Origin of the sequence: Saccharothrix sp. NPDC042600 (assembly GCF_040647305.1) — a bacterium.
Lineage (GTDB): Bacteria > Actinomycetota > Actinomycetes > Mycobacteriales > Pseudonocardiaceae > Actinosynnema > Actinosynnema mutabilis.
On the sequence record NZ_JBEZBW010000072.1, the window covers coordinates 1 to 43,530 of the forward strand.

The 43,530-nt window shown below is 74.2% G+C and carries 33 protein-coding genes and 2 pseudogenes; 18 read left to right on the plus strand and 17 right to left on the minus strand.

Annotated features, from left to right (window positions below; genetic code table 11):
* Positions 1-324 (plus strand): annotated as a pseudogene (locus tag AB0A74_RS30885) (MFS transporter); the annotation flags it as partial.
* On the opposite strand, the gene AB0A74_RS30890 reads toward AB0A74_RS30885, so the two are convergent.
* Positions 302-1,060: an SGNH/GDSL hydrolase family protein gene (locus AB0A74_RS30890; protein ID WP_358254966.1), complete on the minus strand. Its 759-nt coding sequence runs from the start codon at positions 1,058-1,060 to the stop codon at positions 302-304. The pseudogene AB0A74_RS30885 and the gene AB0A74_RS30890 overlap by 23 nt on opposite strands.
* 332 nt (positions 1,061-1,392) lie before the next feature.
* Here AB0A74_RS30890 and AB0A74_RS30895 point away from each other — a divergent pair, with 332 nt between their 5' ends.
* The gene (locus AB0A74_RS30895) at positions 1,393-3,546 is read left to right on the plus strand and encodes an NB-ARC domain-containing protein (RefSeq protein ID WP_358254968.1); all 2,154 of its coding nucleotides are present in this window, start codon (positions 1,393-1,395) and stop codon (positions 3,544-3,546) included.
* On the opposite strand, the gene AB0A74_RS30900 is transcribed toward AB0A74_RS30895, so the two are convergent.
* Complete coding sequence (locus tag AB0A74_RS30900; protein ID WP_358254970.1) at positions 3,483-5,078, minus strand: hypothetical protein; 1,596 nt, start codon at positions 5,076-5,078, stop codon at positions 3,483-3,485. The two genes, AB0A74_RS30895 and AB0A74_RS30900, sit on opposite strands and share 64 nt — an antisense overlap.
* A 233-nt stretch (positions 5,079-5,311) precedes the next feature.
* Here AB0A74_RS30900 and AB0A74_RS30905 point away from each other — a divergent pair, with 233 nt between their 5' ends.
* The 3 genes from AB0A74_RS30905 to AB0A74_RS30915 all read left to right on the plus strand — a co-directional run bounded on the left by AB0A74_RS30905 (position 5,312) and on the right by AB0A74_RS30915 (position 7,563).
* The gene (locus tag AB0A74_RS30905) at positions 5,312-6,157 is read left to right on the plus strand and encodes a helix-turn-helix transcriptional regulator (RefSeq protein ID WP_358254972.1); all 846 of its coding nucleotides are present in this window, start codon (positions 5,312-5,314) and stop codon (positions 6,155-6,157) included.
* A gap of 159 nt (positions 6,158-6,316) precedes the next feature.
* Complete coding sequence (locus tag AB0A74_RS30910) at positions 6,317-6,526, plus strand: DUF397 domain-containing protein (RefSeq protein WP_358254974.1); 210 nt, start codon at positions 6,317-6,319, stop codon at positions 6,524-6,526.
* 56 nt (positions 6,527-6,582) lie between these two features.
* Positions 6,583-7,563 carry an AraC family transcriptional regulator gene (locus AB0A74_RS30915; RefSeq protein ID WP_358254977.1) on the plus strand — a complete coding sequence of 327 codons (981 nt, stop codon included), beginning with the start codon at positions 6,583-6,585 and terminating at the stop codon, positions 7,561-7,563.
* On the opposite strand, the gene AB0A74_RS30920 is transcribed toward AB0A74_RS30915, so the two are convergent.
* The 8 genes from AB0A74_RS30920 to AB0A74_RS30955 are packed head-to-tail and all read right to left on the minus strand — an operon-like array spanning position 7,456 to position 19,749.
* A complete protein-coding gene (locus AB0A74_RS30920; RefSeq protein WP_358254980.1) occupies positions 7,456-8,316 on the minus strand; it encodes an NAD(P)-dependent oxidoreductase in 861 nt (286 codons plus the stop codon). The two genes, AB0A74_RS30915 and AB0A74_RS30920, sit on opposite strands and share 108 nt — an antisense overlap.
* A gap of 60 nt (positions 8,317-8,376) precedes the next feature.
* On the minus strand, positions 8,377-10,050 hold the full coding sequence (locus tag AB0A74_RS30925) for a non-ribosomal peptide synthetase (RefSeq protein WP_358254982.1): 1,674 nt from the start codon (positions 10,048-10,050) through the stop codon (positions 8,377-8,379).
* Positions 10,047-11,756, minus strand: coding sequence for an acyl-CoA dehydrogenase family protein (locus AB0A74_RS30930; RefSeq protein ID WP_358254984.1), 1,710 nt, complete (start codon positions 11,754-11,756; stop codon positions 10,047-10,049). Before AB0A74_RS30930 ends, AB0A74_RS30925 begins: the two co-directional genes overlap by 4 nt.
* The gene (locus AB0A74_RS30935; RefSeq protein WP_358254986.1) at positions 11,707-12,441 is read right to left on the minus strand and encodes an alpha/beta fold hydrolase; all 735 of its coding nucleotides are present in this window, start codon (positions 12,439-12,441) and stop codon (positions 11,707-11,709) included. Before AB0A74_RS30935 ends, AB0A74_RS30930 begins: the two co-directional genes overlap by 50 nt.
* A complete protein-coding gene (locus AB0A74_RS30940) occupies positions 12,438-15,221 on the minus strand; it encodes a type I polyketide synthase (protein ID WP_358254988.1) in 2,784 nt (927 codons plus the stop codon). The genes AB0A74_RS30935 and AB0A74_RS30940 overlap by 4 nt, the downstream gene beginning before the upstream one ends.
* Positions 15,218-16,432, minus strand: coding sequence for an MFS transporter (locus AB0A74_RS30945; protein ID WP_358255024.1), 1,215 nt, complete (start codon positions 16,430-16,432; stop codon positions 15,218-15,220). The genes AB0A74_RS30940 and AB0A74_RS30945 overlap by 4 nt, the downstream gene beginning before the upstream one ends.
* A gap of 5 nt (positions 16,433-16,437) precedes the next feature.
* On the minus strand, positions 16,438-16,635 hold the full coding sequence (locus tag AB0A74_RS30950) for an MbtH family NRPS accessory protein (RefSeq protein WP_358254990.1): 198 nt from the start codon (positions 16,633-16,635) through the stop codon (positions 16,438-16,440).
* Between the two features lie 9 nt (positions 16,636-16,644).
* A complete protein-coding gene (locus AB0A74_RS30955) occupies positions 16,645-19,749 on the minus strand; it encodes an amino acid adenylation domain-containing protein (RefSeq protein WP_358254992.1) in 3,105 nt (1,034 codons plus the stop codon).
* Positions 19,750-19,984: 235 nt separating this feature from the next.
* Between AB0A74_RS30955 and AB0A74_RS30960 the strand changes: the two genes are divergently transcribed.
* From AB0A74_RS30960 to AB0A74_RS30980, 5 genes are all read left to right on the plus strand, one after another.
* Entirely contained in the window at positions 19,985-20,656 is a 672-nt protein-coding gene (locus AB0A74_RS30960) for a hypothetical protein (RefSeq protein WP_358254994.1), read from the plus strand.
* On the plus strand, positions 20,653-23,469 hold the full coding sequence (locus AB0A74_RS30965) for an AMP-binding protein (RefSeq protein ID WP_358254996.1): 2,817 nt from the start codon (positions 20,653-20,655) through the stop codon (positions 23,467-23,469). Before AB0A74_RS30960 ends, AB0A74_RS30965 begins: the two co-directional genes overlap by 4 nt.
* Positions 23,470-23,924: 455 nt before the next feature.
* Positions 23,925-24,248 (plus strand): hypothetical protein, encoded by a 324-nt coding sequence (locus AB0A74_RS30970; RefSeq protein ID WP_358254997.1) that lies wholly within the window; start codon positions 23,925-23,927, stop codon positions 24,246-24,248.
* 48 nt (positions 24,249-24,296) lie between these two features.
* Entirely contained in the window at positions 24,297-25,544 is a 1,248-nt protein-coding gene (locus tag AB0A74_RS30975; protein ID WP_358254999.1) for a nucleotide sugar dehydrogenase, read from the plus strand.
* Positions 25,545-25,622: 78 nt separating this feature from the next.
* Positions 25,623-26,156: an EF-hand domain-containing protein gene (locus tag AB0A74_RS30980; RefSeq protein ID WP_358255001.1), complete on the plus strand. Its 534-nt coding sequence runs from the start codon at positions 25,623-25,625 to the stop codon at positions 26,154-26,156.
* Between the two features lie 57 nt (positions 26,157-26,213).
* Here AB0A74_RS30980 and AB0A74_RS30985 read toward each other — a convergent pair whose 3' ends face one another.
* Positions 26,214-27,077: an alpha/beta hydrolase gene (locus AB0A74_RS30985; protein ID WP_358255003.1), complete on the minus strand. Its 864-nt coding sequence runs from the start codon at positions 27,075-27,077 to the stop codon at positions 26,214-26,216.
* A gap of 56 nt (positions 27,078-27,133) precedes the next feature.
* On the opposite strand from AB0A74_RS30985, the gene AB0A74_RS30990 reads away from it, so the two are divergent.
* A complete protein-coding gene (locus tag AB0A74_RS30990) occupies positions 27,134-30,391 on the plus strand; it encodes a BTAD domain-containing putative transcriptional regulator (RefSeq protein WP_358255004.1) in 3,258 nt (1,085 codons plus the stop codon).
* On the opposite strand, the gene AB0A74_RS30995 is transcribed toward AB0A74_RS30990, so the two are convergent.
* Genes AB0A74_RS30995 through AB0A74_RS31020 form a run of 6 tightly spaced genes read right to left on the minus strand, consistent with a single transcriptional unit; the run spans position 30,356 to position 35,859 of the window.
* Entirely contained in the window at positions 30,356-30,763 is a 408-nt protein-coding gene (locus AB0A74_RS30995; protein ID WP_358255026.1) for a hypothetical protein, read from the minus strand. The two genes, AB0A74_RS30990 and AB0A74_RS30995, sit on opposite strands and share 36 nt — an antisense overlap.
* Positions 30,764-30,818: 55 nt before the next feature.
* On the minus strand, positions 30,819-31,700 hold the full coding sequence (locus AB0A74_RS31000) for a Gfo/Idh/MocA family oxidoreductase (RefSeq protein WP_358255006.1): 882 nt from the start codon (positions 31,698-31,700) through the stop codon (positions 30,819-30,821).
* A complete protein-coding gene (locus tag AB0A74_RS31005; protein WP_358255008.1) occupies positions 31,697-32,782 on the minus strand; it encodes an Ldh family oxidoreductase in 1,086 nt (361 codons plus the stop codon). Before AB0A74_RS31005 ends, AB0A74_RS31000 begins: the two co-directional genes overlap by 4 nt.
* Positions 32,779-34,011, minus strand: a complete 1,233-nt coding sequence (locus AB0A74_RS31010) for a M20/M25/M40 family metallo-hydrolase (RefSeq protein ID WP_358255009.1) — start codon at positions 34,009-34,011, stop codon at positions 32,779-32,781. The genes AB0A74_RS31005 and AB0A74_RS31010 overlap by 4 nt, the downstream gene beginning before the upstream one ends.
* Positions 34,008-34,838, minus strand: coding sequence for a sugar phosphate isomerase/epimerase family protein (locus tag AB0A74_RS31015; protein ID WP_358255011.1), 831 nt, complete (start codon positions 34,836-34,838; stop codon positions 34,008-34,010). The genes AB0A74_RS31010 and AB0A74_RS31015 overlap by 4 nt, the downstream gene beginning before the upstream one ends.
* Positions 34,828-35,859 (minus strand): Gfo/Idh/MocA family oxidoreductase, encoded by a 1,032-nt coding sequence (locus tag AB0A74_RS31020; RefSeq protein ID WP_358255013.1) that lies wholly within the window; start codon positions 35,857-35,859, stop codon positions 34,828-34,830. Before AB0A74_RS31020 ends, AB0A74_RS31015 begins: the two co-directional genes overlap by 11 nt.
* Before the next feature lie 196 nt (positions 35,860-36,055).
* On the opposite strand from AB0A74_RS31020, the gene AB0A74_RS31025 reads away from it, so the two are divergent.
* From AB0A74_RS31025 to AB0A74_RS31055, 7 genes and pseudogenes are all read left to right on the plus strand, one after another.
* Positions 36,056-37,198 (plus strand): DegT/DnrJ/EryC1/StrS family aminotransferase, encoded by a 1,143-nt coding sequence (locus AB0A74_RS31025; RefSeq protein WP_358255028.1) that lies wholly within the window; start codon positions 36,056-36,058, stop codon positions 37,196-37,198.
* Positions 37,195-38,310: a DegT/DnrJ/EryC1/StrS family aminotransferase gene (locus AB0A74_RS31030; protein WP_358255015.1), complete on the plus strand. Its 1,116-nt coding sequence runs from the start codon at positions 37,195-37,197 to the stop codon at positions 38,308-38,310. The genes AB0A74_RS31025 and AB0A74_RS31030 overlap by 4 nt, the downstream gene beginning before the upstream one ends.
* On the plus strand, positions 38,307-39,224 hold the full coding sequence (locus AB0A74_RS31035) for a UbiA family prenyltransferase (RefSeq protein WP_358255017.1): 918 nt from the start codon (positions 38,307-38,309) through the stop codon (positions 39,222-39,224). The genes AB0A74_RS31030 and AB0A74_RS31035 overlap by 4 nt, the downstream gene beginning before the upstream one ends.
* Positions 39,221-40,516 (plus strand): NAD(P)/FAD-dependent oxidoreductase, encoded by a 1,296-nt coding sequence (locus tag AB0A74_RS31040; protein ID WP_358255019.1) that lies wholly within the window; start codon positions 39,221-39,223, stop codon positions 40,514-40,516. Before AB0A74_RS31035 ends, AB0A74_RS31040 begins: the two co-directional genes overlap by 4 nt.
* Positions 40,513-42,051: a class I adenylate-forming enzyme family protein gene (locus tag AB0A74_RS31045; protein WP_358255021.1), complete on the plus strand. Its 1,539-nt coding sequence runs from the start codon at positions 40,513-40,515 to the stop codon at positions 42,049-42,051. The genes AB0A74_RS31040 and AB0A74_RS31045 overlap by 4 nt, the downstream gene beginning before the upstream one ends.
* A complete protein-coding gene (locus tag AB0A74_RS31050) occupies positions 42,042-42,827 on the plus strand; it encodes a class I SAM-dependent methyltransferase (RefSeq protein ID WP_358255023.1) in 786 nt (261 codons plus the stop codon). The genes AB0A74_RS31045 and AB0A74_RS31050 overlap by 10 nt, the downstream gene beginning before the upstream one ends.
* A pseudogene (locus AB0A74_RS31055) lies at positions 42,824-43,530 on the plus strand (CoA transferase); the annotation flags it as partial. The gene AB0A74_RS31050 and the pseudogene AB0A74_RS31055, both read left to right, overlap by 4 nt.

Here is a 43,530-nt window from a genome sequence, read left to right on the forward strand (position 1 = left end):
CTGCCCGAGCCCGCGCCGGCCGTCCACCCCGCCCCGGCCGAGCCCGCCCCCGGAGCCGCTCCGGCGAGCCGGCGCGGGCAGGTGGTCGATCTCGGCGTCCACGCGGGGCTTTTCGGGGCGGCGCAAGCGGGTTTGGCGGTGTTCGACCTGTCCTGGGTGCGTGATCTGCTCACCCGCGACCTCGGCACCGTTCTGCTCGGGCAAGTGCCGCGCGAAGGGGCCGAGGCGTTCCTCTACGGCGCGGGCCGCGTCTGGGCGTTGGTCCTCGTCGCCGACATCGCCTGGACCTCGTACAAACTCCTCACACCGCGGGTGCGGGGGTGATCGTCGTCCACGTCGGGTGCTTCGCCGTCACCGTGTCGCCCGACGACCGGCGGCGCAGCCTGCGGTGCACCCACGGCAGGACGTGCTGCCGGTAGTACCGCGCCTCGGCGAGCAGGCGGCGCACCTCGGGTTCGTGGTCCAGCGGCTCCGCCGGCGTGGTGTGCCCCAGTGCGGTCAGCACGTGGGCCGCCACCCGGTGGTGCCCGGCCGCGTTCAGGTGCAGCCGGTCGGGCGACCAGTACGCCGCCTTGCGGATCTCCCGGTCGTTGAACATGTCCACCATCGTCAACCCGTGCCGCGCGGCCAACTCCCGCACGGCCTCGGTCAGCTCCGCGCCCCGCTGGTGGATGGTCCGCCCGAACGGCAGGCGCTGCGACGGGTCCGCGCCGCTGAGCAGCACCAGTCGCACGCCGGCCTCGGCGCACCGGCGCACCGCGTGCCCGGTCAGCTCCGCCAACCGCCGGCCGTCCACGCCGGGGCGCATCATGTCGTTGCCGCCGCCGTTCAACGTGATCAGCGTCGGCGCGGGGGACAGCGCCAGCGCCGCCTCCAGCTGCTCGGTGACGATCGGCGCCATCAGCCGGCCGCGCACGGCGAAGTTCGCGTAGGACACCGGTTCGCCCAACGCGCCCGCGAGCCCCTCCGCGACCAGGTCCGCCCAGCCACGCGGCGACCCGTCCGCCCGCTCGTCACCGACGCCCTCGGTGAAACTGTCCCCGATCGCCGCGTACCGCACCGCCGACGCCCTCCCGTTGTCCGTGAACGCCCACCAGCATATGAGTCGGCTTCGGCCCGCCCGTTCGCGGGAGCATCGGCGAAGAATGTGAAGGAATTGCCGAACGCACCTATACCTTCGGTGGGGTCCGGCAAGGGCACAACTGGCCAGACGTGCAACGCCTTTGGCCGGCAACCACGCTCCCACCAGCGTAAACCGCCGTTCGGGTGACGGATTCGCCACTCCCCGCGAACACCATGTGCCAGGTGGCGGAAGTCGAATCAGCCTCCGATTGCCTGCCGGTCCGGCCCGGCAGGTGTGATACTGGGCGGCACCCGGCCGGGAGACAGCGAATGAAACCGGACATCAGCCTGCGAGCGGCACTCGACGCCCTGTCCGCGCGCAACGGGCAGTCCGCCCGGCTCGCCCGCAACGAGGTCTCCGCCCCGGTGCTCGGCGGGGTCGTCCAGGCCAACGTCATCGACGAGGTCACCGTCGTCACCCCCGCGCCGCCGGCCCGGATGAAGCGCCCCCGCCAGCTTCCGCCCGCGCCGCACGGGTTCGTCAACCGGCGCGGCGAGATCGAGCGCATCGAGGCGGCGGCCACCGGCGGCGGCGGGCGGGGCGCGGCGATCGTCGTGCTCAGCGGCATGGCGGGGGTCGGCAAGACCGCGTGCGCGCTGCAGTGGGCGCACCGGCACGCCGACCGGTTCGACGGCGGGCACCTGTTCGCCGACCTCGACGGCTACCGCCACCACGGCGGCATCGCGGTGACCGACGTGGCCGGGGCGTTCCTGCGGGCGCTGGGCGTGCCGTGGGACTACATCCCGCCCGACCTGCCCGAGCGGGTGGCGCTGTTCCGCAGCCTCACCGCCCGCTCGCGCGTGCTCGTGGTGCTGGACGGGGCCGACCACGCCGCCCAGATCCGGTCCCTGGTGCCGACCTCGCCGGGCAGCGTCGTGCTGGCCACCAGCAGGCGGCGGCTCAGCGGCCTGGCCATCGACGGCGCGCACACCGTGGAGCTGCGCCCGCTGGACGACGAGCACGGCGCGACGCTGGTCGCGCACATGGTCCGCGACGACCGGGTCCACCGCGAGCCGTCCGCCACCCGCCGCCTGGTCGACCTGTGCGCGGGCCTGCCCATCGCGCTGAAGGTGGTCGGCGCCGAGCTGGGCCGCCTGGAGCGCTGGACGGTCGCCCGCTACGCCCAGCACCTGTCCGACGACCGCAAACGCCTCAGCCGGCTCTCGGTGGAGGGGGATCACCTCGTGGAACACGTCTTCGACGCGGCGTACGACGACCTGTCCGCCCCGGCGCGGCGGCTGTACCGGGTGCTGGGCCTGCACCCCGGCGGCGACTTCGACGCGGGCGTGGCCGCCGCGATGGCGGGCACGTCGGCCGCCGAGGCGGAGGAGCAGTTGGCCGCGCTGCGCGCGGTGAACCTGGTCGAGGAGCACGCCGCCGACCGCTACCGCTTCCACGACCTGGTCCGGCTGCACGCCGTGCACCGCGCCGAGCGGGAGGGCGCGGACGAGCGGGACGAGGTGCGGCGGCGGGCCGTCGAGTGGTACCTGCTCGGCGCGGCGGCGGCCGACCGCGCGGTGCTGGGCCCGGCGCGGTGGCGGCTGGCCGACCACGACCTCAGACCGTGGCCGGTCGAGTTCGACGCCGGCTCCGGCATGGAGTGGTTCGAGACCGAGCGGACCAACCTGCTCGCGGCGGTCCGGCTGGCGGCGGACATCGGCCTGCACACCGCGGCCTGGCAGCTGTGCGAGGCGTTGTGGGCCTTCTACCACAGCCGGAAGCACTACGCGGACTGGATCGAGGCGCACCGCATCGGCGCGGAGTCGGCCGCCGCGGTCGGGGCGCGGGCCGCGGAGTGCCGGTTGCGCAACCAGCTCGCGCGGGCGCACGTCGAGCTGCGCGACTTCGAGGCGGCCAGGGCGGAGCTGTCCCGCGCGGAACGGGTGGTCGCCGACAACGGCCTGGGCCGCGCGATGGTCCACGAGTCCTACGGGTTGCTGCTGCGCGAGCAGGAGCGCTACGACGACGCGGCGCGCGAGTTCGAGTCCGCGCTGCTGATCAGCCGGCGGCTGGGGGACCCGCGCGCGATCGGCGTGCAGGCCTACCAGTTCGGCGACGCCCTGGTGCGCGCCGGGAAGGCGGCGTTGGCGCTGCCGGTGCTGGAGGAGGCGCGCCGCCTGCTGGAGCGGTTGCGCGACGAGATGTCCACCGCCCGCGTCCACATCGCCCTGGGCCGGGCCTACGAGGCGTTGCGCCGCGTCGCCGACGCCCGCCGCGTGCTGACCGCCGCGATCGCCACGACCCGGTCCCGGCGCCAGCCGGTGAAGGAGGCGCAGGCGTTGGAGGTCATGGTCGTGATCGCCCGCGAGCAGCGCGACGAGGACCTGTTCCGCGTCTCGGCGCAGCGGCTGTTCGAGCTCTACCGCGACGCGGGCAACCCGCGCAGCGCGGAGGTCCTGCGCTGGTTCGGGTCGCGCGGCTGAGGCGCCCGGTGCGGTCGGCGGCCGGTCAGGCTGACCACCCGCGTGACATCGTTGTCGTGGACGACCAGCACCAGGCCGCGGGGCGGGACCCTGCGGCGGCGCAGGCTCGCCCAGTGGTGCAGCGCGCAGGCGGCGGCGGTCGGGCCGACCTCGGGCAGGTCGATCGCCGGTTCGTCGCGGAAGCCCACCACCGACCCGGACTCCGTGGCCGCCGCCGCGACCGCCGCGCCCGGGTGGGCCGCCAACTGGTCGGCCACCCAGCGCCGGGGGTCGCCCGCGACCTCGGTGCGGACCACGATGTCGGCGTTGTCGCGGACCGTGCCGTCCACGACCGACTCGTCCACGACGAGCATCGGCGCGGTGTCGCCGTCCGGTCGCAGGCCGCTGAGCAGGTGCGGGAAGCGCTCCAGGACGACGTGCCTGCGGTGCAGCGAGGCGGTGACGACCTGCGCCCCGACCGGGCGGCGCGGCGGCGCGCGGTGCACCTCGACCGGCTCCACGGGCGGGGTCGCCGAGAGCGGCAGGTCCATCATCTCGCACAGCACCCGGTGCACCAGGGCCTTCGCCTCGCCCGGCCGGCCCAGCACGCGGTCGGTGATCTCGCGCAGCGCCGGGTCGCCGCCGTCGTCCAGCGCGGACTCGACCTGGGGCCGCAGCGGCGCCTGGAGGTCCAGCGGCCGGGCCTTGCGCCACACCTCCGCGTTGGCCGAGGCCGGATCGACCTCGCACCCGCCGTCACTGGCCAGCAACAGCGGCTTGCCCAGCGCCACCCCGTAGAAGGTCACCGATCCGTGGTCGCCGATCACCACGTCGGCGGCGATGAGCGCGGCCTGCCAACTGCGGTCCGGCGGGACGGTGATCAGTCCGCACCGGGTGCCGTCGCGGAACTGCTGGCCGACCTCGTAGCGCGAATGGCCTTGACTGATGTTCCAGTGCTGTACCAGGGCGACGCGGTAGCGGCCCAGCGGCAGTTCGGCGAGGAGTCGTTGCGGCAGGTCGGGACCGGCGGCCAGCGCGGAGTTCGGTCCCCACGTGGAGGTCACCAGGACCAGCCGCTGGTCGGGCCCGACGCCGAGCGCGGCGCGGTAGCGGTCGCGCAGGACCGTGCTGGCGCGCAACTGGTCGGCGGCCGGGTCGCCGACCACCACGCAGCGGTCCCGCGCCTCGGGACAGGTCCGGTCGATCAACCCGAATTGCTCTTCGTGCGAAAGCCCTATTTTTGCGGGTATCACCCGATCGCTGTGGACCAGTTGGCTGCGTGCCACTCCAGTGGGTGACAGCAGACTTCCCGTAGTCTCCGGAACTATTCGGGGGTAACCGGCGCCGTGCGCGATGGTCAGGATCGGCCCGCGCAACTCGTGCAGCGCGCTGCCCGCGTGCGCCGCCATGATCGCGTGGAATTCGGTCTTGGTCGCGTTGTGCCAACTCAAGACGTCGCAACCGGTCTCGATCAGGTGTTTGCGCAGGTCGCGGACGTACTCGGAACCCTTGTCGATGGTGAATTTCAGGGCGATGCGCTGTCCGGCGAACATGCCGTCGACCAACTGGAGGAGCCGGTGGAGAGACGTCAGGTTCCGAATGACGAGGAGTACTCGCCTTTCGGTCGCCCACGTCTCTTTGCCCATCGGAACTCCGTTCGGCATGGCCAACTGCGACAGATCGCATTGTCGGCTAGCATGACGTTACCAAGCGGTTGAGCGGATGGCTATATGCCACGTAGCAGATGGCATGAGAGCAGTCTGAGAGGTGGATCTCTGTGGCGCAGGTGAGCAACCCTGTGGTCCAGCAGCGTCGTCTGCGCACCGAGTTGCGCAAGGCGCGCGATCGCGCTGGGCGCACACAACGGGAGGTCGCCGAGGCCCTTGACTGGTCGACATCGAAGGTCATCCGTATCGAGACGGGCGCGGTCAACATTTCGACAACGGATCTCCGAGCCCTGCTCCAGTTCTACGGCGAGTCACCGGACTTCATCGACGACCTGGTCCAGACGGCCCGCGCCGGCCGCCAGCGCGTGTGGTGGGACAAGCACAAAGCCACCATGTCCCCCGACATGGTCACGCTGCTGGAGTTCGAGGCGTCGACGTCGTTGATCAGGCAGTACCAGCAGCTGATCGTCCCCGGCCTGCTCCAGACCGAGGACTACGCGCGCGAGGTGCTGCGGCTGTACTCCACCGAGGACCAGTTGGAGTACAAGGTCAAGCTGCGCATGGAGCGCCAGCGGATCCTGGAGGGCGACGACGCGGTCAAGGCGTTCTTCGTCATGGACGAAGCGGCGCTGCGGCGCTGGGTCGGCGGACCGGCCGTGATGCGCGACCAACTCCTGCGGCTCAGCGAGATCGCGAAGCGGCCGAACGTCTCGATCCAGGTGCTGTCGTTCGACAAGGGCATCTACCGCGCCATGCGCGGCAACTTCGAGGTCTTCGAGTTCGAGACCGGCGACCTGGACCACGTCGTCTACCTGGAGTGGCCGGGCGAAGTCACGGTCATCCAGAACAACCCCAGGCAGGTCAGCAATTACGTGGAGATCTTCCTGGAGCTGGAGGCGCTGGCCACGACACCCGACGAATTCGACGCGCTGCTCCACCGACTGATGGGAGAGATGCCGACCTGAGCCCTGCGCCAACTCCATAACGCCGGCGAAAGCCGGCCCTCCTATTCCACCCCGCCCGGGACCCGGTGCTGAGAGCGGAGCAGTGTCGCTCGCGCACTCGGCGGTTCTGGAGGATGATCGCGCGCCGATATCCTGAGGACACCTCGTCCAGGTCGGGGCATGAGGGAGGGGTGCCGGGTGGTCGCTGAGCGCGGGGCGTCAGAGTTGCGATGGCGGAAGAGCGCCCATTCCCAGAACGTCGACTGCGTGGAAGTCGCGTGGGCCGGTTCGAACGCCCGCGTGCGGAACTCCCGCAATGCCGCGGGCGGCCAACTGGCGTTCCCGCAGTCGGTGTGGGTCAGCTTCCTGCGCTTTGTCGCCGACCGCTGAACACGGGTCGGGCCCGTGGGTTCGGAGTCCGCCGCGACAGCGGCTAGCGTGGGCGCATGGCCGGGGACATTCTGGTCGCGCGCGGCACCGCTTACCGGTTGCGGTTCGGGGGTGGCGCGGACGGGATCGAGCGGATGGCGGCGTCGTTGCGCGGGGTGGCGTTCGCGCCGCATCGGCACGACACCTACGCGGTGGGGCTGACGCTCGCGGGTGTCCAGACCTTCCGGTACCGGGGGGCGCTGTGGCACTGCCTGCCGGGGCGGTGGCACGTCCTGCACCCCGACGAGACCCACGACGGTGGCGCGGGGTCGGCGGACGGCCTCGACTACCGGATCATCTACCTGGACCCCGCGCTGGTGCAGGACGCGCTGGGCGGTCGGCCGCTGCCGTTCGTCGCCGACCCGGTGCTGGAGCCGACACCCGCCTCCCGCGCGGTCGCGTCGTGGCTGGCCGACATCGAGGAGCCGCTGGACGACGTGCAGGCCGTGGAGATGACGACGGCCGTGGTGGACATGCTGACCCAGCACGCCGGTCCCGCGCGGCCGACGGCGCTGGACCTGGACGCGGTGCGCCGGGTGCGGACCCTGCTGGCGGACGACCCGGCGCGACGGCACCCGGTGACCGAGTTCGAGCGGGTGGCCGGGATGGACCGGTGGGCGGTGGCGCGGCAGTTCCGGGCGGCGTTCGGCACCAGTCCCACGCGGTTCCGCACGATGCGCCAACTGGACACCGCCCGGCGGCTGATCCGGGCGGGCGTCCCGCTGGGCGAGGTGGCGGTGGCGGCGGGGTTCGCCGACCAGAGCCACCTGACCCGGATGTTCAAGCGCGCCTTCGGGTTGACGCCCGCCGTGTGGGCCGCGGGGGTGTCGGACGCGGGCGAACCGGCCCCGACGGACGGGCCGGGAGCGGACGGGCCGGGAGCGGGTCGGTCAGGAGCGGGCGCGGATGGCGTGGGCCACGGCCGCCATGTCCTCCCCACCGTGCCCGAGGGCCACGGCCTCGCCGAACAGGGCGTGGCAGACGTCCAGCAGCGGTGAGGCGACCCCCGCCGCACGGGCCGCCTCGGCGATGAGGCGGTTGTTCTTCAGCACGTCCAACGCGGCGGCCTGCGGCGCGTAGTCCCCGTCCCGCAGCTTCACGGCCTTCGCCCGCGACACCGCCGACGCCATCGGCCCGGCGTCCAGCACCCGGGTCAACGTGTCGAGGTCGATCCCCTGCGCCTCGGCGAACACGTACGCCTCGGACAGCCCGGTGGCCAGGGTGATCAGGAACAGGTTCACCGAGAACTTCATCAGCAGCGCACCCGGCACCGGCCCGCACTCGACCACCTCCGCGCACATCGGCGCGAGCAGCGGCCCGACCCGTTCCACGGCCGCGCGGTCACCCGACACCATCGCGACCAACGTGCCCGCCTCGGCCGGCCCGCGCGACCCGGACACCGGCGCTTCCACGTACACCCCGCCGGCCGCCGCGATGTCGCCCTCCAGCCCCCGCGAGTACGCGGCGGGCATGGTGCCCATCTGCACCACCGTCCGCCCTCGCACCCGCCCGGCGAACTCCGCGGTGCCGCGCGCGAGCACCTCGTCCACGGCGGGTTCGTCGCTCAGCATCAACACCACGACGTCCGCGCGTTCGAACACCTCCGCGGCACTGGCGGCGACCTGCGCCCCGACCGCTTCGACCGGCGCGCACCGCTCGCGGGTGCGGTTCCAGACCACGAGCGGTCCGGCCTTGGCGAGGTTGACGGCCATGGGTTGGCCCATGAGCCCGAGTCCGATGAAACCGATCACGCCGCGTTTGTAGCGCCGGCGTGCCGTCGCGGTCTTGAACGCTTGTGCAACGCCCCCCGGTCAGCGTGAGACGTGCTCGGCCAGACCCGCCACCGTCGGGTGGTCGAACACCGCGACCAGGCGGACGTCCACGCCCAACGCCCGCCGCATCCGGGTCACGATCCGGTTCGCGATGAGGGAGTGGCCGCCCAGGGCGAAGAAGTCGTCGTGGCGGCCCACCGACTCGACCTCCAGCACCTCGCGCCAGATCTCCGCGATCGCCGACTCCGTCTCCGTCAGCGGCGGCTCGCCCGCGGAGCCGCCGCGGGGCGCCGCGACGAGGGCGGCGCGGTCCACCTTGCCGTTCGGGGTCAGGGGCAGGCCGGGCAGCTCCACCCACACGTCCGGCACGAGGTACTCCGGCAGCACCCCGCCGATCCGCGCCCGCACCCCGTCCAACGGCCCCGACAGCACCAGGAACGCCTCCAGCCGCCGGGTGTCGGCCCGGTCGCCGGTGGCCACCACGGCCGCGTCGCGCACGTCCGGGTCGTCGCGCAGAGCCGCCTCGACCTCGCCGGGCTCGACGCGGTAGCCGCGCTTCTTGACCTGGCCGTCGATGCGCCCCAGGAACTCCAGCCCGTCGGGCGTCGCGCGGACCAGGTCGCCGGTCGCGTACAGGCGCGCGCCGGGCGTCCACGGGTCGGGCACGAACCGCTGCGCGGTCAGCGCCGGGTCACCGAGGTAGCCGCGGGCCACGCCGTCGCCACCGGCGTACAGCTGCCCGACCTCGGCGGGCCGCAGGTCGTCGTCCAGCACCCGCACGTACGTCCGGTTCAGCGGCGTGCCGATCAGCACCGGCCCGTCGACCGGCCGCACGTCGTGGAACGTGGTGAACGTCGTGACCTCCGTCGGCCCGTACCCGTTGACCAGCCGGCACCCGGGAACCGCCGCCAGGAACCGGCGGGCGTGCGCCGAAGACAGCACGTCCCCGCCGACCACGAGCTGCCGCAGCCCGGCCAGCGCCGCCACGCCCTCGTCCACGACGAGGTGGAACAACCCGGTCGGCAGGAACGCCGTGGTCACGCCGCGGGAGCGCACCAGCTCGCCGATCTCGGCCACGGTCACCTTCCCGGCCGGCCCCACGACCAGCCGCCCGCCGTTGGCCAGCGCACCCCACACGTCGAACGTGGCGGCGTCGAACGAAGGCGACGACAGGTGCAGCATGGTCTCGCCGGCCAACGACACGCACCCCGGCTCGTCCACCAGCCGCACGATCCCGCGGTGCGTCACGGCGACGCCCTTGGGCCGCCCGGTGGACCCGGAGGTGAACATGACGTACGCGAGGTCGTCCGGGTGCACCGGAACGGACACGGGACCGGCGGGATCGGGCAACTCGTCCAGCAGCACCACCGGACCGCCCAACCGCCCCGCCAGCGACCCGACCGTGACCACGACCGGGGAGGACACCGCCTCCCGCATGAACTCCAGCCGCGCCGCCGGGTAGTCCGGGTCCAGCGGCACGTAGAACCCGCCGGCCTTGAGCACCGCGAGCGCCGCCAGCACGAACTCCGCCGACCGGTGCAGGAACACGCCGACCGGGTCGCCCGGCCGCACACCGGAGGCGATCAGCCGGGCCGCGAGCCCGTTGGCGCGGGCGTCCAGCTCGCCGTAGGTCAGCGACCGCTCGGCGGACACGACGGCGACGCGGGAGGGGTGGGCGGTCGCCGCCGCGGCGACCAGGGAGTGCACGGTCATGGCTGGTCCTCGACGGTGGGGAGGTCGGTGATGACGTCGGTGGTCAGGAAGTCGAACCCGGTGCCGTGCAACAACTCGTCCGCGACACCCGGGTGCTCCGGCTCGGCGGCGTCGAGCTGTGCCCACAGCCCGGCCAGCCGCACGCGAGCCGACGAGCACGCGATGTCGGCCAGGGCGGCGGTCTCGGGGGAGCCGGCACGGGCCAGCACCACGGCCATGCCGAGCAGTTCACGGGCCAGCGCGCCGAGCGTGATCACGGTCCGCTGCCGCGCCATCAGGTCGGACTGCGAGTGGGCGCTGGTCAGCCGCGCGCACACCGCGCCCAGCCGAGCCGCTTCGTCCACCAGCGCCCGGAAGTGCTCACGGCACCGCGGCGACAGCCCCAGGTCGTCCACAGTGGACTCGAAGGGAGCGCGGGTGTCCGCGGCGTAGTAGGCCTCCAGCCCGGCTTCGGCGGACCAGTAGTCGAGCAGGAAGTCCACCCCGCCGGCCACCCGCAGGCCTCGCGCGTCCCGCACGAACCGCTCCACCGGGAGCGCCGGGGCCCCGCGCCGCGCCTTGCTGCGCGCGGTCTCGATGCCCTCGCCGCCCAGCAGGCCCACGGTCCGGTCGATCGCCCGCCAGCACGCCAGCGAGGTCAGGTTCTTGGCCGCGGTCAGGTCCGGCCCGGTGTCGGCGCGGTCCTGCCCGAGCAGACCCCATCGCACCACGCTCTCCACCAGGAAGACGTCGGCGGCGGTCTCGGCGACGCGCCGCCGGATCTCCTCGTAGGAGCCCAGGGGCCGGTCGTCCATGACCCGGCGGGTGACGAAGTCGCGCTGCCACCCCAGGCACAGCTTGGCGATGGCCAGCGACGGCGAGGCGATGACCAGCGTCCGCGCCAGCGTCGCGAGCCGGGCGATCTCCGGCGCGTAGCGGGCCTCGTCGGTGGAGGCGGGCAGCAGGTTCTCCGCAGGCACCCGCACGTCGGTGAACCGCAGCACCCCGATCGGCGCGCCCTTGAGCCCCAGGAACTCCTGGGTGGTCACGACCTCGAACCCGGGGGAGTCGGTCTCCACGAAGAAGTACCGGATCTGCCGGACGCCGTCGACCTCCACCGTGCACGCCACGTCGAGCAGCCGCGCGAGCGGGCCGTTGCCGATGAACACCTTCTCGCCGTTGACCAGGTAGGCCCGCCCGTCCTCGACGGGCACGGCGGTGGTGTGCCGGCGGTGGTTGGCGGCCCCGTTGGCCTCGGTGTCGGCGCTGCCGGACACGATCCCGGCACGCACGTGCCGCTCGATCAGGTCGCGCAGCGGGCCGTCCTCGACGATCGGCAGGTAGGAGCCGGAGCCGAACCCGTTGCCGATGGCCAGCGACCACGCCACCGCCGGCGACCAGCTCGCCACCGCCTGCACCACGCGCATCGCGTTGAACGGCGACAGCTCCAGCCCACCCAGCTCCGGGCCCATCAGCAGCTTGTGGAAACCGCCGTCCTGCAACGCGTCGGTCAGTCCGGCCGGCAGCGTGCCGGTGCGGTCGAGCAGCTCGGGATCGACGTGCGCGCGGACCAGCGCGGTGACCGCCGCGACGGCCTGGTCGCCGATCGCCCGGTCGGTCGGTTCCTGGGTCGGGAAGGGGCGCAGCAGGTCCCACCGCACCCGACCCAGGAACAGCTCATCGAAGAAGCCCCGCAAGGTCGGCGGCGAGGCGACGGAGGACGTCATCGTGGTGCTCCCGGAAGTAGAAGTGGCCGCCCTCGAACAGGTGCAGCGCGAACGGGCCCGTGGTGTGCCGGTCCCAGCCGGCGAGGTCGGGTGTGCCGACGGTGTCGGCGGTCCCGCCCAGCGCGGTGATCGCGCAGGCCAGGGGCGGGGTGGGGCGGTGCTCGTAGTCGGCGACGATGGTGAGGTCCGCGCGCAGCGGCCCGAGGACCATGTCCTGCCACTCGGGGTCGTCGCGGACCTCGGCGGGCAGCGGCCCGAACTGCTCCTCGACGGCGGCGATCAGCCCGGCCTGGTCCAGGCGGTGGGCGGTGTCGTCGCGGACGTGCCGGTGCGGCGCCTCGTGCGCGGACACCAGCAGCCGCCGCGGACCCGGCCGCCCGAGGTCGCGCAACGCCACCGCGACCTCGTAGGCGACCAGCGCGCCCAGGCTGTGCCCGAAGAACGCGCACGGCCCGGCGAAATCGACCTCGGTCACGATCGCGCGCACCAGGTCGGCCATCCGCGTGTGCGACGGCTCGTCCAGGCGGGTGCCCCGGCCCGGGACCTGCACGCCCCACACCTCGACGTCGGGCAGGTCGTCGGCCCAGCGCAGGAACTCGCCCGCCGACCCGCCGCTGTGCGGGAAGCAGTACAGGCGCAGCCGCGCGTCGGGGCGCTTGCGGCGGCACAGCAGCCAGGGGTTCACCGCTTGGCCTCGATCAGCTTGGCCAGCCCGGCGACGGTCGGCGCGCGGAACAGGTCCCGCACGCCCAGTTCGACGCCCAGGTCGGCGCGCACCACCGCGACGACGCGGGTGGCCAGCATCGAGTCCCCGCCCAGCGCCACGAAGTTGTCGTCGGCCTCGACGCGGCGCAGCCCGAGGATGGTCCCGAACGCCGCCGCCAGCACCCGTTCGGTCTCGCTGAGCACCGCCTGGGCGGCCTCCGTCTCGACCTCGGGCTCTTCGTCGGCGTCGAGCCGGAACAGCTTGCGCTCGAACGGGTACGTGGGCAGCGCGGTCTTGTGGGGGCGCTCGTGGTGCAACGACGCCCAGTCGACGTCCACGCCCGCCTGCCACAGGCTGCCCAGCGCGTGCAGGAGCACGGCCGAACCGGGCACGTCCTCGGCGGGGTGCGGCATGCTCGCCACCACGACCCGCTCCGGCGCGGACTGCTGCCGCGCCAGCCCGGACAGCGTCCGCCCGGGGCCGACCTCGACCAGGGCGAGGTCCGCGGGCAGCGCGGCCAGGGCGTCGGCGAACCGGACGGTCTCCCGGAAGTGCGCGCTCCAGAACGCCGGGTCGGTGGCCTCGTCGGCGGTGACGAACCGGCCGGTCCGGTCCGACATCCACGGGATGACCGGCGGGTGCAGGGTGACCCCGGCGACCCGCTTCTCGAAGCCCGACAGCACCGGTTCGACCAGCGTGGAGTGCGCGGCCGTGCTGATGCGCAGCAGGCGTCCGTCGACGCCGTCGTGGGCCAGCCAGACCCGCAGGTCGTCCACTTCGGACAGTGGCCCGGCGACGACGCACTGCCGGGGCCCGTTGACCGCCGCCAGCGACAGCCCGCCCAGCAGCGGCGTGACCTCCGCCTCGGACAGCGGCACGGCGAGCATCGCGCCCGCCGGGATGGCGTCCATCAGCCGCCCGCGCTCCAGCACCAGGCTCAGCGCGTCCTCCACGGACAGCACGCCCGCGATGGTCGCCGCCGCGTACGCGCCGAGGCTGTGCCCGACGACCGCGCTCGGCGTGATGCCCCAGGACACCCACAGCTTCGCCAGCGCGTACTCCACGGCGAACACGGCCGGCTGGCCGACGCTCATGGTGGCCAGGAGGTCGGCGTCGCCGCGCAGCACCACGTCCCGCAGGTCGATGCCGGGCAGCGCGAGGTCCGCGCACCGGTCGAACTCGGCGCGGAACACCGGTTCCCGCCGGTACAGCTCGCGACCCATGCCGACGTGCTGCCCGCCCTGGCCGGGGAACAGGAACGCCACTCCCGGCGCGGTCTCGGGCACTGGCTTGGCGGCCAGGCGGGTGAGCTGCCCGGCGGCGTCGGCGGTGTCATCGGCGACCACGAAACCTCGGTGGGCGAAGACCTTCCGCCCGGTCTGGAGCGTCCACGCCACGTCGGCCAACGACTCGCCGGCACCCGGTCCGGAGTCGGCGGCGGCGCGGCTGAGGTGGGCGGCCAGTCGAGCACCGGCTTGGGCCGCCGCGTCGGCGCTGCGCGCGGACACCGGCAGCAACTGGTGCCCGGCCTCCGGCGTCCGAACCCGGGCCGGCGCTTCCTCCAGGACCACGTGCGCGTTGGTGCCGCCGATCCCGAGCGAGTTCACCCCGGCCCGGCGCGGCTGGTCGCCCCGCGGCCACGCCACCGCGTCCGCGCTCACCCGGAACGGCGTGGACTCCAGTTCCAGCAACGGGTTCGGCGCGCGGAAGTGCACGGTGCCCGGCACCAGCTCGTGGTCCAGCGCCAGCGCGGCCTTGATGAACCCGATCACCCCGGCCGCCGCGTCGGTGTGCCCGATGTTGGTCTTCACCGACCCGAGCAGGCAGAACCCGGTCTCGTCCACCGCGAACGCCTTGGCCAGCGCCCGCACCTCGATCGGGTCGCCGACCGGGGTGCCGGTGCCGTGCGCCTCGACGTACCCGACGGTCCGGGGATCGACGTCGGCCAGCTCCAGCGCGGCCCGGACGGCGGCGGCCTGGCCGTCCACGCTGGGCGCGGTGAAGCCGACCTTGCCCGCGCCGTCGTTGTTCACCGCCGACGCGAGGATCACGGCGTGGATGCGGTCACCCTGGGCGATGGCGTCGTCGAGACGTTTCAACGCCACCACGCCCGCGCCGTCCGACGCCACCGTGCCCTGGGCCGAGGCGTCGAACGCCCGGCAGTGCCCGTCCGGCGCGATGATCCCGGACTCGGGCTCCTCCACCGGGAACGGCACGTGCAGCGTGATGCCGCCGGCCAGCGCCAGGTCGCACTCACCGGCCAGCAACGCCTGCGCGGCGGTGTGGATGGCGACCAGCGAGGTCGAGCACGCGGTCTGCACGGTCACCGCCGGCCCGGTGAGGCCGAACTTGTAGGACACCCGGCTGGTCAGGAAGTCGACGCCGCCCGCCATCCGGAACTGCAACTCGGAGGTGTTGGGGAACCGGTGCCGGTGCTGCCGCAGGACCTCGGCGTGCCCGGTGTCGCCGCTGCCGCCGTAGACGCCGATCGCGCCGTCGAACCGGGTCGGGTCGCACCCGGCGTGCTCCAGCGCCTCCCAGGCGACTTCGAGGAACACGCGGTGCTGCGGGTCCAGCAGCCGGGCCTCGCTGGGCGCGTAGCCGAAGAACCCGGCGTCGAACCGGTCACCGCCCTCGGGCGTGCGGTCGCGCGACTCGGCGCCACCGGCCAGGTTGGTCCAGAACCCGGCGAGGTCGGGCGCGCCGGGGAACCGGCCCGCCATGCCGATGACGGCCAGGTGGGGGCTTTCGCCGTTCATGCGGGCACCTCCTGGAGTTCGGTGTTCTTGAGGGAGCGCACCGGCGACAGCAGCGGCGGCAGGACCGACAGGGCGCACACGCCCGCCGCCAGCCACAGCACGGTGCGGATGCCGAGGGGCGCGACCAGCAGGCCGCCGACGACCGCGCCGAGCGGGAGCGTGCCCCACTCGATGAACCGCAGGGTCGCGTTCATGCGGCCCATCAACCGTTCCGGCGTGGCGAGCTGGCGCATGGTCACCGACACGACGTTGTAGACGACGACGCCGAGGTAGACCACGAACAGCCCGAGCCCGAACGTCCACGCGTCTCCGGCCAGCGGCAGCAGCGCCGCGCCGATCGTGAACAGCGCGATCGACCCGATCAGCAGCGGCCCGGCGGGGACGCGGTCGCTGAGCCTGCCGCTGAGCACCGCCCCGACCAGCCCGCCCGCGTTGCCCACGGCCAGCACGATCCCGATGGCGGTCGCGCCCAGGTGCAGGTCGTCGGCCGCGAACACCACCTGCAACGCCAGCACCGCGGCGAAGGCGAAGTTGGCGGCGGCGTCGGCCAGGGCCAGGGGCCGCAGCACGGGGTGCCGCACGACGAACCGGACGCCCTCGGCGATCTCCCTGCCCAGGCCCTGGCGTTCGGCGGGCGGGGTCGCGGTGTCGCGGCCCTTGACGAACAGCAGCAGGACGAACGACCCGACGTAGCTCAGCGCGTCCACCAGGATCGCCACCGGCGCGGTGACCAGCTGCACCAGCGCGCCGCCGGCGCTCGGCCCGGCGAGCTGCGCGAACGACCGCGAGCCCTCCAGCTTGGCGTTGCCGTCGGCCAGCTGCTCCTCGGACAGCAGCATCGGCAGGTAGGACATCTGGGCGACGTCGAAGAACAGCGTGCCCAGGCCGACCACGAACGCCACCACGAACAGCAGCGGCAACGTCAGCACGTCCAGCACGTACGCGATGGGCACGACACCGAGCGCGACCGCGCGGGCCGCGTCGGAGACCAGCAGCACCGGCCGCTTCTTCATGCGTTCGACCCACGCCCCGGCGGGCAGGCCGAACAGCAGGATGGGCGCGTACTCGGCGGCGGCCAGCAGGCCGACCTGCGCGGCCGACGCGTCGAGCAGCAGCAGCGCGGCCAGCGGGAGGGCCAGCAGCGTGATCTGCGTGCCCAACAGGCTCAGGGTCTGCGCGTAGAACAGGTTGCGGAACCCGAGCAGGCGCATGACGGTCACCGGAACTCCCGCAGGCTCTTGGGGCGCATGTCCGTCCACACGGTCCGGATGTGCTCCAGGCACGCGGTCTTGGTGCCCGCCACGCCCACGGAGGTCCAGCCGGGCGGCAGGGCCCGGTCGGTGGGCCACAGCGAGTACTGCTCTTCGTCGTTGTGCACGACCGTGTAGTGGCGGTCGTCGTTGTCCTCGAACATGGTCTTCCTTCAGCGTCGGCGCGGCCGGCGCGTGCGGGGCCGGGTACGCAGGGGTGTGGGGTCCTCGCCGCCGGACAGGTGCCGCGCCAGCGAGGCGATCGTCGGGTACTCGTAGAGGGCCACCATCGGCAGCGCGCGGCCCAGCAGGTCGCGCAGGCGGCGGTGGACCCGGGCGAGCGTGAGCGAGGTGCCGCCCAGCTCGAAGAAGTTGTCGTGCACGCCGACCCGGTCCAGCTCCAGCGCGTCCCGCCACACCTCGGCCAGGTCGCGCTCCAGGTCGGTGCTCGCGGCCCGGCTGGTCGGCGCGGTGAACGTCGGCGCGGGCAGGGCCTTCTCGTCGACCTTGCCGTTGGCGTTCAAGGGGATCGCGTCCAGTGCGACGAACGCGCCGGGCACCAGGTGCACCGGCAGCCGGGCGTTCAGGTGCTCGCGCAGGTCGTCGGGCACGCGCGGCACGACGTAGGCGACCAGCCGTTCGTCGCGGGCGACCACGACCGCGTCGGACACGCCGGGGTGCGCCGACAGCGCGGCCTCGACGTGCCCGGGTTCGATCCGGTAGCCGCGCACCTTGAGCTGCTTGTCCAGGCGGCCCAGCACGTCCAGCCGCCCGTCGGCCCGCCACCGGGCCCGGTCGCCGCTGCGGTGCAGGCGCGCGCCGGGCGCGAACGGGTGCGGCACGAACCGGTCGGCGGTCAGGTCGGGGCGGCCGAGGTAGCCGCGCGCCAGGCAGTCGCCGCCCAGGTAGAGCTGGCCGGGGACGCCCACGGGCACCGGTTCGAGGTTCGCGTCGAGCACGTAGGCGGTGACGCCGTCGAGCGGTCGGCCGATGGTGACGGTCCGGTCGTCCAGCGGGGTGGCGGTGGCGTTGACCGTGGTCTCGGTCAGGCCGTAGCAGTTGACCAGCGGCACGCCGACCTCGTCCTGCCAGCGCCGGAGGGTGTCCGGATCGACCGGTTCCGCGCCGATGGACACCGTGCGCAACGTGGGCGCGGGGTCGCGGCCGTCGACCCAGGCGCGGTGCGCCCACTGCCGCCAGTTGCTGGAGGTGAGGATCGTGAAGGTGATCCCGTTGTCCCGCATCAGGTCGGTGAGGTGCTCCGGACCGGGCGCGGGGTCGGGCGCGAGGACGACGCACCCGCCGGCCGTCCACGTCGGGTAGAGCTCCTCGGCGGTGATGTCGAACCCGGCGTTGGCGAACTGGAGGACGCGCTCGTCGGCGGTGTGGCCGTAGTAGTCGGCCATGGTCAACGCCATGTTCGCCAACGCCCGGTGCGTGACCGCAACGCCCTTGGGCTCGCCGGTGGAGCCGGAGGTGTAGAGCACGTACGCCAGGTCGTCCGGATGTGTCGTGCCGTCGTGGGAGAATGACCCCCGGGGGCGCTCGGACCCGATTGTCGTACCCCCGTGGGACAATGGAGACGGGGGCCGGAGGCCGCCGCCCACCCCAGGGGAGACCACCGCGACCTCGGCGGGCAGGCGGTGGGCCAGGTCCGGCGCGCAGACCACAGTGGACACCCCGGCCGCCGCCAGCACCCGCTCCACGTACCCCTTCGGGTGGGTCGGGCTCAGCGGCAGGTAGGCCGCGCCGGCCTTCAGCACCGCCAGCATCGAGGTGATCAGGTCGATCCCGCGCGGCATCAGGAGGCCGACCACCTCGTCCGGCCGCACGTCCAGCGACGCGGCGAGGGCGTCCGAGCGGGCGTCCAGGTCGGCGTAGGTCAGCACCACGCCCTCGCCCTCCAACGCCGGACGGGACGGGAAGGTCGCGGCCGAGCGCCGGAACAGCTCGTGCACCGGCGCGCCGACGCGGGCGGGCGCGGTTTCGTGCCAGTCGCCCAGGACAAGACCCAGCTCGTCCGCCGAGAGCAGGGGGAGCCGCCGCACGGGGGTGTCGGGTGCGGCGGCTCCCGCGGTGAGCAGTCGGGTGAACTGCTCGCCGAGCCGCGACGCGGTGGGTGCGTCGAACAGCTCGGTGCTGTAGGTCAGCACGCCGGTCAACCCCTCCGGCGTGCCCTGCACGGTCAGGTCCAGGTCGAACTTCGCCGTTGACGGCAGCGGCGTGCGCAGGACCGCGGTCAGGCCGCGGAACCGGGGCCGCGCGAGGGGCGCGGGATCGGCGCTGAAGATCGTCTGCACCAGCGGCGTGTGGCTGGGGGAGCGGTCCGGGCGGACCAGGTCCACCAGGCGGTCGAACGGGACGCCCTGGTGGGTCACCGCGTCCAGCACCGACGCCCGCACCCGGCCCAGCAGCTCGCCGAACGTCGGGTCCCCGGACAGGTCCACCCGCACCGGCACGGTGTCCACGAACATCCCGATCAACCGGTCCGCCTCGGGCAGCGCCCGGTCCGCGACCGGCGTGCCGACCAACACCTCCGGCGCGCCGGTCAACCGGCCCAGCAGCGCCGCGTACGCCGTCATGAGCAGCATGAACGGGCTGGCGCGGTGCGTGGCGGCGAAGGCCGTCACGTCCGGCACGGGGAACACGTGGGTCGCGCCGGCGGTGCCGCGCACGGCCGGCCGGGGCCGGTCGGACGGCAGCGTGAGCACGTCCGGCGCGCCGGCCAGGTAGGTCCGCCACCACTCCAGCAGCCCGGGGTCCTCGGACCGCGGCCACGGACCAGCCGGCACCGGCGGCGGCTCGACGCCCGCGTACAGGTCCGCCAGCTCGTCGAACAGCACGTGCAGCGACTGCCCGTCGGACACGATGTGGTGCGTCGCCACGCCCAGCAGGTGGTCCTCGGGCCCGATCCGCACCACGGTCGCCCGGAACAGCGGCCCCCGGGCCAGGTCGAACGGCCGCTCGGCCCACTCGTCCACGTACCGGCAGGCGTCGTCGTGGTCGGGCAGCGACACCACCGGCAGCGGCACCTCCGCACCCGGGGCGACCGACGCGAACGGCTCGCCGCCGTCCGCCGGGAACGTCGTGCGCAGCGCCTCGTGCCGGGCGACGACCCGGGTGACCGCCCGCCGCAGGGCGGTCAGGTCCAGGGGCCCGGTCAGGCGGACCGAGCAGAAGACGTTGTAGAGGGGGCTGCCGGGGTGCAGTGCGTCCAGCAGCCACAGGCCGCGCTGGGCGGCCGACAGCGGCGTCGTGGTCCGGGTTTGCGCGCTCACTCGATCGGTCCTTCCGCGATGACTGCGGCCAAGACTGCGGCGCTGCGGCCGATCGGGTAATCCGGGCGGACCCGGGGCACCGGCCTTGCCCGGCGCGCGCGGATCGGCTATCGCGCGAGGTGGTGCGTGGGTAGTTCTGCCCATACCGGTATTCGCGCGGCGGCGCGATGGTTGACCGGCTGAAACCGCCGGTGGTTGTCCATCGGCTCATCGGGTGACTTCCCTGGGGGAACCAGTGAGTGCAGTAACCGTGCAGGGGCCGGTCGAACGGGGCCGGAGCCCGCGCCGGGTCGAGGTGCCCGGCGGCGGCACGCGGACGTTCGGCACCTGTGCGTGCGGCGAGTGCGCGTGGGACCTGCCGATCGACGGCGAGCCGGACTTCCGGGGCGCGGTCGAGGCCGAGGGCGGCGTCTGGTGGATCACCAACCTGTCCGACACCGAGACGCTGTTCGTCGCCGACGTGGACGACCCCGGCGAGGCGAGCGCCGTGCGGCCCGGCGAGCGGGTGCCGTTCGGGTTCGACATGGCGATCGTGACGCCCGCCCGTCGGCCCGGCCGCGTGACGGTGACCGTGTTCGCCGCCGTCACCGAGGTGCCGCCGCCGGTGGTGCGGCGGTGCCCGGCGATCCGGCCGGAGGCCCCGCAGCTGGACCCGGACGCCCGCTACTCCGCCGTGCTGGCCGCGCTGTGCGAGCGGCGCGGACCGGTGGCGCCCACGTCGGCCGACATCGCGGCCCGGCTGCGGATGAGCGCGCGGGCGGTGGACGCCCACATCGACTACCTGGTGCGCAAGCTGGAGATCCCGGAACCCGCGATCCGCCGCACCGGCTGGAAGCGGATGGCGCTGATCGAGCACGTCCGCACGCACGGCCTGGCCGGCACCGGGCAGTGGGCGAGGACGGCGTGATCCACGAGGTCTTCCGGGCCCGCGCCGCCGAACGGCCCGACTCCACCGCCCTGGTGCACGCCACCGGCCGCGTCACCTACGCCGAACTGGACCGCATGTCCGACGAGATCGCGCTGGAGCTGAGCGGGGCGGGCGTCGGCAAGGGCAACGTCGTGCCGGTCGTGCTGCCGGTCTCGCCCCGCCTGGTGGCGACCCTGCTGGCGGTGCTCAAGTGCGGCGCGGCCTACGCGGCCCTGGACCCGGCGTGGCCGCGGGAGCGGTTGCGGCGCATCGAGGAGCTGCTGCCCGGCCAGCTGTGGGTGCCCGGGCGCGGGGACAACCCGCCGCCGCTGGTGGACGAGAGCGCGGCGATGGTGTTCTTCACCTCGGGCAGCACGGGCGAGCCCAAGGCCGTCGTGTCGCCGCACGAAGCCACGATCAGGCTGTTCCAGGACTGCACCTTCGCGACGTTCGACCACACCACCGTGATGCCGCAGGTGTCGGCGGTGCCGTGGGACGCCTTCGCGTTGGAGCTGTGGGGCGTCCTGCTGACCGGCGGCACGTGCGTCCTGGTCGAGGACCGGCCGCTGCTGCCGGCGGGGCTGCGGGACCTGGTCGCCCGGCACGGCGTCAACACCCTGTTCCTGACCACCTCCCTGTTCCAGCTCGTGGTCGAGGAGGACGTGGACGCCTTCGCCGGGCTGCGGACCGTGATCACCGGCGGGGAGAAGCTGTCGGCGTGGCACGCGCGGCGGTTCCGGGCGGCGCGGCCGGAGGTGCGGCTGGTCAACGGGTACGGGCCGGTGGAGAGCGCGGTGTTCGTGCTGACCCACGACGTGGCCGCGGTGGCGGGGGAGGTCCCGCTGGGCCGGCCGGTGACCCGGACGTCGGTGCACGTCGTGGCCGGCGGTCGCGAGTGCGCGCCCGGGGAGGTGGGGGAGCTGGTCGTCGCCGGCGACGGCTTGGCGCTGGAGTACCTGGGCGACCCCGCGTCGACGGCGGAGAGGTTCGCGTGGCTGGAGCTGGGCGGCGCGCCGGTCCGGGTCTACCGGACGGGGGACCTGGGGAGCGTGGACGCCTCGGGCGTCTTCCACTTCCACGGCCGCCGGGACCGGCAGGTGAAGGTGCGCGGGCACCGGGTCGAGCCGGCCGGCGTCGAGCACGTGGCCGGCGGGGTGGCCGGGGTGCGGCGGTGCGTGGCCGTGCCGGTGCGGGAGGAGACCGGCGCCTGCCGGGCGCTGGCCCTGTTCTACGCGGGCGAGGCGGCGGAGGCCGACGTGGTGGCGCGGCTGCGCGCCGACCTGCCCGGCTACTCGGTGCCGGACCACGTGCTGAGGGTGGAGGCGTTCCCGTTGTCGCCAAACGGGAAGGCGGACACGCGCGCCCTGGTGGCCATGCTGCCCCGGACACCGTCGGCGTCCGCGCCGACCGGGGGCTCGGTGGAGGACGCCGTGGCGGCGGAGTTCGCCGCGCTCGTCGGCTCGGACGCGCGGGACCGGTCGTTCTTCGAGCTGGGCGGGACGTCGCTGGCGGCGGTGCGGCTGTGCACGAGGCTGGGCGCGCGGTTCGGCCGGTCCGTGCCGGTGTCCAGGCTGCGGTCCACACCCACGGCGGCCGGCCTCGCCGCGTGGCTGGCGTCCGCGGTCGAGCAGACCCGCGACCACGGTCCCCGCCTGACGCCGATGCAGCACTCCTTCCTGGTGCGGCACCAGGTTTCCGGCGGCGCCGACCCGCACAACCACTGCCCGCTGGTGTGGACGGTGACCGGTGCACTGGACGTGGCGGCGCTGGCGGCGGCGGTGCGGGACGTCCACCTCCGCCACGGTTACCTGCACGCCCGGTACACCGACGACGACGAGCCGCTGGCCGTGCCGGGGGAGCGGGTGGTGCGACTGGAACGCACGACCGGCGACCGCGCGGTGCTGGACGCCCGCCTGGCCGCGCCGCTGGACCTGGCGGCGGGTGTCGTGTGGCGGGCGGTGCTGGTGTGGACGGGCGAGGCGTGGCTGTTCGGCGTGACGGCGCACCACATCGCGTTCGACGGCTGGTCCCGGCACCGGCTCGCGGAGGACCTGTCGACGGCTTACGCGGCGCGGCTGCGGGGTGTCGTGCCGGAGTTCGGTGTGGACGTCCCGACGCCGGCGCGGACGTCCGCCGCGGTGGCGGCGCTGCGCGCGGCGGCGGACCTGGCGGCACAGCGCGCCTTCTGGACCGCTGAGCTGGCCGGATTGCCGAATCTCGGGTTGCGCGACGGCGACGGCGGTTCGGTGTACGCGGTAGAGCACGATGTGGACGTCGCCGCGGTGGACCGGCTGGCGCGCGAGCGGGGGACCAGCCGACTCGCCGTGCTGGTGGACGCCGTGGCGCGGGCGGTCGCCGGGCACACCGGGCAGGCGGAGTTCGGGATCGGCGTGCCGGTGACGCAGCGGTCGACGGAGGAGTTGGAACTGCCGGTGGGGTGCCTGATCGACACGGTGTGCGTGCGCGTGGGGCCGGGGCGGTCGGCGGCGGAGTCGGTCGCCGGCGCGCTCGCGCACGCCGACCTGCCGTTCGCCGAGGTCGCCCGGCTGCACGGGCCGGTGCGGACCGGTCGGCACCCGCGCTACCAGGTGATCGCGGCGGTGCAGGACTCGCCCGAGCCGGTGCTGGACCTGCCCGGGTGCGCGGTGCGGTGGCACGACGAGCCGTCGCCGCCGTTGGCGGAGCTGCAGGTCGAGCTGGTCGCGCCGGCGGGCGGTCGGGCGCGGGTGCGGGTGAGCCGCGACCCGGAGCGGGTGGGCATGGACGTGGTGTCCGCCGTGTCGGCGGCCGTGCTGGGGGCGGTCGCCGGCTGATGCCCGGTGGTGCCGCACCCCCGTGCGGCACCACCGGGAATTCCTGGTCACTATAACTTCAGTGTTGACCAAATATCGACCTCCGCGACAGCCGGGCGAGAGGCCGCCAGGGACGCCGCCGCCCGAACACCGCCGGGAGACACCGCCCGACCGTGTTGAGCCGCCCAATTGCGGGTTCCCCGTCATGGTCACGCGGTGCGTTCGATTTCTCCGCATCAACGCGGAAACGTCGCACGTGAGCATCGCTCGACCTAATGAATTCCTGCACGTGCAACCACGGAGGCCCACCGAGGCGGGCACCTGCTGTTGCCGTCCGGATGAATATGCACACCCGCCCGCAACCTGCGCGGGTGGTGTTGCGTTCCGTCACCCCATCTCGCTGAGTGTGACTGTTAGCTTGCGGACAGCGATGAACGTCCCGTTAGGACACGGTCCGGGAGATGGAGGTTCTGCTGATGAAACGATTCGCCACCGCGCTGCTCGGCGCACTCACCGCCACAGCGCTGACCGTCCCGTTCAGCCCCGCCGCGCACGCCGCGGTCGGAGAAGTCGTCGTCTACATCGCGGAGGTCGAGGAGTTGGTGACCTTCGAGAACCCGCGCGGGTGCTACGAGATCCCCGTCGGCGCGCACGTGATGACCAACCGCACCAACAAGCAGGTCGAGGTCTTCGGCGTGCCCAACTGCGGCGATCCGTTCCCGACCCCGCCGATCTGGGTCCTGCAGGAGAACTACGGAGGACACGTGCCGCCGGCCGCGGCCAGCTTCAAGGTGCCGTGAGCCCGATCGGTGGTGACAACACATCGCTTCGTCGTGGAAAGGGTGCGCGTGTCCGTGGATCTGGTCGTCGTGGGTGTCGGCTACGTCGGGCTGCCGCTGGCCGCAGCCGCTAGCGCCGCCGGCCTGTCGGTCGCCGGCTACGACACCTCGCCGGCCGTGGTGGACACCCTCCTGGCCGGGCGGTCGCACGTGCTGGACGTGTCGCACGCGCGGCTGAAGGCGATGCGCGCCAACGGGTTCACCGTGACCACCGATCCGTCGGTCGTCTCGCGCGCCGACACCGTGGTGATCTGCGTGCCCACGGGGCTGGGCCCGGACGGCGGTCCCGACCTGTCGGCCGTCCGGGCCGCCGCGGCGACCGTGTCCGACCACCTGCGGCCCGGAACGCTGGTGGTGCTGGAGTCGACCAGTTTCCCGGGCACGACCGACGAGGTCGTGCGGCCGGTGTTGGAGCGGCACGGGCTGGTGGCGGGCGAGGACTTCCCGCTGGGGTACTCGCCGGAGCGGATCGACCCGGGCAACCGGCGGCACGGCGTGCGGACCACGCCGAAGGTGGTCAGCGGGCACACCCCGTTGTGCGCCAAGCACTGCGCGGCGTTCTACGGGAGGTTCGTGGACACCGTGGTGGTGGCCAAGGGCACGCGTGAGGCCGAGATGGCCAAGTTGTTGGAGAACACCTACCGGTACGTGAACATCGCTCTGGTCAACGAGATCGCGGTGTTCTGCGACCGGCTGGGCGTGGACGTGTGGGACGTGCTGCGCTGTGCGGCGACGAAGCCGTTCGGGTTCGCCCCGTTCACGCCGGGGCCGGGGGTCGGCGGCCACTGCATCCCCGTCGATCCCCGGTACCTGTTGGACAAGGCCCGCCGCGAGGGGGCGCGGTTGGGTGTGGTGGAGGCGGCGCGGCGGGTGGACGCCGCGATGCCCGGTTACGTGGCGCGGCGGGTGGCGCGGCTGCTCGCCGACGACGGCAGGACCGTTGCGGGGTCACGGGTCCTGCTGCTCGGCGTGGCGTACAAGGCCGACGTGCCCGACACGCGGGAGTCGGCGTCGATCCGCGTGGCGGACGAGTTGACCGCGTTGGGCGCCCGGATCTCCTACCACGACCCGGTCGCGGGTCCCGTGCCGCGGCTCGGGCCACCGGTGACCGACCTGGACTCCGCTCTGCGCGACAGCGACGCGACCGTCCTGCTCGTCCCGCACGGCGGCTACGACCTGAGCCGGCTGGCCAGGAACGCACGGCTCCTGCTCGACGTCACGGGACGCGTTCCCGGAGGGGAGGTCCAGCGCCTGTAGTGCCTGCCGCGCCCGGGGTGACGTACCCGCCACGCGGCTCTGCCATGCCAACTCGTGTAGTGAAGGAGAGTGCAGGGAATGACCACGGCTGTCAGGAACACCCGGCTGGAGAAGCGGTTCGAGAAGTGGGACGTCGACGGCAACGGGACGATCGAGCGGTCGGACCTGGAGTCCGAGGCGCAGCGCATCCTCGCGGCGTTCGGGGAGTCCCCGCAGTCGCCGAACGGGCGCGCGGTGGTGGACTCGTTCCGGTACACGTTCGACTACCTGGCCGACAGGGCCGGCGTGGGGCCGAACGGTTCGCTGAACCAGGACCAGTTCCTCCAGGTGATCGAGCGCGAGGTGTTCGCGGGCGGTGACGCGGGCTTCGGGCGCGTCGTGCGGCCGATGATCCAGGCCATCCTGAACCTGTGCGACACCGACGGCGACGGTGAGGTCAGCGAGGCCGAGTTCGGCAAGTGGCTGAAGGCGGTCGGGGTGGACCCGTCGCAGGCCAGGGAGGCCTTCCAGCAGATCGACACCGACCGCAGCGGTCACCTGTCGGTGGAGGAGCTGGTGCAGGCGGTCAAGGCCTACCACTTCGGCACGCTGGAGGCCGAGCTGCTGGGCTGAGGTCGGGCCGCCGGCGCGGGGTCCCGGGTGCGAACGGGATCCCGCGCGGGCGTGCTCTCAGCGGGCGAGGAGGTCGCGGACGGTCTTGACGACCAGGTCCGGGGCCTCTTCGGCCATGAAGTGGCCGCAGTGGACGGTGTCGTGGTCGAGGTCGGTGGCCTGGCGGGCCCAGATCGCGCGGGCGTCGAAGCCGAGGAGCGCGCCCCAGTCCTGTTGGCGGACGGCGACCGGCATGCGCAGCGGGGTGTCGCGGTCGGCGGTGTCGTCCTCGACGTCCACGGTGGCGGAGGCGCGGTAGTCGGCGACGATCGAGGGCACGGCTGCGCGGGACTTGCGCAGGTATTCGGCGCGGACATCGGGCGGGATGGCGGCGGGGTCCCGGGTCCAGATGTCGAGGAAGTGGCCGAAGAAGTCGTCGGGGGCGGCGGCGATGAGCCGTTCGGGCAGGCCGGGTGGCTGGGCCATGAGGAACAGGTGGAACCCGATGGCGGCGGTGGTGCCGTGCAGGACGTCCCACATGTCGAGGGTGGGCAGGACGTCCAGGGCGGCGAGGTGGGTCACCCGGTCGGGGTGGTCGAGGCCGGTGCGGACGGCGACCAGCGCGCCGCGGTCGTGGCCGACGAGGGCGAAGCGGTCGTGGCCGAGGGCGGCGGCGACCTTGACGACGTCCTGGGCCATGGTGCGCTTGGCGTAGGTGCGGCCGGTGTCGGCGGGCTTGTCGCTGTCGCCGTAGCCGCGCAGGTCGGGGGCGATGACGGTGTGGTCGGCGGCGAGGTCGGCGGCGACGTGGCGCCACATGAGGTGGGTCTGCGGGAAGCCGTGGAGGAGGACGACCGGGGTGCCGGCGCCGCCGGTGGCGACGTTGAGTTCGACGCCGTCGCCGACGGGGACGCGGTGGTGGGTGAAGCCGTTGATGTGCATGGGTCCACGGTGGCGCGGGGCGCTCAGCAACGGGTCAGCGTCCACTGAGCACTAGGGTGGCGCGGGTGGGGTCGGTGCGGTTCGGGGTGCTCGGCCCGCTGGTCGCGTCGGGCCCGCGGGGGCCGTTGGCGTTGCCCGGTCCGCGGCACCGTGCCGTGTTGGCGCGGTTGCTGGTCGCCCGGGGGCGGGTGGTGCCGGTGGAGCGGTTGGTGGCGGACCTGTGGGAGTCGCCGCCGGCCGGGGCGGTGGGCGCGGTGCAGACGTTCGTGTCGGCGTTGCGGCGGGTGTTGGAGCCGGATCGTGCGCCTCGGGCGGCCGCGCGGGTGCTGGTGACCGCGCCGCCGGGGTATGCGCTGGTGGCGGACGAGGTGGACGCTTGGCGTTTCGAGGCGCTGGTGGGTTCGTCTTCGGGTTCCTCGTCGGTGGGTTCGGCCGGTTCCGCGGTGTCGGTGGCGGACTGGGACGAGGCGTTGGCGTTGTGGCGGGGGCCGGCGTACGCGGAGTTCGCCGAGCACGGGTGGGCGCGGGCCGAGGCGGGGCGGTTGGCGGAGTTGCGGTTGCTGGCGGTGGAGCGGCGGGCGGCGGCGCTGGTGGGGGAGGGGCGGTCGGCGGAGGCGGTGCCGGACCTGGAGGTGCAGGTCGAGGGGCACCCGTGGCGGGAGGAGTCGTGGCGGCTGCTGGCGTTGGCCCAGTACCACGCGGGTCGGCAGGGTGACGCGCTGCACGTGCTGCGGCGGGCCCGCGACCTGTTGGCGGCCGAGCTGGGAGTCGATCCGGGCCCGGCCTTGCGCACCCTTGAGTCGGACATCCTGAACCACACCCTCACCCCACCCACTCCCGCCGTCACCACCACTCCCGGGTCCGCCGGGTCCGCCAGGGTCGCCGGGGTCGCCGGGTCTGCCGGGGTCGCCGGGGTCGCCGGGGTCGAGTTGGTCGGGCGGGCCGGTGAGTTGGCGGTGCTGGCGGCCGCTGCCGAGTCGGTCGCCGATCGGCCGCGGCTCGTGCTGGTGTCCGGGGAGGCGGGGGTCGGGAAGACCGCGTTGGTCGAGTCCTTCGCCGACCGTCTCGCCCGGTCGGGCTGGACCACCGCCCAGGCCGCCAACCCCGACACCCGCGACACCCCGGCCGCCTGGCCCTGGACCCGCCTCCTCGACACGCTCGACGGCCCCCGGCCGACCGCGTTCCCCGACCGGTTCCACTGGCACCGCGCCGTCCTCGACCACCTCGCCCGCGCCGCACCCCTCCTGCTGGTCCTCGACGACCTCCACTGGGCCGGCGAGGAGACCCTGGACCTGCTCACGACCGTCCTGGCCCACCCGGCGCGGCTCCTGGTCGTCGCCACCTACCGCGACACCGACCCCGGTCCCACCCTGACCGCCTTCCTCGGCCGCGCCGCCCGTCTCGACCCGAGTCGCCTGCACCTGCGCGGACTGTCCCGGGACGCGGTCGCCGAGCTGGTCCGCCGGACCACCGGCCGCGAGGAGGGGGCCGACGACGTCCACCGGCGCAGCGGCGGCAACCCGTTCTTCGTCCGCGAGCTGGCCCGCCTGCTCGCCACCGACCCGGACTCGGTCCCCACCGGCGTCCGGGACGTCGTCCGCCACCGCCTCGCCCAGCTGCCCGACCAGGTGGGCGGGGTCCTGCGGCACGCGGCGGTCATCGGCACGGACGTCGACCTCGACCTCCTGGACCACCTGCTCGGTGACGCGCTCGACGCCGTGGAGACCGCCGCCGAGCGCGGTTTCCTGGTCGAGCACGGGCCGGGCCGTTACCGGTTCGCGCACGTGATCGTCCGCGACACCCTCTACCAGGACCTGTCCCGGGCGCGCCGCGCCCGCCTGCACTCCCGGATCGCCGACGCCGTCGCCCACCTGCACCCCGACGACCCCGCGACCCTGGCGCACCACCTGCTGGCCGCCGGCGACACCAGTCCCCGCGCCGGTCACGCCGCGCGCGCCGCGGCCCACGCCGCCGAAGCCCGGTTCACCCCGCACGAGGCCGCGCGCCTGTTCCGCGCCGCTCTGGACCGCCTCACCGACGTCAACGACCGCCTGGACGTCCTGATGGGCCTGGCCCGCACCGAGGCCGTCACCGGCAACCTGGTCGAGTCCCGCGCCCACCGCGCCGCCGCCCTGGACATCGTAGAATCGTTGAACAATCCCCACCTCACCGCACGCGTGATCACCGCCTCCGACACCCCGACCATCTGGACGACCCCCGACGACCCGGCCCTGGCCCACCGCCTCGCCGCCGCAGCCGAAGCGACACTCGCCGCCGGCACCGGGGACGCCGGTACCGGGGACGCTGGCACCCGTGACGCCGGCGCCCGTGACGCCGGCGACACCCAGCACGCCGCCGGCCCCCGGGACCGCAGCGCCGCTGTGGATCGCGGCGACACCTGGGGCGACGCCGAGCGCAGCCGGTTGCTCGCCACCATCGCGCTGGAACTGCGCAACACCGGGGGAGAGCGGGCGAGGGAAGCGGCTTGCGAGGCGGAGCGGTTGGCGCGGCGGGCAGGTGACCCGGCCACGTTGGCGTTCGCCCTCAACGCCCGGTTCATCCAGTGCTTCGAACGCGCCGGCCTGGCCCGGGAACGGGCGGCGATCGGAGCCGAACTGGTCGACCTCGCCACCCGGCACGACCTGGTGCCGTTCGCCGTGCTGGGCCACCTCGTCCTGGTCCAGGCGAACAGCGCCCTGGCCGAGTTCGCGACCGCCGACCACCACGCCACCGAAGCCGACCGGCTGGCCGAGGACCACGGCCTGCCGCTGGTGGGGGTGTTCACCGACGGCTACCGGGCCCTGCGCGCCACGGTGGCGGGTGGACCGAACCCGTACCCGGCGCTGGCCCGCCGCCTAGCCGGCACCGGTATGACCGGTGTCGATGTCCTGCCGCTGGCCGAGCTGTGCTGGAAGGTCCAAAACGGACAGGAGGTGGAGTCGGCGGTGGCGGATTTGCCGCGCGACCTGCTGTACGAGGCGCGGGCGTGCCTGCGGGCGGTGCAGGCGATCCGGGAGGGCGACCGCGACACCATGACGCGCCTGTACGCCGAACTCCTGCCGGCGGAGCACGAACTCGCGGGCGCGGGCAGCGGGATGCTCACCCTCGGCCCGGTGGCGCACTACCTGGGCGACCTGGCCACGGCCCTCGGCAACCCGACCAAAGCCGCCACCCACTACCGCCGCGCCCAAGACCTCGCCCGAAAGGCCAAAGCCCCGCACTGGACCGCCGCCGCCGAACGAGCCACCAAACCGCCGCCGAACCCGCCGACTGAACCCTCACGGCACGGCGGTCGGGTGGAAGACCACCGGTAGTTCCGGGTTCATCCCCACCTCCGGCCCCGTGCGCGGCTCGGGGGTGCTGATCAGTATGTTGTAGTGGTTCGGGTGGTGGCAGGCGTCGAAGCCCAGGACCGTCCCCACCAGCCGCCCGTCCACCCGCACCTCGTCGCCCCGGTCGATCACGCCGGCGTTGCCGATCTCCACGAAACCCAGGAACCCCACCCGGTCGATCCGCGCGCCGGGTGTGGTGTCGGTCTGGTCGGTGGTCACCAGTTCGTGCACCTCGCCCTGCCGCACGCACCGGCTCGCGAACGGCTCCAGGCTCATGCCCCGATCCTCCCGGCGGTGCACGAGCACCTTCACCACCCGGCTGCCGACAGCCCGCTTCGGCCCGTCCTCCAGCATCACGCCGCGTCCTCCGCCACCACGCCGTCCTCCGCCACCACGCCGTCCTCCAGCATCACGCGCCTTCCCTCCGGTACACCTCGTCGACCAGCGCCAGCACCTCCAGGCCCGGGTCCCGGTACGCCGGCCCCAGGGCGATCGCCCGCGCGAAGTCGGCCAGCACGCCCTCGTACTCGTGCCACAGCGAACCCTTGAACTCCGGGTGGCCGGCGAGCATGTCCGCCCGCCGCACCGACCCGTCCGCCAACCGCACCTCGACGTCCTTGACCTCGCCCGGGTACGACCAGTCCAGCTCGACCGTCGCCGAGCACCGCCCGCTCCCGGCCAGCTGCAGCAGCGCCTGCCGGTCCACGCCGTCCGCGTCGCGCACGACCTTCGCCGCCACCAGGCGCAACGGCCCGAGGAACAGCCGCGCCAGGTCCAGCGCGTTCGGGCCGTTGTCGGCGACGCACCCGCCGCCGCTGCGCGCCATGTCCAGGTACCAGCGGTCCCGGCCGACGTGGTCCTCGATGCGCTCCAGGTACCGCACCACCACCGACGACACCGCCACCCCCGCCAGGGCGTCGCGCAACGCCAGCACGTTGCGGTTGTAGCGGCGGTGGAAGGCGGTGAACAGGACACCGCCCCGCCTCGCCAGGTCCTCGCCGTCGGCCAGCCGGGTCGCCAGCGGTTTCTCCACGCACAGCGGCAGGCCGGCGGCCAGCACGTCCCGGCCGATGGCGGCGTGGGTGTCGTTGGGCGCGGTCACCACGACGGCGTCCAGGCCGCCGTCGGCGAGCATCGCCCGGTGGTGCAGGTAGTCGCGCACGCCGTGCCCGGCCAGCACGTCCCGGTCCACGTCGCACACCGCCACCAGCTCGAACTCCGCCGACCGCTCGATCGCCGCCAGGTAGAACCGGGAGATCACCCCCAACCCGACGACGCCGACCCGGATCACCCGGCCGCTCGCAGGGCCGGCGCGACCGCGCGCAGCTCGTCGTACAGCTCCTCCGGCAACGGCACCCCGTGCGCCCGACGCCACCGCGCCCGCTCGCCCTCCCACCAACCGGGGTAGACCACCGGCGACCGGGGATCGACCGGGTCGCAGCCCAGCACGGCGGAGAACAGCCGGTCGGCGTCCACCCCGAACCCGGAACGCAGCCGGTCCGGCGCGATCACCAGGGCCAACACCCCGATGTCGTCATCCGCCCCACCAGTGGAAGCCGCCGAGCCGCCGCCCGCCGGGCCGCCGCCCACCGGGCCGAGGGCGGCTCCCGGGACCAGCGCCGACAGCACCTCCACCAGCAGCCCCAGCCCGAACCCCTTGTACGCGCCGGTCCCCGGCGACCCGCCCAGCCACAGCAGCCGAGCCTCACCCCGGTCGAACGCCGCCGGATCGGTCACCGGCGCGCCCGACTCGTCGGCCAGCCACCCCGGCGGCACCTCCCGTCCCTCCCGCGCGGCCGCCCGCACCCGACCGGTCGGCACCACGGTCGTGCTCATGTCCAGCACGAACGGGTGACGCTCGCCCGCCGGGCACGCCAACGCCAACGGGTTCGTGCCCAACAACGGCTCCCGCCCGCCCGGCGGGGGAGCGATGCGCTGCCCGCCGCAGTTGGACGCCACCAGCCCGACCATCCCGTGCTCCACCGCCCGCGCCGCGTGGAAGCCCGCGCACCCGATGTGCGTGGCGCCGCGCAGCGACACCAGCCCGACCCCGTGCCGCGCCGCGCGCGCCGCCGCCAGGTCCACCGCCTGCGCCGCCGACCACAGGCCCAGCGCGCGTCGGGCGTCGGCGTGCACGCACGCGCCCAGGTCCGCCGTGACCAGCATGTCCGCGGCCGGGTCCGCCCGGCCGGAGGACAGCAGCGGCAGGTACAGGCGGGTCAGGTTGACCAGGCCGTGGGAGCTCACGCCGGTCAGGTCGCCGTGGCACAGCGCCCGCGCGGCGACCCGCGCCCGGTCCGGCGGCACCCTGCGGTCGGCGAACACCCCGGTGACGGTCTCCAGCAGGGTCGGGTAGGGCACGACGACGGTCATGTTCCTCCGTTCCGGGCGAACCGCACGACGACCTCCCGCACCACCGCGGAGAACCGGTCCAGCTCCTCCACGTCGGCGAACTCGCCGCGCGCGTGCGCGTTGTTGGCGTGCAGCGACCCCGGACCGAGCACCACGGTCCGGGTGTCCGGCACGTCGGCCAGCCAGATGGCGTCGCAGGTGAACGCGGGCTCGTGCGCGGGCCAGCGCGGCACGACCGCGTCCAGCAGCGGCACGTCCCGGGCGGGCAGCGCGGGCAGGCCGTGCTTGCGCCACACCAGCCGCGTGATGGCCGCCGCGTCCACGGCGGTGCGGTGGAACGGCGGCACCGTGCGGAACCGGCGGCCGAACTCCGCCAACCCCTCCACCAGCGACCGCTCCAACGCCTTGGTCATCACCCGCGCCGACTCGGTGCTGCCGTAGGACAGGTTGAGCAGCAGCTCGCCGCTGCCGTAGACGCGGTTGTGCATGCGGCCGGTGTGCAGGCCCGCCAGGCACAGCTGCCCATCGGGCACCCGCACCAGCGACGCCGCCAGGTGCTGGGCCAGGAACCCCAGCAGCACGCTCGCGTTGTGCCCGGCGTGCGGCTGGTCGTCCACCGCGTCCTCGCCCGACACCCGCACGCTCGCGGTCATCGCCGCGGTGCAGCGCGGCAGGTAGCGCAGGCCGGTCGGCTCGCAGAACACGTTGAGCCGCCCGTGGAACCCCGCCTCCACCAGCGGGCGGGTGCCGAAGGAGCCCATCGCGCCGCCCTCCTCGCCGGACACCGCCTGCACCAGCACGCCGACGTCGCGCCCCACCGCCGAGTCGGCCACCGCCGCCCGCAGCCCCGCCAGCAGCGCGACCGCCGGCCCCTTGGCGTCGATCGCGCCCCGCCCCCGGAACCGCGACCCGTCGAACGACACCGGCTCGAACGGGGCCACGGTGTCCAGGTGCACGTTGAACATGACGGACGGCTCCGCCTCGCCGTAGCGCAGCACCAGGCTGGGTTGGCGTTCCAGGAACCGCGGGTCCTCGGCGACGGCCTCGCGCACCACCGCCGGCACGTCCGGCCGGTCCACCGCCGCGGGCGACGCCGGTCCGAAGTGGACGGTGGTGAACCCGATCTCCTCGGCCGCCGCCCGGAAGGTGTGCATCGCGTCCCACAGCCGCACCTCGGCCGTGGTCTCCAGCGGACCCGCCGTGGGGATGCGCAGCAGCCCGAGCAGCAGGTCCCGGTCCGGCGCGATCACCGCAGCAAGCCCTCCATCGCCCGGCCCGCCGCCACGAACGCCGCCGCGTCGGGCGCGCCGGACACCCCGGGCCGCAGCGACACGTGCGGCTCCAGCGACCACGCTCCCCGGTAGCCGCGGGCGCGCAGGAGTGCGACGCAGTCGGCGACCCGCGCGGCGCCCTGCCCCGGCGGCACGAACCGGTCGCCGACCGCGTCTTTGACGTGCACGTGGGCCACGTGCGGCGCGATGCGCTCCAGCAGCGCGTACGCGTCGTAGCCGTGCGGCACGCCGTTGCCGGTGTCGAACAGCAGCCGCAGCCCCGGCGCCTCGGCCAGCAGCTCCAGCGCCCGGTCGGCACCGCCGCCCGCCCACCCCGCGCAGTTCTCGTGCACCAGCACGACGCCCGCGGACCCGGCCAGCTCCGCCAGCGTCGCGACGCGCGCGATCACCAGGTCGCGCCACCGCCGCTCGCCCAGCCCGTCGTTGGGGTAGGACATGATCCGGATGAACGGCGTGCCCAGCGCGTCGCACCGGGCCAGCAGGGTGTCCAGCTCGGCCAGGTCGTCCTCGAACGGCGCGGTGATCGGCCGGGTGAACCCGCCGATCCGCGACGCCAGGCACACCGCCCGCACCCCGCTGTCCGACAACGCCTTCGCGACCTCGCCGAACTCCCGGTCCGACAGCTCGGCGACCGGCCGGTGGTCGATCGTGCGCAGCTCGATCGCCGACCAGCCCAACGCGGCGAGCGCGGCGAGCTGACCGGGGAGGTCTGCCGCGGCCTCGTCGGTGATGCCGGCCAGGACGTCCTCGGCGGGCCGGGCGGCGGGCACGTCCTCAGCGCGCATGGGCGGGGACCTGGTGCTCGGCGCGGGCCGCCGGGACGACCGGCTCGGCGCAGATGTTCTTGGCCACCGACAGCAGCTGCACCACGTCGGTGGCGAACGCGAAGCCCCGCGCGTGCTGGTCGCCGGAGCCGTGGAAGAGCTGGTAGGCCCGGACCACCCACTCGGTCAGCGAGTCGTCGCGCAGCACCTCGTGCCTGCGGTGCCCGTTCACCGTCACCGTCAGCTGCGAGTGGTCGTCGTCGGCGCTGACCGCGAAGTGGCCCACGGCCGTGCCGCGCTCGAACTCCACGGTGATCCGCCGCTCCCGCACCGGCGAGGTCAGGTCCGAGCTGACCTCCGTGCGCGCGCCGCTGTTGTGCCGCAACCCGACCCGCGCCCCGCCCATCCGGGCCACCACCACGTCCCCGACGACCAGGTCGAACCCGGCCGCGTGGGTGACCCGCGCGTTGCCCGCCAGCCGCAGCGCCAGCCCCACCCCGTGCGGCAGCTCCACGTCGAACGCCGTCTGGTGGCTCGGCCGGGTCAGCGACCGCCGGAACCGCGGCTTGTTCTGCACGATCGACACCGACCGCAGCTCGCCCAGCCCGCCGCCGCGCACCAGCTCCAGCAGCCGCACGGTCAGCGAACTGGTCAGCCACGGCTCCACCACCGCGATCCGCAGCCCGTGGCGGCGGCGCAGCCGCGTGATGCGCGCCAGGTCGTCGGTGTCGGCGGCCAGCGGCTTCTCCACGATCAGGTTGCGGAACCCCAGCTCCGCCAACTGCCCGATCACCTCGGTGCGCACGCTGGGCGGCGTGCACACGTGGGCCACCGCGTCGGCCGGGTCCAGCAGCCGCGCCGCCTCGCCGACGCTGCCCGCGGTCACCAGGCCCGGCCGGTCGCCCAGCACGCGCCGCGGGTCGCACGCCACCACCGGCTCGTCCCCGAACAGCGGCCGGGCGCCCGCCCGCGCCCGCGCCAGCACCGGCAGGTGCAGCTCGGCCCCCGCCCGGCCGAGTCCCACGACGAGTGTCCGCACCATTGCACCCCTGGTGTTCGAGAGCCCCACAAGACACACGAATAACCGCGTCCGAATTGATCCATAACGACGTTGTACGAACTCGGCCGTGCTGTCAACTCGGGTTAGCCGAGTTGACCAGGAAGAGTGAACTCGGCAGTGTGCGGACGTCCCCGCACACGCCTGCCATACGCTCCGAACCGTGCTCGCGACAGCGGAGGTGAGTGGGCTGACCGTCCCTTTCTTCACCCAATCCGACACGTTTTCCCGGCTGTGGCCCACAACCCGTCGGCACATTGTCGAGGTCGCCCGGAACGGCAAGTATTCCCACGGCGCCAAGGTGGCCGAACTGGAGCGCGCGCTGGCCGACTACACCGGCGCGCGGCACGTCGTGGGCGTGGGCAGCGGCACCGACGCGCTGGTCCTGCTGCTGCGCGCGTGCGGCCTGCGCCCCGGTGACGAAGTGGTCGTGCCCGCGTTCTCCTTCATCGCCACCGCCTCCTCGGTCGTGCTGGCCGGCGGGCGGCCGGTGTTCGCCGACGTCGAGCCCGACGGCTACGGCCTCAGCGCCGCCTCGGTGGCCGCCGTCGCCGGGCCGCGCACCCGGTTCGTCATGCCCGTGCACCTGTTCCATCACACCGCCGACATGACCGCGCTGACGTCGCTGGGCCTCACCGTCGTGGAGGACAGCGCCGAGGCGATCGGCATGCGCCACGGCGGCGTCCACGCCGGGCTGCTGGGCGCCGGGGGAGTGCTGTCCTTCTTCCCCACCAAGACGTTGGGCGCGATCGGCGACGCCGGCGCGGTGCTCACCGACGACCCCGCCGTCGCCGACACCGTCGCCGCGCTGCGCCACCACGGCCGCTTCGGGCCCACCCTCGGCGACTTCCCCGCGATCAACACCACCACCGGCGCGGCGGGCCAGAACTCCAAGATGGACGACCTGCAGGCCGCCGTGCTGCTGGCCAAGCTCGGCCGGCTGGAGGCCGACGTCCGCCGCCGCGCCGCGCTGGCCGACCGCTACGCCGAGCGGCTGACCGGCGTGCCGGGCGTGCGCAAGCTGCCCGCCGCCCGGCCCGGCGTGCGGGGCGTGTTCTACGTCTACGTGGTCGAGGTCGACCGGCGCGACGAGCTGGCCGCGCACCTGGCCTCGCGCGGGGTGGAGACCGAGGTGTACTACCCGACGCCTTTGCACCTCCAACCCTGTTTCGCCGAACTCGGCCACCGGCCGGGCGATTTCCCGCACGCCGAAGCCGCGTGCCGGCACACCCTCGCATTGCCGCTCTACCCGGATTTGCCGTTCTCCGCCGTGGACCGCGTTTGTGCGGAAATCGCCGATTTCCTGAGCGGGAGGACCGCGTGAGCATCCCGTTCTTCCCGCCCGACCTGTTCGACGTCGAGGAGTTGCTCGACCTCGTGCACGAGGTGGGGACCGCGCCGGAACAGCGGTTCATCCTGGGCGCGCGCACCGCCGAGTTCGAATCCGCGATGCGCGAATCCCTCGGCGTCGCCGACGCGATCGCCTGCGGCAGCGGCACCTCCGCGCTGACCCTCCTGCTGCACGCGCTGGACGTCGGCCCCGGCGACGAGGTCGTCGTCCCCGCCTACGGCTGCGCGCCGCTGGCCGCCACGCCCGTGCTGCGCGGCGCGACCCCGGTGTTCGCCGACGTGGACCCGTGGACGATGGTCGTGGACCCGGTCGAGGTGGAGAAGCTGGTCACCGGCCGCACCAAGGTGATCATGCCCGCCCACGTGTTCTCCGTGATGGCCGACATGCCCGCCCTGCGCCGCGTCGCCACCGACGCCGGCGTGCGGCTGCTGGAGGACAGCGCCGTCGCGCAGGGCGGGGTGCTGGCCGGGCGGCCCGCGGGCACCTGGGGCGACGCGGGCGTGTTCTCGTTCGTGCAGGTCAAGACGTTCGGCATGCCCGGCGAGGGCGGCATGGTCGTCACCGGCGACCCCGCGCTGGGCCGGGCGGTGCGGATGCTGCGCAACCACGGCCAGGACGGCCGCACCCGGTTCCTGCACCACCGCGTCGGCCACAACAGCCGGTTCGACGAGCTGATGGCCGCCTTCCAGCTGCGCAGGCTGGCCGGCCTGCCGGGGCGCCTGGAGCGCCGCGCCCGCATCGGCGACTACTACACCGAGCGGTTCACCGGCCTGCCCGGCGTCCTGCCCCCGCCGCCCGGGCGCGACGGGCGGTGCTTCTACGTCTACTCGCTGCTCGCCGAGCACCGCGACGACCTGCGCGACCACCTGGCCGCCGCCGGCGTCGGCTCGCACGTCTACTACCGCGACCCGCTGCCGGCGCAACCCGCGTTCGCGGCGTTCGCGCCCGACCGGGACTGGCCGGGCGCGCGGCACGCCTGCCGCCGGCAACTGGCCATCCCCGTGTACCCGCACCTGACCGACGCCCAGGTCGAGCGGATCGCCGACGAGGTGTGCCGCTTCGCACTGTCCCGAGGAGCCCGATGACCACGCTCGCCCCGCCCGGCCGCGTCCGCGCGTACGTCCGGCTGGCCAAGCTCGACATCCTGGACTACTACCTCGGCGTCCTGGTCGTGTGGGCGCTGCTGCCCGCCGACCTGCGCCTCGACGGCCTCGTGCTGGCCACGATGGCGGTGTTCCTGATCGGCGAGGTCGTCGTCATGGCGGCCATGGTCGCCCTCGACGACCTCACCGGGTTCCGCGACGGCAGCGACATCACCAACTACGCCCCCGACGACCCGCGCCGCCGCCTCGAACGCAAACCGCTGGTCGCCGGCACCCTCACCGAACGCCAGGTGGTGCGGTTCGCCTGGATCACCTGCGTCGTCGGCGCGGCGCTCTGGCTCGCCGCCGTCGCCATCGCGCCCCACCGGCCACAGTGGACGGTCGTGGTCATCGCGGTCACCTACTTCTTCTCCGTGCAGTACTCGTGGGGCGTCAAGCTCAGCTACCACGGGTTCCAGGAGTTCTTCCTGGCCGGCCTCGGCTTCGCGGTCGTCCTCGCCCCCTACGGCCTGGCCACGGGCGCCCTCGACGGCAACGTGGTCGTCCAGGCCCTGCTGTTCGGCATGGGGCCGCTGCTGTTCGGCGTCTACTCCAACACCAACGACGTCGAGGGCGACCGCCGCGTCGGCCGGCCCACCGTCGCCGCCCTGACCACCCCGCGCGGCAACATGTGGTTCGTCATCGCCCTGTCCGCCCTGGAGACCGCGCTGGTCCTCGCCGCGCCGTTCCTCGGCGCGCCCTGGTGGTTCGGGTTCGCGCTGCTGCCCACGATCCTCATGCGCGTCAACCAACTGCGCGTCGGGTTCGCCGACGGCGGCATCCTGCGCGCCCGCCGCCTGGGCATCCGCACCCACCGCGTCACCGTGGTCGCGCTGATCGTGGTGAACCTGCTGTGAGGCCGGACGCCGACGTCGTCGTGGTGGGCGCCGGCATCGCCGGGCTCACCGCCGCCCACGAGCTGCGCCGCGCCGGCCGCGACGTGCGGGTCCTGGAGGCCGCCGACCACGTCGGCGGGCGCATGACGACCCTGCGCCGCGACGGGTTCCTCATCGACACCGGCGCCGAGCAGCTGCCCACCCGCGGCTACCCGGCCACCTGGGAACTGCTGGCCCGCCTCGGCCTGGGCCGCGGCGACGCACCCCGCATCCGCCGCCACCTCGCCGTGTGGCGCGACGGCCGCGCCCGCCCCGGCCTGGCCCACCCGCGCGGCCTGCTCACCGGCGCGGGACTGCCCGTCGCCGCGCGCCGCGCGCTGGTCCGCGTGCTCAGCGACCCGCACGACCTGGACCACCCCGAGCGCGGCCCGCACGACACCGTCGCCGCCTACGCCGCCGCCCGCCACCCCGACCTGCTGCGCTACCTGTGCCAGCCGGTGGTGTCGGGGTTCTTCGGCTGGGACCCCGAGCGCTCCGCCGTCGCGCCCCTGCTCGCGATCCTCACCTCCTGCGGCACCACCCACTCCTGGCGCACCTACCGCGACGGCATGGACACCTTCGCCCGCGCGCTGGCCGCCGACCTCGACGTCGAGTGCGGCGTCCGCGTGGACGGCGTCGTCGCCGAACCGGGCGGCGCGCGGGTCGTGTGCGGCGCGGACGAGATCCGGGCCCGCGCGGTCGTGCTGGCCGTGCCCGCGCCCGTCGCGCGCCGCCTGCACGCCAACCCGCCCGACCACGAACGGCTCTACCTCGACGCCTGCACCTACACACCGGTGCTCAAGGCCCACCTCATGCTCGACACCCGGCCCCGGTCGCGCAGCTACGTCCTGCTCGTGCCGTCGGTGGACAGCGCCGCCCTGTCCACGATCATCCTCGACCACGTCAAGCACCCCGGCCGCGCGCCCGCCGGCCGCGGCCTGGTCAGCCTCATGGCCGCCCCCGCCGCCACCCCGAGCCTGCTCGACGCGCCGGACCACGAGGTCGTCACCGCGCTCACCACCGCCGCCGAGCGGTTCCTGCCCGAGGTCGGCGCGGTGTGCGACGCCGTGGTCAGCCGGTTCCGCCACGGCCTGCCCGAGGCCACGCCCGCCGCGCTGGCGTTGCGCGCCGGGTTCGCCGACCGCCTCGGCGGGGTCGTCGACTACGCCGGCGACTGGGTCGGGCTGGTGCCGTGCAGCGAGGCCGCCGTGCGGTCCGGCAGGCGGGTCGCCGCCCGGGTGCTGGCCGCCGTCCCCGGGAGGCAACCCGTATGAGGCCGCACGACATGGGCACCCTGTTCGACCGGGTCGCCGCCCGCCGCCCGCACACCTCCGTCGTCCTGGACCGGCCCTTCGACATCGCCCCGCACCTGGGCACCGCGTTCACCGTCGGCCAACTCGCCGCCCTGGTCCGGGAAGCCGCCGGGTGGCTGTTCGCCGCCGGCGCGCGGCCCGGCGACCGGGTCGCGGTGGTCAAGCGCAACCACTACGACTACGACCTGCTGGCGTGCGCGGCCATCCGCATCGGCGCGCTGCCCGCCCTGCTCTCCGGCCACCTGCCCGACGACACCCTGGAGATCCTGCTCAAACGCCTGGACCCGGCGGTCCTGGTGACCGACCGCGCCGTGCCGCCGCACGCCGCGCGGCGCGTGCTGTCGCTGGGGGAGGGGCCGTTCACCCTCGACCACGTGCGCGGCGCGCCCGCCCCGCCGCCGTGGCGCCGCCGCGACGACGACCCGCTGATCGTCAACCACACCTCCGGCACGACCGGCGTCCCCAAGCTCGTCGTCCACACCACCACCACGCTGGTCAAGAAGCTCGCGCGGTTCGAGTCGCTGCGGTTCCCGGTCGTCGGGCTGCGCCGCGACGACGTGGTCGCCAACGCCTCCGCCTACGCCCACGGCCGCACCTTCTGCTGGACCGGCAGCGTGTTCTGCCTGCGCCCGCGCGAGATCGTGCTGCTCAGCGACCCCTCGGCGGCCCGCGACCTGCTCCGGGCCCACCAGCCCACCGTGGTCGAGGCGCTGCCCTCGGCCTACGTGCGCTGGCAGCCCCTGGCCCGCACCCGCGACAACCCGTTCCGCCGCGTCCGGCTGTTCATCAGCACCTACGACGCCATGCACCCGCCGGTCATGCGCACCATGCTCAACGCCTCCCGCCACAAGCGCCCGCTGTGGATGCAGGGCTGGGGCCAGACCGAGACCGGGCCGCTGACCTTCCGCTTCCTCACCCGCGCCGCCGCCCGCCGCGAACCCACCGCCCGCGACCTCGGCCGCCCGGTGCCCCTGAAGACCCGGCTGCGCGTGGTGGACCCGCTGACGCTCAAGCCCGTGCCGCGCGGCACCCCCGGGCTCGTGCTGGCCCGCACCGCCGCCCGCTGCGCCGGGTACGTCGGCGAGCAGGACCGGTGGCAGCTCAAGCTCGCCGGCCGCTGGTGGAACACCGGCGACCTGGCCGTGCGCACCCGCTCGGGCCGGGTCCTGCTGCTGGACCGCGAGGTGGACACCGTGCCGGGCATGAGCTGCCTGGAGGTCGAGGACGTCGTGGAGGACCGGCTGCCCGAGGTGCTCGAATGCGTCGTCCTGGGCTCGACCGGACGGCCGCCGCTGCCCGTCCTGGTCACCGCCGACGGCCTGCTCGACCCCGCCCGCTGGTGGTCCGCGGTGGCCGACCTGCCGCCGCTGTCCGCCCCGCGCGTCCTGGCGTGGGACGACGTGCCGCGCACCGGCACCGGCAAAGTGCGGCGGCTGGAACTGCTCACCCGGCTGCTCGGGCCGGCCGAGACCCACGGGACGGGACGGTGGACGTGACCACGACCGGGTACGTGTTCGACAACCACAGCCTGCACGCGGCCGAGCAGCACCGGTGCCTGGCCGCCGCCCACGACCCGGCCACCTTCGCCCGCCTCGCCCAGACCGGCGTGCGCAAGGGGTGGCGGTGCCTGGAGGTCGGGGCGGGCGGCGGCAGCGTCGCGCACTGGCTCGCCCTGCGGTCGGGGTCCGTGCTGGCCACCGACGTCAAACCCGACCACGTCGCGCCCGCGCCCGGCCTGACCGTCACCCGCCACGACGTGGTCCGCGACCCGCTGCCCGAGGGCGAGTTCGACCTCGTCCACGCCCGGCTCGTGCTCCAGCACCTGCCCGAGCGGGAAGCGGTGCTGCGCAAGCTGGTCCGGGCCCTGCGGCCCGGCGGGTGGCTGCAACTGGACGAGTACGACAAGACCTACGGGCCCGTCCTGCTCGCCCCCGACGACGAGTCCGCCCGGCTGTACGGGAAGTTCCTGGCCGCCAAGGAACGCGTGTTCGCCGAGGCCGGCTCGGACGGCGCGTGGGGCCGGCGGGCCGCGGCGGCGATGGTGGCCGCCGGGCTGGTCGAGGTCGATCCCGTCCCGGTGGTCCACCCGTGGCGGCCGGACTCGCCCGGCGTGCGGCTGCTCGTCGGGCTCACCCACCAGTTGCGCGACCGGCTCGTCGCCGCCGGCCTGACCGACGACGACCTGCGGCGCGTGCGGGAAGTGCTGTCCCACCCCGGGTTCCGGGCGTGTTCGAGCGTGTTCTACTCCGTGCAGGGACGGCGTCCGGCATGACCACCGCCCTGGAGTCCACCCCCTGGGCCGGGCCGGTGGACCTGCCGCTGGCCGGCGAACTGGACGTGCAGGCGGCGTGCGGGCTGATGCACGTCCACGGCCGCCGCTTCGGCCGCCCCACCCGGCTGGGCCTGGACTACGCCGCCATCACCGCCGCCGAACTGGCCGACACCGGGGCGACGGCGGTGGCCCTGGCCCGCGCGCGCGGCCTGGCGCTGCGCGCGGCGACCACGTCGGTGGCGCAGGCGGCGCTGCTCGCGGTGGCGCAGTACCTCGCCGCCGCCGGGGCCGAGCGGTTCGAGCCCGGCGGGCCGCCGTTCGTCTCCGCCGACGGGGTCGCGTTCGAGCTGGAAGCCCTGGACGCGGAGGTGTGGCGGCGCTTCTGGGCGGCCCTGGACGCCTACCCGCCGGCGGTCGCGCAGGGGTGGCGGCCCTTCCAGGAGCGCTTCGCCACCGCCACCTGCCCGCTGCCGCCGGACCTCACCGCCGCGACCGCCCGCACCCCGATCGACGTGCTGGAGAACACCGCCCGCGCCACCGGCATGACCCTGGTCCGGGTCTCGGGCCGCGTGATCGACGACCTCCCGCCCTTCCACCTCACACCGCTCGGCCCGACCACACCCCTCCCGCCGCCGACCGCGCTGCCCACCGCCGCGCCCCTCCCGCCGCCGACCGCGCTGCCCGCCGCCGCCCTCCCGCCGCC

Coding starts and splice junctions, on each gene's coding strand:
- AB0A74_RS31035 (WP_358255017.1), top strand. CDS start 38,307: ATGACCACGCTCGCCCCGCCCGGCCGCGTCCGCGCGTACGTCCGGCTG.
- AB0A74_RS30930 (WP_358254984.1), bottom strand. CDS start 11,756: ATGACGTCCTCCGTCGCCTCGCCGCCGACCTTGCGGGGCTTCTTCGAT.
- AB0A74_RS30950 (WP_358254990.1), bottom strand. CDS start 16,635: ATGTTCGAGGACAACGACGACCGCCACTACACGGTCGTGCACAACGAC.
- AB0A74_RS30945 (WP_358255024.1), bottom strand. CDS start 16,432: ATGCGCCTGCTCGGGTTCCGCAACCTGTTCTACGCGCAGACCCTGAGC.
- AB0A74_RS31020 (WP_358255013.1), bottom strand. CDS start 35,859: ATGGTGCGGACACTCGTCGTGGGACTCGGCCGGGCGGGGGCCGAGCTG.
- AB0A74_RS31015 (WP_358255011.1), bottom strand. CDS start 34,838: ATGCGCGCTGAGGACGTGCCCGCCGCCCGGCCCGCCGAGGACGTCCTG.
- AB0A74_RS30915 (WP_358254977.1), top strand. CDS start 6,583: ATGGCCGGGGACATTCTGGTCGCGCGCGGCACCGCTTACCGGTTGCGG.
- AB0A74_RS30985 (WP_358255003.1), bottom strand. CDS start 27,077: ATGCACATCAACGGCTTCACCCACCACCGCGTCCCCGTCGGCGACGGC.
- AB0A74_RS30995 (WP_358255026.1), bottom strand. CDS start 30,763: ATGCTGGAGGACGGGCCGAAGCGGGCTGTCGGCAGCCGGGTGGTGAAG.
- AB0A74_RS30940 (WP_358254988.1), bottom strand. CDS start 15,221: ATGAACGGCGAAAGCCCCCACCTGGCCGTCATCGGCATGGCGGGCCGG.
- AB0A74_RS30895 (WP_358254968.1), top strand. CDS start 1,393: ATGAAACCGGACATCAGCCTGCGAGCGGCACTCGACGCCCTGTCCGCG.
- AB0A74_RS30970 (WP_358254997.1), top strand. CDS start 23,925: ATGAAACGATTCGCCACCGCGCTGCTCGGCGCACTCACCGCCACAGCG.
- AB0A74_RS30980 (WP_358255001.1), top strand. CDS start 25,623: ATGACCACGGCTGTCAGGAACACCCGGCTGGAGAAGCGGTTCGAGAAG.
- AB0A74_RS31005 (WP_358255008.1), bottom strand. CDS start 32,782: ATGACCGTCGTCGTGCCCTACCCGACCCTGCTGGAGACCGTCACCGGG.
- AB0A74_RS30910 (WP_358254974.1), top strand. CDS start 6,317: ATGAGGGAGGGGTGCCGGGTGGTCGCTGAGCGCGGGGCGTCAGAGTTG.
- AB0A74_RS30925 (WP_358254982.1), bottom strand. CDS start 10,050: ATGACCGTGCACTCCCTGGTCGCCGCGGCGGCGACCGCCCACCCCTCC.
- AB0A74_RS31045 (WP_358255021.1), top strand. CDS start 40,513: ATGAGGCCGCACGACATGGGCACCCTGTTCGACCGGGTCGCCGCCCGC.
- AB0A74_RS30900 (WP_358254970.1), bottom strand. CDS start 5,078: ATGTTCGCCGGACAGCGCATCGCCCTGAAATTCACCATCGACAAGGGT.